This is a genomic window from Virgibacillus sp. LDC-1, assembly GCF_030137545.1.
Classification (GTDB): domain Bacteria; phylum Bacillota; class Bacilli; order Bacillales; family Amphibacillaceae; genus LDC-1.
In genome coordinates this window covers 1-57671 of record NZ_JARUVL010000005.1, presented here as the reverse complement: position 1 = coordinate 57671, position 57671 = coordinate 1, and the positions used below count along the sequence as shown (strand labels likewise).

Below are 57671 nucleotides of genomic sequence, written 5' to 3'. Positions count from 1 at the left end.
CAGGATGATAGCGATCGCCACGAATTACCTGTCTAGCCAATTCCTTATCAGACTCGCGCGCGCGCTGATAAAAATATCCTTTTTGTGTTGCTTCAAATCCACCTGGGCTTTGGAATACCATGTCATCGATGGACCGTATTTTTGTGAAATCCAGACAATTTGACTTCACCCGATTCACACCAACATTTCCGACCATTAGCATTCCTAGCTTTCCTTCTCCCTCTGCTTCTGCTCGAATTAATCGTGCTAATAAGTCTACTCCTTTTTCGGTATAGGGAATGACAGCCACTAATATCCCTCTTTTCTTTTGTGACATTCTGGATGCCAGGTTCACTAGATTATATGTATGAGCATAGATAAGCTATTATGACAGGATAGGTATTTTTAGGGAGATTTTTCTTTGTTTGATGAGGTATATAAAAAAGCGATTACGATGCTTTGAAAATATCTGTTTTGGCTTGTTTTCGTGAACACGCTTATCGATAGGATCATTATGATTCTCGCTATCAAACTGGGGAACGTGTACAAGTGGCGTAGCCAAAGTGAAAGAGATCCGGATGGAACACAGTTCGCACAACTTTTAAATGATCACTTTATAATGAGCAATAATGGATTTGATTTAAATATTTTAAATAAAATAAAAATTATGTAATAATATTTATAATTGTAAATATCACTCTTTTAACAGGGGGGTTACGAACGAGGAGGTCTTTATGCTAAAAAGAAATGTAATAAATCAAACAATTGGTTTTCTAACGGGATTATTTGTCATATTGCCTATCCTTCATTGGGCTGGAATTCCTACATTTGAAAATGTGTTCTTTATATTATTGGGTGAGCCAAACAATATAAAAAGAGCATTTGCAATAATTATGTCGTTATTGCTAATCTTATTAATTAATAAAATATTTAATGCAGATAATAAGAAAAAGACTTAATTCCTAAAAAAGAAATTAAGTCTTTTGTTATTGGTGCATCAGTGGGCTTTGTCCAATGTGATTTCCCACTAAAAACAGCATTTAAACATGTAAATATGCTGCAATGTCCTCTTTTGCAAGAATATTACCAACAAAGAATTCACCAAATTCACCGTAACGAGAGCTTACCTCATCAAAGCGCATTTCGTAAACAATCTTTTTAAATTCAAGTGGATCATGAGCAAACAAAGTTACGCCCCATTCCCAATCATCAAGTCCAATAGAACCGGTAATATACTGTTTTACTTTTCCGGCATATTTTCGCCCAGTTTTACTATGTTCATAAAGCAATTTGCCACGTACATCTTTTTCTAAAGTATACCAATTCTCTTCTCCATGACGCCGACGATTCATTGGGTAAAAGCAAATATGCTCCCATTTTGGTAAGGTAGGTCTTAATCGTGCTTGAGTCTCTGGTAATGTTTCTGGATCAATGCCATCTTTTGCAGGACGATATTTTGCTAGTTCAATGATGGATACATAAGAATGAGCTGGAATCATAAATTCAGCCATTTTCGACTTGTTCAGCTCTGTTTCTAAATCATTAAGTTCGTCCATTGTTGGGCGTAAAAACATAAAGATCAAGTCAGCCTTCTGACCAACTATTTTATACATTGCATGGCTACCATTCTTATCTGCTTCTACAGCTTCCCATTTGTGTACAAGTTTTTCAAAGCTCGTAATGGCTGCTTGTCTTTCTTGTGCAGATGCTAGCTTCCAGGCTGTCCAGTCAATTGTGCGGAAATCATGTAAGGAATACCAGCCATCCATTGTTTCTACTGCTTCAACCATGAATATCTCTCCTTTATATAGGTGTTAAATCCTCATATTTCTAAGCATATCCCTAAACTAAACTATATCATAAGTAAGGAATCGTTAGCATTGAAGAAGGGTTAAGAATAAGCGTGTGTCTTTGGAAAGGTAGCAGTATGTCATCAATTTGTTAGAATTTATGGTTCAGATTTCTTTATACAACCTCAAAAGTATACTATGATTTTAATAAGGAGACGATGAAAGAGAAGAAGAATATGCTCAACATAAGATTCGGAGGTCGGAAATATGAGTGCGTTATTTAAAGCAATAGAGGAAAAAGTAAAAGGGACAAATAAATCAATTGTTTTTCCCGAAGGAACCGATAATCGTATTTTAAAGGCTGCAGAAAAACTAAGTAAGGACGGAATGGTCTTACCGATTCTGCTTGGAAATCAAGAAAAAATGGAACAGCTAGCGGCTAAAGAAGGTATTGATTTAAGTTTATGTAAAATGATTGATCCAGCTAAATATGAGAACACATCGAAAATGATAAATGAATTTGTTGTGAGAAGAAAAGGAAAGGCTACCGAAGAACAAGCGAAGGAAATCTTATTGGATGAAAATTACTTTGGTACAATGCTTGTTTATATGGGAGAGGCAGACGGGCTTGTTAGTGGTGCTGCGCATTCAACTGCTGAAACGGTAAGACCTGCATTGCAAATTATTAAGACAAAGCAAGGGGTTCGAAAAACTTCTGGTGTCTTCATTATGGTAAGAGACCATGAAAAATATTTATTTGGTGATTGTGCGATTAATATTGCCCCTGATAGTCAAGATCTTGCGGAGGTCGCTGTGGAAAGTTCGGGAACTGCACGGCTATTCGGAATCGATCCTAGAGTGGCATTGTTAAGCTTTTCAACGAAAGGATCAGCAAAATCAGCAGAAACAGAGAAGGTTGAGGAAGCATTACGGATAGCAAAGGAAAAGGACGCCCAACTTGTAGTGGATGGAGAATTTCAATTTGATGCTGCTTTCGTACCGGAGGTGGCAAAAAAGAAAGCACCCGATTCAATTATTCAAGGGGATGCTAATGTCTTTGTATTTCCTAGCTTAGAAGCGGGAAACATTGGGTATAAAATCGCGCAGCGGCTTGGAGGCTTTGAAGCAGTAGGTCCGATACTTCAAGGGCTTAACCAACCTGTCAATGATTTATCCAGAGGATGTAGCGTAGACGATGTGTACAAGCTTGCTTTAATAACGGCGATGCAAGCCGAAGAACAATAAGTGTCTTAAAAGATAGTCACCTGTCTCGAAGGTTTTTTAAACTATTTCGAGACGGGCTTTTATTTTTAAATCGAACAATGCTTTACTGAAAGTCTCCGATTATTGCGGAAATCTTTTCATTACGTTTTAACATTTGTTGATAACGAGATGAAAACGTTTGTTGTTCTTCGACAGTAATATCCTGTACAACCAATTCCTCGCTTAGCTCGTGTAATGCATTTATGACACGATTTTTCATATCGTCTATCGTGAGATCGATTTGCAAAAGCTCACGCAAAGACGCCATCTTTTCTGGCTCAATTTTCGGATAGGAAAACTTTGTTTCTGCTCCTTGGATACTTTTCTCATAAAAGGCTTTTATCATGGCGGCACGTTCTTTGCTTTTTCCTTCCACATCGAGATAAATCTGAATTGCTGCACCATCTTTAATTCTCCGCTGTGATATACCAGCAAATTTTTTCCCGTTTATGCTTAAATCATAATCACCGGGGCAGTAGGAACCAACGATTTCATATGCCTCAATGGCTGTTGTTATATCCTTCAGCATGTATTGTACAAAGCGCACCATTGCTTCATAGCACTTATTAATGGATAGTTGCTTTACGCCAGGAAGGATAAGTGAAAGATTCAGTACACCTTCATCAAGGACCACAGCAAGCCCACCAGAATTACGAACGACTACTTGATAACCGTGGTTTGCTAGCATCTGGACACCAGCTTCAAGATATGGAAGTCTTGCATCAGGAATACCAAGAACAACCGTTTTTGGATGGACCCACATTCTAAGAACGGGAGGTGATTCCTTATCACTCACGGAGCTAGCTAAAGCATCATCGATAGCAAATGAAGCTAGCGCAGTATATGGCTTACCTAGCAAATTTTGTTGGTTTGAATGGTCAATATATCGAAAGAGATCATGTGTTATGATTTCCTGCCAATTATTCATATGCGACTCCTTATCTACACATTATTTCTATTTTACACAGATTACCTTCTATGTGGTTTGTTTAATTATACCTTTTTTCCATTATCTCTATCATATATAATAAAGGAAAAATGTCGAACAGAAACGAGTTGGTTCAAAATGGCATATAAAGATAAGCAACTTCAGGAGGAAAAAGTATTTAAGGATCCAGTTCATCGCTATGTACATGTTCGTGACCAAGTAATTTGGGACTTGATTGCCACACCAGAATTTCAACGGCTTCGTAGAATAAAACAGTTAGGCACAACCAATTTAACGTTTCACGGAGCAGAGCATAGTCGATTTAATCACTCGCTTGGTGTGTATGAAATTGTTAGAAGGATTATTAATAATTTTCAGGATCGACCGAATTGGGATAATGAAGAACGGCTACTCTGTCTTTGTGCAGCTTTATTACATGATCTTGGTCACGGTCCTTTTTCGCATTCCTTTGAAAAAGTTTTTAAGCTAGATCATGAATATTTTACCCAACAAATTATTTTAGGAGATACAAAGATAAATGAAGTGTTAGAACGTGTACAACCAGGGTTTGCGCAGAATGTAGCGGATGTCATTGATAAGACGTATCAGAATAAATTAGTCGTAAGTTTAATTTCAAGTCAAATTGATGCAGACAGAATGGATTATTTGCTACGGGATGCCTATTTTACTGGGGTTAGCTATGGTCATTTTGATATGGAACGCATCCTTCGGGTCATGCGTCCGATAGAGGATCAAGTTGTTATTAAGTCAACAGGAATGCATGCGGTGGAAGATTATATTATGAGTCGCTATCAAATGTATTGGCAAGTTTATTTTCACCCAGTTACACGAAGTGCAGAAGTTATTTTAACTAAAATATTGCACCGCGCAAAGCACTTATATGAAACAAGCAATTATACATTTAAATTAGAGCCAACACACTTTATTTCTTTTTTTACAGGAGATGTACAGCTAGAGCATTATTTAAAGCTGGATGAATCGATTGTTCAATATTACTTCCAGCTATGGCAAGACGAAGATGATTTTATTTTGAGTGATCTTTGTGAACGGTTTATGAATCGACGGTTATTTAAGTATGTGGAATTTAATCCCAATCATATGATGAAGGAATTAATGGAATTGTATCGGCTGTTTCAAAAAATCGGTATTGATCCAGAGTATTATTTAGTAGACGATTCCTCATCAGACTTACCATATGACTTTTATCGTCCAGGAGAAGAAGAAGAAAGATTGCCGATTCATTTATTGATGCCCAATGGGGAGTTAAAAGAACTATCCCGGCATTCGGATATCGTGGAAGCTATTTCAGGAAAGAAGCGTACCGATCATAAGCTTTATTTTCCGAAAGATCTTTTAGACATGAACGAGGATAAACAGACGGTAGAACAAATTAAGGCTATTCTTTACGGACAAGGAGATGAGGGCAATGTTAATTAATCATGCCAAGTTAATGCAGTTTTTTTCCGTTGCGAGAGAGGTTGTTGGCAGGAAGAAATTGCAAAAGATGATCTATATCCTACAATCCTGTGGTCTTCCATTTGAAGAAAAATATCAGTTTCATGTATATGGCCCTTACTCTGAAGAACTTTCATTACGCACGGAGGAGCTTTGTAATTTAGGCTTTCTCAGCGAAGAAAAAGAAGAAAAAAGCAATTATTTTCAATATCATTATACAATTACAACGGATGGAGAACGTTTTTTAGAGCAGTTTGACATGAAGATTGCTAGCTTAGAAGAAAAATCGGCGATGATTTTGGATAAAAGTGCTCGCTTTCTTGAATTGGTTGCTACAATGCTCTACTTTAAGCAATTACCACGAGAAGAAGTGGAGAAGAAGGTACATATTGTGAAACCAAAGCAAAATTACAATGAAACAGAACTAAAGGAAGCTTGGCAGCTTATTGATGCGTTAATGGATGCATAAGAACATTCACATGAAATTCAATAACAGGCATGCTACAATAATCTATATAGAAATTTAGAAGGAGGATCAACATGCATTCAGATCAATCTTCAAATAAAAAGAAGAATAATGCATTTACAATTATAAAGGATGATTCCAATGATGGACATGGCGGCTATGGAGTTGGTGCAATAAGCCTAGAAAACATGTCTTCCGTTATTGTCGACCCAAATGAAAATAAGGCCTATGTAGATATGGGGGCAATGCATGCGCGCAGTGAAATAGAGCGAAGAGTAAAATGGCTTCCGGATAAAGATGCTGTTCCTAATGGGAAGCTTTATTGGATTGTTTGGGTAAATGTTGAACATGGTGAGAACGGTCCATATTATGCTGGTGTTGCCGGAAGTGAAATCCGTGTCGATCGCTCTATAAAACGAGCTTATAAATCGATGCCTGAACATGTCACCCATATGGATAAGTCATTAAAGGGAAAAATCATTGTAGATCATATGGATGACCATTCTAAAAAGCTTCTAGGTGATTATTTGAAAACCTTTAATCAACAATTTTGGGAAAATTCCTCAGAAGAACTAAAAAATGCATTAGATGTACAATAAACTGCAACATATAATTGTGAATAATTTGTGACTTAATCGTGAACAAACTGTTAAATTATTGTACTTTCCAACAGAAGTTTGTAAAATATGTATACATGGGCTAAAACATGTATTGCTAGGACAAAAAAGAAGCCGACCATCGAAGAGATTGGACACCTCTTCAAAAGGTCGGCTTCTTTTGTTTATTAGGGAAGAAACATATCAAACCATTTTTCAAAGGATTCATTTTCTTCCTTTTTTTCTTCATGTAGATGGATAGTACAGCTTTCTGTTGGCTCGTTTCCTGCAATAAAATACATCACCGTTCTCGTTGGACAATACGGGGTTGCTCGTTCGCCTGTAGTTGGATCAATTGGGATACCGATGACTCCTTTTGGTTCCTTAAATGATTGTTCAGGCTTTCCTTCATGAGCCTCTTCCATGAAGTTTGCCCATATCTTTTTAGCATAGGATTGTTCGGCAACCTTTTCGATGGCGCGATTATCATCATAGCCTGTCCAAATCCCAGTAACTAAATCAGGGCTAAAGCCAATCATCCAGTTGTCTGAGCTAGTAGTACCAGATTTTCCAGCATATTCCCGTGTTAATTGATCCGTAATGGTAGAGCCAGTCACTGGCATATACCCATTCAAGGATTCATCGAACATACCTGTCATTAATTGGGACAGGATGAACGTCTTCTGGGCATCGAGCACTTTTTCGCTTGAATGTGGGGCTCGTTTATAAATCTCCTTGCCATTATAATCGACAATTCGTTCGATAGTGTGCGCTGACACTGCCATACCGCCGTTGGCCAACATGGCATAACCTCGTACCATTTCTAGCACAGAAACAGATGCAGTACCTAAGGCAAGTGATGGCACAGCAGGAAGTTCACTTGTAATACCAAATTTTCGTGCAGTTTCAGTAAGTTTACCCTCCCCAAGATAAAGAATGGTTTTTACTGCATAAATATTGTCAGAAAGGGCCAAAGCCTGGGCTAATGTAATCGGTTCATAAGCATAGTACCCATTGTAGTTACTAGGCTGATACACATTTCCGTTTTCTAATGTAAAAGCGGTTGGCTTGCTCATCACTTTCGTAGTCGCGGTATATCCATTTTCCAATGCCGCATAATACAAAAAAGGCTTAAAAGCAGATCCTGGCATTCGTTTTGCTACAATGGCACGATTATAAGGGCTATCCTTATAATTCTTTCCTCCAATAAGTGCTTTAATTTGTCCACTATCTGGCATCATTGCTATGGCACCGATTTGCATATCGGTAGAATTAGGGACGGTCTCTTGTACACGCTTCTCCATCATTTGTTGTGCAGCTTTGTCCATTGTCGTATAAATATGGTAACCACCAGATTTTACTGCTTCTATGTCTAATTGGAGTATGCCGGCTGCTTCCCGAATAACCGTATCCTGAAAATAACTTCCTAACCCTGTTCTTTTGGTTTCTTCTTTTGTTGCATAGAGAAGCGGTTCGTTCTTCGCGTTTGTGAATCCTTGTGGAGAAATGATGTTTTCATTTTTCATTTGCGACAAGATGAGCTCCTGTCTCTTTTTTGCCCTTTCTGGATCATTAATTGGAGAATAATACGTAGGGCCTTTTGGAATACCAGCTAGCATTGCAGACTCAGCTAATGACAAGCTGTTCGCTGACTTGTTAAAAAATAATTTACTAGCCGCTTCAATGCCGTATGCGCCATGGCCATAGTATATGGTATTTAAATAGCCCTCAAGAATCTCTTTTTTTGAATAAAACATTTCTAAACGAATCGTATAAAACGCTTCCTTTAATTTCCTTGTCCACGTTTTCTCTTGTGTAAGATAAAGATTTCGAGCGTATTGTTGGGTTAGCGTACTTGCACCTTCCTTCAATGAAAAGTGCTGTAAATCACGTATGGCTGCTCCAACGATACGTTTTAAATCAAACCCGTTATGTTTGAAAAAATGTTGATCTTCAATTAATAAAGTAGCATCGACTAAATCGCTAGACATATCTTCTAGGTTTATCCAATGTCGATTTTCAACGCCTTTTTCCTCTCCAATAACTGAGCCATCATCGCTATAATAGATTGTATTTTTATCACTGTTAATTGGTGGGGGTCCAAGCAAAAAGCTCGTCACATAAACACCTGCAATGAACAACATAAAGCAAGCACCAACAATGAAAAGTGTTCTTACCCCCCATTTTCGAATGAAAGATCTTCTTTTTTTCATCGCAATTACCTCGTTTTCTTTAGGGTGTATAGAAAAATAAAAAGTAGTTGTAATCTTGATTCATACGTATTAACCAGTATTGAACGAATAGAGCGGATATAAACGAGCAACAAATCAATTTATAAGAAAATTAACGAAAGCACAAAGACCTGGGGATGAAAATAATTAGGGTATTGAAAAAACCTTCTATTCAACGCTATAATTAACAGATATAGCATGAAGGCAAATCATTTATTGTAGAGGCGATTTTATGAGGCAAAGCGTGAAAATAGAAATGCGCACAACCATTGATGATAATGGTCAAATGGAATATAATACAATTTGTCAATTAGGCACACTGCAGCGACGTGAAAATATTCATGTGCTGCTTTTTGAAGAAGTATCAGAGGAGAATGCTGTAATTAAAAACCTAATAACGATTCAGCCGGAGAAGGTAAACATTAAAAGAACCGGTAATGTAATGATGAATCAACAGTTTGTGGAGAGACAGATTACTGAAAATGTACTTCGTCATCCATATGGCACGATCCATATGGAAACATATACGAATGCTATTTCTTATGAGGATACAGATCAAGAAAATGGCCAGTTAACAATTGATTACACAGTGAAATTAAACGGACAAGAAGCTCGAAAGCATTTGCTAGAGCTTAACTATAAGAAGGAGGATATAGCATGAATATCCTAGAGCAAACAGAGGATACATTAAAGCAACAAATTAAAGCAGCGGTTTTGAAAGCGGATCTAGCTAGCGAAGAAGAAATACCATCCATCATTTTAGAAAAGCCGAAAGAAAAGTCACATGGTGATTTTGCTACAAATATTGCCATGCAGCTTGCCCGTGTTGCAAAAAAAGCCCCCAAAATGATTGCAGACGATATTGTATCCCATTTAGATAAAACAGCAGCATCCATTGATCGCGTGGAAATTGCTGGACCGGGCTTTATTAATTTTTTCATGAAAACAGATTTTCTTGAAGATGTCATTCCTGCAATCTTAGACGCTGGAGCTGCTTATGGAACAACAAATACCGGACACGGAAAACGAATTCAGGTTGAGTTCGTATCGGTAAATCCTACTGGAGATTTACACTTAGGTCATGCAAGAGGAGCAGCATTTGGAGATGTGTTATGTAATCTTCTTGCTACATCCGGTTATCAAGTAGAACGTGAGTATTATATGAATGACGCTGGCAATCAAATTGATAACTTGGCGCGTTCGATTGAGGCGCGTTATGCACAAGCACTTGGGCGTGAAGCGGAAATGCCAGAGGATGGGTACCATGGTGCGGATATTGTAGAAATCGGTGAAGAACTAGCGAAAGAGTATGGAGATAAGTGGCTTCATGAATCGACTGAAGAACGAATCAATTTCTTTAAGGAATATGGATTAAAATACGAGTTTCAAAAAATAGAAGCAGATTTAAATGAATTTGGTGTCACGTTTGATAATTGGTTTTCAGAGAAAAGCTTATATGAGGAAAATAAAATAACACCAATGCTTCATAAATTAGAAGAAGGCAACTATACGTATGAAAAAGACGGTGCTGTCTGGTTTCGTTCGACAGATTTCGGAGATGACAAGGACCGTGTGCTCGTTAAGAATGATGGCAGTTACACATATTTAACGCCAGATATTGCGTATCACCAAAATAAAATTGATCGTGGCTTTGATCAGCTTATTAACGTTTGGGGAGCAGACCATCATGGCTATATCCCACGTATGAAAGCAGCGATCCAAGCACTAGGATATCCGAAAAATAAGCTTGAAGTAAAAATCATTCAAATGGTTAACCTATTTGAAAATGGACAAAAGGTGCGTATGAGTAAACGAACAGGAAACGCAGTTTCTTTACGTGAACTCATGAGTGAAGTTGGGGTAGATGCAGTTCGATACTTTTTCGTTATGCGTTCCAATGATGCACAGTTAGATTTTGATATGGATCTAGCGCGTTCAGAATCAAATGATAACCCGGTTTACTATGTTCAATATGCACATGCTCGAATAAGTACGATGCTAAAGCAAGCAGAAAATAAAGGCTTTGCATTAGACGGTGCGTTTGATGCAGCATTGCTCACAGCAGAGAAGGAAACAGAGCTGTTGAAAAAGCTTGGCGAATATCCACAGGTTGTTGCAGATGCAGCCCAAAAACAAGCACCACATAGAGTGACACAATACGTTTTCGATTTGGCATCTTTATTGCATAGTTTTTATAATGCGGAAAAGGTATTAGATGCAGATAATGAAGCATTAACTTATGCACGTCTAGCCTTGATGAAGGCGGTACGTATTACGATAGCAAATGCCCTTGCCTTACTAGGGGTAACGGCTCCAGAAAAGATGTAATTGAAAAAGCTGTTCGAAATAAAGCTGTTTTAGTCTTTATTAGAGCAGCTTTTCTTTTGTTTTTTGTGAATTCAAGCTTTTTTTATGTGCATGTAGAAAATTATATTTTACAAAAACAGGTTGACTGAATGATCATTCATATTTTATAGTAGACGTATACATGCAGGAATTAGAAATTATTTTTTTCTGAAAAATGCAACCGTTATCATTTTTCGCTATACTATAACAAAGGGGGAGCGGATGGTGAATTTATTTTTGTTGGTGAATTTACTTGCATTCATTGGAATAACTGGTTATGCCGTTTTTTTATTTGCCAAGGTAATTGCAACAAGAGTTGCATATATAAAGCTTGGAAGAAAATCGGATTTTGATAAGGATTTAAAAACCCGGCTGAAAAAAATCCTGACCATTGTATTTGGTCAAACAAAGCTTTTAAAGGATAAAAAGTCAGGTGCAATTCACGTTATGATGTTTTACGGCTTTATCCTTGTTCAATTTGGCGCGATCGACATGTTTATTAAAGGGTTGGTTCCAGAAAAGCATTTGCCTTTCGGACCGCTTTATCCGGGATTTACTTTTTTTCAAGAGCTCGTAACGTTGATGATTCTCACTGCGGTAGTTTGGGCGTTTTATCGCCGTTATATTGAAAAGCTTGTTCGATTAAAGCGAGGATTTAAAGCTGGTCTTGTTCTCATTTTTATCGGTACATTAATGCTTTCTGTTCTACTAGGAAATGGAATGGCGCAAATTTGGCATGGCCATGATCCAACATGGACAGAGCCAATTGCTAGTCTCATAGCAGGTGTCTTTGGTTGGCTCTCACCAACTGTAGCAATGGTAGTCTTTTATATTGCGTGGTGGATTCATACGATTACCTTACTGTCCTTTCTCGTTTATGTTCCACAGTCAAAGCATGCCCATTTAATTGCAGCACCAATTAATGTTTTTTTCAGTAAGCGTGTGCCAGGGAAACTAAAAAAGCTCGACTTTGATATCGAAGATGAAGAGGAAGAAGAAGTATCCTTTGGTGTTGGGAAAGTAGAAGACTTTGAACAGGCGCAAATGATAGATTTCTATGCATGTGTTGAATGTGGTCGTTGTACTGATGTATGCCCAGCATCAACAACAGGAAAAATGCTTTCACCAATGGATTTGATGATTAAGCTTCGTGATCATCTAACAGAAAAAGGGGCAGCAGTAACAGGAAAAACGCCATGGGTACCTACCTTTGCATTTGCAGGAACAACAGGGAATCAATTAGCTACAAAGGCAAGAAACGAAGCGGCGGCAAGTGTAGAAGGCATTCAATTAATTGGTGATGTCATAACAGAAGAAGAACTTGGTGCATGTACAACATGCCGAAATTGTGAGGATGCATGCCCGGTCATGAATGAACATGTAGATAAGATTATTGATTTGCGTCGTTATCTTGTTATGACAGAAGGGAAAATGGATTCGGATATTCAACGTGCGGTTATGAATATCGAACGCCAAGGAAATCCATGGGGTCTTTCTAAAAAAGATCGAATTAAATGGCGTGAGCTCGATGAATCTGTTTATATTCCAACTGTAAAAGAGCTGAAAAAGGAAGAAAAGGAATTTGATTACTTATTCTGGGTTAGCTCGATGGGGGCTTATGATAGCAGAAGCCAGAAAATCGCAATTGCATTTGCTAAATTAATGAATCAAGCGGGGATCCGCTTTGCTATTCTAGGAAATAAAGAAGCAAATTCAGGAGATACGGCACGCAGAATTGGAAATGAGTTTTTATTCCAAGAGATTGCCGAGAAAAACATAAAAGAATTTCAAAAACATGATGTGAAAAAAATCGTTACGATTGATCCTCACGCATACAATATTTTTAAAAATGAATACCCTGATTTTGGCTTTACTGCAGAGGTGTACCATCATACACAGCTGCTATATGATCTCGTTATGAATGGCAAGTTAAAACCAGAACGCTCAATTAATGAAAGATTAACGTATCATGATTCTTGTTATTTAGGAAGATATAATGGCGTGTATGATCCTCCACGTGAAATCCTGAGGGCTATTCCGGGGTTAGAATTAGTAGAGATGGATCGCAGTCGTGAAAACGGGATGTGCTGTGGTGCAGGTGGTGGCTTAATGTGGGCAGAAGAAACGACAGGAAATCGCATCAATGTAGCACGTACAGAGCAAGCACTTGCTGTTCAGCCTTCTATGATATCAAGCGCTTGTCCATTCTGTTTGACGATGTTGAGTGATGGAACAAAGGCGAAGGAAGTAGAAGAGGATATTCAAACGATGGATGTTGCAGAGATTCTAGCATTATCTGTTTTAATAGAAGAAGCTTCAAAAACAGCTTAGCCTTGCCTCTTTGGCAGTTCCGCTTTTTCTATGAAATACAATTATGATAAACTCATAGTTAGGAAGAGGGCATTCCTCTTCCTCTTTTGAAAGCCCGTGTTGAGCGAGCGTTCAATCGAATATAAGCGAGGCATTTTTTACAACCCTACTCACGAATAAATCGTATTAAGGGAGAATCCCGATGCGTTTCTATTGCTAACAAGCCGTTTCGGAAAAATACTTCGCTTTCCGTGGGCGGCTGATGAGCCTCTGCTCCCACAGGACAAGGAAGACTTCGAAAGCGTAACATCGCACGAAGGAAATGTGCACTTTATTTCCAAGGAGTCTCAGCATTTTTCCTTCACTAGAACGCAGGAAGCCATGATTCTAAAATTGCTGTATACGAGTGATATGGGGATAAGAAATAGTAAATCGTTATCTAAGGCAAAAAATTCACTAACGATTTTCACACTATTTCGAGTATAATGCTTTTGCAAGAGTAGCAACAAATCATTTTGTGAAAATGGAGTTCATGATAAATGGAAAGTGTAATCCAAAAAGGAAAGGATGTATAAAAGGATGCGAAAAACGGTTATTGTTTCAGGAGCAAGAACACCCTTTGGAAAATTCGGAGGTGGATTAAAAAGCTTTACTGCATCACAGCTAGGAGGAACTGCAATCCGTGAAGCACTTCAACGTGCAGGAATGGATGGTACGGAAGTTGATGAAGTAATTATGGGAACTGTATTACAAGGCGGACAAGGACAAATCCCATCACGACAAGCTGCACGTGAAGCTGGAATTCCTTGGACAGTAAAGACAGAAACAATTAATAAAGTATGTGCTTCTGGCTTGAGAAGTGTAACATTAGCTGATCAATTAATTCGCCTTGGTGAAGAAGATGTTATCGTTGCAGGTGGTATGGAGAGTATGTCAAATGCACCATATTTTCTTCCAGATGCACGATGGGGAAATCGCATGGGAGATAAAGCTGTAAAAGATATGATGATGCATGACGGTTTAACCTGCACATTTACAGGCGTGCACATGGGGAATTATGGAAATTTAACTGCGGAGGAATTTTCCCTAACGCGAGAAGCACAGGATGAATGGGCATATCAGAGTCATCAGCGGGCTATCAAAGCAATCGAAGAAGGAAAATTTCAAGAGGAAATCGTTCCATTGGAAGTGCCACAACGAAAAGGCGATCCAATTATCGTTGATACGGATGAAGCACCAAGAAAGGACACAAGTGTTGAAAAATTAGCAAAGCTGCGTCCTGCATTTGATCCCAATGGAACCATCACTGCTGGAAATGCGCCTGGTGTAAATGATGGAGCATGTGCTTTCGTCGTAATGTCAGATGAAAAAGCAAAAGAAATGAATAAAGAAGTAATGGCAACGATACTCGGCCATGCGGAAGTAGCTGTAGAAGCAGAGAAATTTCCACAAACTCCTGGGCTTGTCATAAATAAGCTTCTTGAAAAAACGGGCTATGCAAAAGAAGATATTGATTTATTTGAGATCAATGAAGCATTTGCTGCTGTATCCTTAGCAAGTGGGAAGATCGCCGACGTTGATCCAGAGAAGATAAATGTTAATGGTGGAGCAGTTGCGCTTGGGCATCCAATTGGTGCAAGTGGTGCACGTATCATTTTAACGTTAATTCATGAATTAAAGCGACTTGGCGGTGGACTTGGTATTGCAGCGATTTGCAGTGGTGGCGGGCAAGGTGATGCTGTATTAGTTGAGGTTCCTAAAAAATAAGTGATCATTACAAGCACTTGCCCGCTAAGTGCTGGAATGAACTTATTATTGTGCAAAAACATGGATGGATAAAAACTATCACGGAGTACCCAAGGAGTTTGAGCCTTTATTTAGTTGCTTAGAACGAGAGGCGGCGACTCCTGCGGGAAAAACATGCGTCTTGAGACCCCATAGTGAGCATTTTTTGCGAACGAGGAGGCTCAAGCGATAACTCCTGTAAGCGCTTACCCGTAGAGCGAAGTATTGGGTTTAACCGATGTAATAATTTATGGGAACAGTGAGAAACAAGAGGCGGAAAATAGTGTAAACATAATATACGAGGGGGAAAGGTATGGAAATTAGAAATGTCATGGTTGTTGGTGCAGGACAAATGGGGTCAGGGATTGCACAGGTTTGTGCACAAGCTGGATATCAGGTTTTTTTACATGATAAGAATGAACAGGCGTTGGAGAAGGGGATGCAGCATATTGAACGGCTGCTCGAAAAAGCAGTACAAAAAGAAAGAATAAGCCCAGCTGATAAGGATGAGACGTTACAGCGCTTAACAGCCGCTAAACAGGTTGATGCTGCTGCGAGCTGTGATGTCGTGATTGAAGCAGTTGTCGAGAACATGGAGGTTAAAACTAAGGTCTTTCAAGAGCTTGCACGAATAACGCCAGCACATACCATTTTAGCTTCTAATACATCATCATTACCAATTACAGAAATTGCAGCAGTAACAAATCGGCCTGAAAAGGTAATTGGCATGCACTTCATGAATCCAGTGCCAGTTATGCAGCTTGTTGAAATCATAAAAGGTCTACAAACAAGCGACGAAACCTTTGAAACGATAAAAAAGATGGCAGATACGCTTGGTAAAACATCAGTAGAAGTAAATGACTTTCCAGGCTTTGTAGCGAACCGTGTATTAATGCCGTTAATCAATGAAGCGATTTATGCTGTTTATGAAGGGGTTGCCTCTGTAGAGGATGTTGATACGGTAATGAAGCTTGGAATGAATCATCCGATGGGACCATTAACGCTGGCGGATTTTATTGGACTTGATACATGTCTTTCCATTATGGAAGTCATGCATGATGGCTTAGGAGATTCGAAATACCGTCCATGTCCTTTACTTCGCAAATATGTTAGTGCAGGATGGCTTGGTAAAAAATCCGGTCGTGGTTTCTACCAATATGAATGATAAATGATAAACGTAGCTTTTTGTGATCAAAAGGGGGAGCATCCAATGAATATGCATTTTACGGAAGAGCAACAAATGATGCGGAAAATGGTTCGTGATTTTGCCCAAAAAGAAGTTGCAAAGGAAGTAGATCTTATGGAGCAAACAGATCGATTTCCAAAAGCGCTTGTTCAAAAAATGGGAGAGCTTGGATTAATGGGGATTTCCATTCCAGAAAAATATGGCGGAAGCGGGATGGACTTTACTTCTTATATTATTGCGATTCATGAGCTTTCGAAAGTGAGTGCGGCACTCGGGGTTATTTTGTCTGTTCATACATCTGTAGGAACGAATCCCATTTTATATTTCGGGAATGATGCGCAAAAAGCGCATTATTTGCCAAAGCTAGCTAGAGGAGAATATTTAGGAGCCTTTGCGCTAACAGAGCCAGGTGCGGGTTCTGATGCTGCCAATTTAAAAACAAAAGCAGTTAAAGATGGAGATCACTATATTTTATCAGGCTCAAAGGTATTTATTACGAATGGTGGCGAAGCAGATACGTATATTACCTTTGCAAGAACAGGGAACGAATCCGGTTCAAACGGGATTAGTGCATTTATTGTTGAAAAAGATACACCTGGTCTTGTAATAGGGAAGAAAGAAAGAAAAATGGGGTTACATGGTTCTAATACAGTTCAGCTAACCTTTGATCAATGTAAGGTTCCACAGCAACAGCTATTAGGAGAAGAGGGGCAAGGATTTAAAATTGCGATGGCAAATTTAAATGTTGGCCGAATTGGAATTGCTGCGCAAGCTTTAGGAATAGGCGAAGCAGCGCTAGAGCATGCAGTTTCCTATGCAAAAGAACGGAAGCAGTTTGGAAAACCGATTGCTGTCCATCAAGGCGTTTCCTTTAAACTTGCTGACATGGCAACTAATGTAGAAGCTGCCAAGCTATTAATCTATCATGCTGCATCACTCGTTCAACAAGACATCCCTTGTGGCAAAGAAGCATCAATGGCAAAGCTCTACGCAACCAAAACAGCAGTTCAAGCGGCGATTGAAGCAGTGCAGGTTTTTGGTGGCTATGGGTATACAGAAGACTATCCAGTTGAACGCTTGTTTCGCGATGCCAAAGTAACCGAAATTTATGAAGGTACAAATGAAATTCAACATATGGTCATAGCCAAGCAGATTTTAACCTAACATAATCCAAAAGGTAAGCGCGTACAAAAAACTATTCGTGCATGTAGAACAATAGTCTAAAGCAACGGATTTAATGAAAATAGTGCCTAAACAAAATATACGAGGGGGAAACGAAATGAATTTTCAATTAACTGAAGAACAGGAAATGCTACGTAAAATGGTTCGTGACTTTGCAAGTAAAGAAGTAGCGCCAACTGCTGCGGAACGAGATGAAGAAGAACGTTTTGATCGTTCTATTTTCGATAAGATGGCAGAACTTGGATTAACCGGAATTCCCTGGCCAGAAGCGTATGGTGGCATTGGAGCAGATTATGTAAGCTATGTTATTGCAGTGGAAGAACTATCACGTGTTTGTGCTTCAACTGGTGTTACATTATCCGCACACCTGTCATTAGCGAGCTGGCCTATCTATAAATACGGAAATGAAGAACAAAAGAAAACGTTCCTCTATCGACTAGCAACAGGAGAAGCGCTTGGTGCATATGCATTGTCTGAACCAGGGGCAGGAAGTGATGTAGCTTCTATGAAAACCGTTGCTAAAAAAGATGAATCGGGCTACATTTTAAACGGTAATAAGGTATGGATTACGAACGGTGGTGTGGCAGATCTTTATATTGTATTTGCAAAAACAGATACCGATGCGAAACATAGAGGAATTAGTGCATTCATTGTTGAAAAAGGTACAGAAGGATTTACATTTGGAAAAAAAGAAAAGAAACTAGGCATCCGTTCTTCACCAACAACTGAGCTAATATTTGAAAACTGCCATATTCCGAAGGAGAATCTGCTTGGTGAAGAAGGAGATGGATTTAAAATCGCGATGACTACGCTTGACGGCGGAAGAAATGGGATCGCTGCGCAAGCATTAGGAATTGCTCAAGGAGCCCTAGATGCTGCTGTTGATTATGCTAAAGAAAGAGAGCAGTTTGGAAAGCCAATTGCCCATAACCAAGGTATTTCTTTTAAATTAGCAGACATGGCGACAGAAATCGAAGCATCAAGATTGCTCACATATCAAGCTGCATGGCTTGAATCAGAGGGGCTTCCATATGGAAAAGCTTCTGCAATGTCTAAGTTATTTGCAGGAGATGCAGCTATGCGTATTACAACAGAAGCAGTCCAAGTGTTTGGCGGTTATGGATATACGAAGGATTATCCTGTTGAACGGTATATGCGTGATGCGAAAATCACGCAAATTTATGAAGGTACGAATGAAATACAGCGTCTTGTTATCGGAAGAATGCTAACGAAATAATTGTATTTGAAGCGATATGATTATGGATCGTTTCATAATAACAAGCAATCATATTACGTGTAAATGGTAAATATTGATCGCAAGAAAGGAATGGACGTCATGCACCCACTCGTCGACCGGATAAAACACAAAGACATTCGAGCTTTAGCCAAAGCCATTACACTCGTTGAAAATGATGATGAAGAAAAACTGGAGCTGCTTAGTGCTATTTTTTCGATGCAAAAAAAAGCACTGTATGTCGGTATAACAGGATCTCCTGGCGCTGGAAAGAGCTCATTAGTAAATCGATTAATCGAGAAGGTTCGAGCCGAAGGAAAAACAGTAGCTGTAATTGCAGTTGATCCGACAAGTCCGTTTAGTGGAGGTGCATTGCTAGGGGATCGTGTTCGAATGAATAAGCATTTCGTCGATGATGGCGTGTTTATCCGAAGTATGGCAACACGTGGTAGCCTTGGTGGTCTAGCGCGTGCAACAAAGGATACAGTTCGAATATGTGATGCCTATGGCTTTGACGTTATTATGGTAGAGACGGTGGGGGTAGGGCAGTCTGAGCTTGATATTATGAAAATTGTCGATACAACAGCTGTAGTCCTAACACCGAATAGTGGCGATGTCCTGCAAATATTTAAAGCAGGGATTATGGAAATTGCTGATCTATTTGTAATCAATAAAGCAGACTTACATGGCGTAGGTAAGCTAACAGCTTTGCTGCGAGAATTGGTTAGTATGACGAGCAATGAACAATATGAAGTACCGATCGTAAAAACAATAACGACAGAAAATAAAGGTATAGACGAACTTTGGGATCATATAAAAACACATCATCGATTTTTATATGAAACACAAGAAGGAGAGAAGCGTCGAGTACAACAGCAGGAGCTCGAAGTAATGGAGTTAATGCGAGAAGAGATTTGGCGAGAGGTGAAGCTTTATCTGGAACGAGAAAACAGCTTATTGCAAATTACTGCAAGTGTCGATCCTTATCGGCTAGCTAAAACGCTATTCGAAAAATGGAAAGAGGAGGAAGGGGGCACAGCACATGGGCGAGAATGAAATCCTGACCTCTGTAAAAGACCAACAATTAATTGAAAAGCGGCGTAATCAAATGATTAAAGGGGCAATTACCTTATTTAAGGAAAAGGGCTTCCACCGAACGACAACACGCGAGATTGCTAAAGAAGCTGGCTTTAGCATTGGAACGTTGTATGAGTATATTCGAACGAAAGAGGATGTATTGTTTTTAGTTTGTGATGCCATTTATGCACAGGTACAATCTCGTTTAGAAGAACAAATTGATTTAGAGCATCCTTCTATCCATAACTTGGTTACCGTTGTGAAAGCGTATCTTATGCTTATGGATGAGATGCAGGAGGAAGTTCTCATCATGTATCAAGAAGTAAAATCGCTGAAAAAAGAATCGAAAGAATATGTGTTGGAAAAAGAACGAGAAATGGTCGGTATGTTAAAACGCGTGATTTTATCGTGCCTACCACATGATGTATCGGAACGCGATGCAGAGCTATTAGCCAATAACATTTTTGTTCAAGGACAAATGTGGGGCTTCCGTCGTTGGATGCTCCAAAAAAACTTTACACGAGAAGAATATATTGATCGTCAAATTCATTATTTAATGCGTGCTTTATCTGTTGAATCATAAGGGAAACAAAGAGGGGATGAAAAAACAGAAAATGATGCATAAAAACGGGGAGGATGAATGATGGACATATATAAGCCGAAAAATCCAGTTCGATTTGTGACAGCATCTAGCTTGTTTGATGGACATGATGCTTCGATAAATATTATGCGCCGGATTTTGCAATCAAGCGGTGCAGAGGTGATTCATTTAGGCCATAATCGTTCTGTTGAAGAAGTGGTGCACGCAGCGATTCAAGAGGATGCCCAAGGTATTGCAATCTCATCTTATCAAGGCGGGCATGTAGAATATTTTAAATATATGATTGATTTATTAAATGAAATGGGAGCATCGCATATCCATGTATTTGGTGGAGGTGGTGGGGTAATTATCCCTCGAGAAATAAAAGAACTGCATGCATATGGCGTTACTAAAATATTTTCGCCAGAAGATGGTCGAGAAATTGGCCTACAAGGTATGATTAATTTCATGCTAGAAAAATGTGATGTAAATCCGCCAATCGATGTAGAAAAAGACAAAGCAAGACTTACTAAAGGCGATCGTCAGGCAATGGCAAAGTTTATAACGTATATGGAAAATGCAGTAGAGGATAATGAAGAAAAAGCAAACGTGCTTCGTTCACTTGCTGAATTAGGAAATAGTGCGACCCCTGTTTTAGGAATTACAGGTACTGGTGGAGCGGGGAAAAGCTCACTAACCGATGAACTAATTCGTCGCTTTATCCATGAAATTCCCGATAAAAAGATAGCTATCATTTCCATTGATCCAACGAAACGAAAAACAGGTGGAGCCTTGCTTGGTGATCGTATTCGGATGAATGCCATTTTTTCTGATCGTGTTTATATGCGTTCATTGGCAACACGGGATTCTCGGAGTGAACTTTCCAAAGCAATTCAGGATGTTATCACAGTTGTTCGTGCATCAGGTTATGATTTCATTATCGTGGAAACGAGTGGAATTGGGCAAGGAGATGCAGCAATAACGGATATTACAGATTTGTCGATGTACGTGATGACGGCAGAATTTGGTGCGCCTACACAGCTTGAAAAAATCGACATGATCGATTTTGCAGATTTTATCGTCATTAATAAATTTGAACAAAAAGGCTCTGAGGATGCATTAAATCAAGTTCGGAAACAATATGAACGCAGTCATATGCTTTTCCATCAGGATAAGGAAAAATTTCCTGTTTTCGGAACGATAGCAAGTCAGTTTAATGATGCCGGAACAAATGCTTTATTTGCTGCAATTGTCGATACATTAAATGAAAAATATGCTTGGAATGAAACAATAGATTTTGAGCGTTATAAAATTGCTGAAAAGCAAAATATGATTATTACGAACGAACGGCGTCATTATTTGCGTGAGAATGCACAATATGTTCGCAACTATCATCAAGATATTAAAAAACAAAGTACCATTGCACGTAAGCTTTATCAGCTAAATGGTGTGATAGCAGATGTTCCGGATGACACCGTAAAAGAAACGCTACAAGCGACCGTCTCATCCTATGAAAAGCAATTACAGCCAACGGCGAAGGAAATGTTAGAGAAATGGGAAGAAACCGCTCAAAGCTATAAGCAGGACACAATGACATTCAAGGTTCGCGATCGAGAAATCACGATGGATATTGTAACAGAATCGTTGGCAGGAGTTAAAATTCCAAAGGTCGCTTTTCCAACATACATGGACTGGGGAGAACGGCTAACCTGGTTGATGAAGGAAAATGTACCAGGTGCTTTTCCTTATACTGCTGGTGTTTTTCCGTTTAAGCGAAAAGGAGAAGATCCAAAGCGACAATTCGCTGGAGAAGGAACACCAGAGCGAACGAATAGACGGTTTCACTATTTGTCGAAAGATGATGATGCGAAACGGCTTTCAACGGCATTTGATTCCGTGACATTGTATGGGGAGGATCCGGCACATCGCCCGGATATATATGGAAAGGTTGGCGAAAGTGGCGTTAGCATTTGTACGTTAGAGGATATGAAAAAGCTATATGATGGCTTTGATTTAATTGATCCAATGACCTCGGTATCAATGACAATTAATGGACCGGCACCAATCATATTAGCAATGTATTTTAACACAGCAATTGATCAGCAAGTGGAGAAATATAAAAAGGAGCATGGACAAGAGCCGGCAGGAGAAGTATACGAACAAATTAAAAAAGATACATTAGCTGTTGTAAGGGGAACAGTGCAAGCAGATATTTTAAAAGAAGATCAAGGACAAAACACGTGTATATTTTCAACGGAATTTGCGCTCCGCATGATGGGCGATATACAGCAATACTTTATAGATCATAAGGTGCGTAACTACTATTCTGTATCTATTTCTGGGTACCATATTGCTGAAGCAGGAGCAAATCCGATTACCCAGCTTGCATTTACACTTGCAAATGGATTTACGTATGTAGAGTATTATTTAAGTCGGGGAATGGATATTGATGATTTTGCGCCGAACCTATCTTTTTTCTTCTCGAATGGATTAGATCCAGAATATACTGTAATAGGACGTGTTGCCCGCAGGATTTGGGCAATTGTAATGCGGGATAAATATGGTGCAAATGAACGGAGTCAAAAGCTCAAATATCATATCCAAACATCTGGTCGATCTTTACATGCGCAGGAAATTGATTTTAACGATATTCGTACAACATTACAGGCATTACTTGCTATTCAGGATAATTGTAATTCCTTGCACACGAATTCCTATGATGAGGCGATTACAACACCAACTGAGGAGTCTGTGCGTCGAGCAATGGCAATTCAAATGATCATTAATAAAGAATTTGGGTTGACCAAAAATGAAAATTCCTTACAGGGCTCCTTTATCATTGAGGAACTAACAGACCTTGTTGAAGAAGCGGTTCTTCAGGAATTCGAGAAAATGAATGATCGTGGTGGTGTGCTTGGAGCAATGGAGCGTCAATACCAACGCGGGAAAATACAGGAAGAATCACTTTATTATGAAAGTAAAAAGCATTCGGGTGAATTGCCGATCATTGGTGTAAATACGTACTTAAACCCGAATCCGCCTTCTGAAGAGGAAATCGATTCAATGGAGCTTGCTCGTGCAACAGAAGAAGAAAAAGAGCATCAGATCCGAGAGCTGCATCGCTTTCAAGAAAGCCATAAAGAAGAAGTGATAGATGCATTAGACCGATTAAAACGGACTGCTGCTTCTGGTGGGAATATTTTTAGTGAATTAATGGAAACAGTAAAAGTAGCTAGTTTAGGACAAATTACAAATGCGCTTTATGAGGTCGGTGGACAATATCGAAGAAATATGTAAAATGCGTGAGGGGAATTAGCCAGGAGGTATCCTCCTGGTCTTTTTTTTGAAGTTATAAATATTTCGGTCGGTTTATTTGAATACCAAAATTTTTTGCCCTAGCTTTCTTTTTTAACATCGGTGTGGAAGAATAATCGAGTAATGGCTAATATTAGAGGTTTTCGCTTAATCGCTTTTCTTTTCATCATTTATGCAGTATAATAATCAGAGTTTTTCAAAGGCGTATCTAATTTTTTATGCTAGCATAATCGGTTATTATTTGTTTATAATGTATGGTATGATTTATACTGCATAAATGGAAAAAACTTCTACTTACAGTTATTTACCTGTATCTAATTACAGGCTGATGAAATATGTAAAGATAAATTAGGCGAAAAGCCTCAATAACATAAGAAAAGGGAGTGCGGTAACGTGAGCTTGAAAAATTATAGCCGCGAGGAATTAAAGCAAATGTCAATGATTGAATTGGCAGACCTCATTTTGTTGGATGAAAAGAAAGCAATTCATTTTAAAGACATTTTTGACAAAATTGCTGATCTAAAAGAATTGACAAATAAAGAAAAAGACGATTACATCGCACAGTTTTATACGGACTTGAATGTAGATGGTCGTTTTATGATGATTGGATCTAATATGTGGGGCTTAAAACGTTGGTATCCTGTTGAACAAATTGATGAAGTGATTATGGTCCCAAAAAAGAAAAAAGCAAAGAAGAAAAAAGCGGCCATTGTGGAAGATGACTTGGACTTTGAAGAAGAAGACGAAGCGATTGAAGTTGATGATATAGATGAAGACGACTTTGATGATGAATTCGAAGATTATGATGATGAAGATCTTGATGACGAAGATCTAGAAGATGAAGAAGACGATCTTGAAGATGACTTGGATTTTGAAGAGGATGAATCTGAGGAAGAAGAAAAATAAAAAGGTAGCTTGACTTTTCCATGCTGGATGAGTACAATTTTTATTGGGCTCCTTAAATTTGGAATATCCAAGCGTTTCCCCTAGGTGGGGAGGCGCTTTTCTTGTTTTAGATAGGTTGTAGCGGAAGAATCGTTGCACCAAGTAACTGTTATTTTCTAAACGATGAGTGAAAGCACCCACATGATGAAATACATTATTTTGCAATATTTTTCGCAATGAATCAGTGTGCATGGAGCATGATAAGAATAGGCGCACGATCAATTGCATTTTTTTATTTACTTACCAATTATAAAGAAAGAGGGATAAGAGAATGACCAAGTATGTTTTTGTCACTGGCGGTGTTGTATCATCCTTAGGAAAGGGAATCACTGCTGCATCATTAGGAAGATTATTAAAAAATCGTGGATTAAAGGTAACGATTCAAAAGTTTGATCCATATATTAATGTCGACCCAGGGACGATGAGTCCGTATCAGCATGGAGAAGTTTTTGTAACAGAGGATGGAGCAGAAACGGATTTGGATTTAGGTCACTATGAACGCTTTATTGATATTAATTTAAATAAGTATAGCAATATTACAACAGGGAAAGTTTATTCCAGTGTAATAAAAAAAGAACGTCGCGGTGATTATTTAGGCGGCACAGTGCAAGTGATTCCGCACATTACAAACGAAATCAAAGAGCAAGTCGTTCGTGCAGGAGAAGCAACAAATGCAGATGTTGTTATTACGGAAATTGGAGGAACGGTAGGAGATATCGAGTCTCTTCCATTTCTAGAGGCAATCCGTCAAATCAAAAATGATATCGGGAAAGAACATGTGATGTATGTCCACTGTACGTTAGTGCCTTATATAAAGGCCGCTGGAGAAATGAAAACAAAGCCAACACAGCACAGTGTGAAGGAATTACGATCATTAGGTATTCAACCAGATGCAATTGTGTTACGTACAGAGCTACCGATTAGTAAAGAAATGAAAGAAAAGATTGCCCTTTTCTGTGACATTAACGAAAGAGCAGTTATTGAAATGCAGGACGCTGAAGTCCTATATCAAGTGCCAATTGCATTACAAGAACAACATTTAGATCAATTGGTTTGTGATCATTTAGGAATGAACTGTGCTCCAGCAGTTATGGATGAGTGGAATGCTCTTGTAAATAAAGTTCAAAACCTAACGAAGAAAATCAATATCGGCCTTGTTGGGAAATATGTTGAATTACCAGATGCATATTTATCTGTTGTTGAAGCTTTAAAACATGCTGGCTATGAATTCGATGCAGACATTGAGATTCATTGGATTAATTCAGAAGCACTTGATAATGAAACGATTGATGAAAAATTATCTCATGTAGATGGTATCATTGTGCCTGGGGGATTTGGAGACCGTGGTATCGATGGAAAAATAGAAGCTATTCGCTATGCACGTGAAAATAATATACCATTCTTTGGTATATGTCTTGGTATGCAGCTTGCCACAATTGAATTTGCTCGAAATGTAGTTGGGTTGGCTGGTGCACACTCAACAGAGATTGATTCTAATACACCACATCCAATTATTAGCTTACTTCCAGAACAGGAAGGGTTATCTGATTTAGGTGGCACGCTCCGACTTGGGAAATATCCATGTAAATTAGTAGATGGTACGAAAACCAAAGCAGCTTATGGTGACGTCGATATGATTGAAGAGCGCCACCGTCATCGTTATGAATTTAATAATGCATATCGTGACCAGTTATCAGAGCAGGGACTAATATTTTCAGGTACAAGTCCTGATGGACGACTCATTGAAACAATTGAGGTAAAGGACCACCCTTGGTTTGTAGCCTGCCAGTTCCATCCGGAGTTTAAGTCTCGTCCAACAAATCCACATAGTTTGTTTAAAGGGTTTATCGGAGCTTCTGTTAAAAATAGTAATGGGAACTAGATCATTAACAAAATCCAGCAGAAAAGTATTATCTGCTGGATTTTGTTTCCTCTAAAAAATATAAAAACGTCTTAAAAGTAGTAATAAAGCCCTAAAAATAGCAGAGCAGGTCTCAAAAGCAACAGCTGAAACGTAATGTTTATTGGATGCTCTATATATAATTACTATAAAGTACGGTAAAATTGTCGATTGTTCGTTAAAAAGAAGGATTTTAAGGGGGGTTTATAGAAAGTAACAAATGGGGATAAACGTGGAATGCTATAAAGGGGGATATGGTATGGATCAGCGAATATTGATTGTCGATGATGAAATAGGTATTCGGTTACTTTTGGAAGAAATTTTAACGAACGAAGGATATGCGATTGAAACAGCCAACACGGGACAAGAAGCATTAGATAAATTAATGCAACAGACATTTGATCTTCTGTTAATCGATTATAAATTACCTATCCTAGACGGGATAGAAGTGTTAGAACAGCTACAAAATAATGACGTCTCAATACCAACCATATTAATGAGTGGAATGATGGAATCGATTAAACAAGAAGTAGAAGCTATACCTATGGTGAAGCGGATATTAGGAAAACCATTCAACGTAATCGATGTTTGCAAAATTGTCGAATCTGTATTTAATTGATTACATTATAGCCAACCTTCATACCTACATGCAAAGAGCGATGTAGGTTTTGCTTTATTCATTATTTCTTCCTCTTTTTAGAATTACCTCAATTGTTGCGACTTAGGGTTTGAGTTGGTATTCTATAGATGACGTTAATTTAATTGCAGTCAGATTAACTTCATCTTGAAGAATGTTCAAAAGGTAGTATGCATTTAACCTCTTTGAACACCATAAAAAAGGAGGATGTAATATGCCATTAGTATCGATGAAAGAAATGTTGAATAAAGGAAAAGAAAATGGCTATGCAGTAGGGCAATTCAACTTGAACAATATGGAATACGCACAAGCTATCTTGCAAGCAGCAGAAGAAGAAAAATCCCCAGTTATTCTTGGTGTTTCAGAAGGTGCTGGCAGATACATGGGTGGCTATAAAGTCGTGGTTGAAATGGTAAAGGCATTGATGGAGGAGTATGGGACAACGGTGCCAGTGGCCATTCATTTAGATCATGGATCTAGTTTTGAACAATGCGCAAAGGCAATTCATGCAGGATTTACGTCTGTCATGATTGATGCCTCAGCAGAGCCGCTAGATGAGAATATCGCAATTACTAAAAAAGTAGTAGAGCTAGCTCATTTTCACGGTGTATCAGTAGAAGCAGAGCTTGGACGTGTCGGTGGTCAAGAAGATGATTTGATTGTTGATGAGGCGGAGCAAGCGTATGCGATTCCGGAAGAGTGTGATAAATTAGTTAGAGAAACAAAGGTTGATTGTTTTGCACCTGCTTTAGGATCGGTCCATGGTCCATATAAGGGAGAGCCTAACCTTGGATTTGATCGGATGGAAGAAGTTATGAAGCTGACTGGAGTTCCTCTTGTTTTACATGGCGGAACAGGTATCCCGACGAAAGATATTGAACGAGCTATCTCGCTAGGAACTGCAAAAATTAATGTGAATACAGAAAATCAGATTGCACAAGCAAAAGCGGTACGTGAAGTACTTGCTGAAAATCCGGATGTTTATGATCCACGTAAATATTTAGGGCCAGGACGAGATGCGATTAAGGCAACCGTTATTGGTAAAATGCGCGAATTTGGTTCTTCGCAAAAAGCGTAAAGCATACATGTTTAATTTTAAGCAGCATATAATGAGCTTTGATATAGAAGCCATTTAAAATAATTAAAAGTAGTCTTCAAGGTGAAAGAGAGGATCAAGTTACATGAAATTTTTTATTGACACTGCAAATATTGAGGATATTCGTAAAGCCAATGAGCTTGGTGTTTTGGCAGGTGTAACAACCAATCCAAGTCTGGTTGCAAAAGAAGGCGTTTCTTTTCATGACCGTTTGCGCGAGATAACAGAAGAAGTCTCTGGCTCGGTTAGTGCGGAAGTAATTTCCGAAGATGCAGAAGGAATGATCAAAGAAGGGAAAGAGCTTGCAGCAATTGCTCCAAACATCACCGTTAAAGTACCTATGACATTAGAGGGGTTAAAGGCGGTAAAAGCGTTTAGTGACTTAAATATTAAAACGAATGTAACCTTAATTTTTAATGCGAACCAAGCCTTGCTAGCTGCTCGAGCAGGAGCAACTTACGTATCTCCATTTTTAGGTAGATTGGATGATATTGGACATAATGGCATGGAACTAATCGCTACGATCGCAGAAATTTTTGATCGTCATGCAATTACAACAGAAATTATCGCTGCTTCCATTCGTCATCCGTTGCATGTTACTGATGCCGCTCTACATGGTGCTCATATTGCTACGGTTCCATACAGTGTGCTAGGACAGCTTGTTAAGCACCCATTAACAGATCAAGGGATTGAAAAGTTTCTTGCTGATTGGAACAATCAAAAGTAAAAAACGAAACGTGTGATTGATATCATGGAGATTCCCGATGTTAATTCATGCTAAAGAATTTGACGAAGTAGACAATAATGAATGAAATAAGTTCTTTAAATTAATAATGTGACGGGGCTGGGCATTATTTTGACTCAGCCTCATCTATTCTCGTTTTATTACGATTGTTATGAATACGCGCATAGAGATGGGAAATAGTTGTGTTTTAAAGGGAAATAAAGCATAATTTGTGAAAAGCAGATAGATCAAGTAGTCGCTTTATAGCTTAATCGGCTCAGAACGCGACGTCCTGTACGTCATCAAAAAGTGAGGGTTTTGAATGCAGAAAATGTTGGTAGAAGGCGGTCATTTGTTAAATGGGAAGGTCCGAATCAGTGGTGCTAAGAACAGTGCAGTTGCTTTGCTTCCAGCAGCAATTTTAGCCGATTCTGAAATTACATTGGAAGGACTTCCGAATATTTCTGATGTATATACACTTGCATCGCTTCTGGAAGAAATAGGTGGTCATGTATCATGGGGTCCTGATCAAACGATTCACATTAATCCAGAGCATATGATTTCCATGCCGTTGCCGAATGGGAAAGTGAAAAAGCTTCGGGCTTCTTACTACTTTATGGGAGCAATGCTAGGTAAGTTTAAAAAAGCGGTTATTGGACTCCCTGGCGGTTGTTTTTTAGGGCCGCGTCCAATTGATCAACATATCAAGGGGTTTGAAGCACTTGGAGCTGAAGTGACAAATGAACAGGGTGCTATTTATTTGCGAGCAGATGAATTAAGAGGAGCAAGAATTTATCTGGATGTTGTCAGTGTTGGTGCAACCATAAATATTATGCTTGCGGCAGTAAAAGCAAAAGGTAAGACGATTATTGAAAATGCTGCAAAAGAGCCAGAAATTATTGATGTAGCAACACTGTTAACAAACATGGGCGCAAAGATTAAAGGTGTTGGAACAGATGTCATTCGCATTGAGGGCGTACCTTCTTTGCATGGGTGTAAACATACGATTATTCCAGACCGAATTGAAGCTGGAACATATACAATTGCAGCCGCTGCTGCGGGAGAAGAAGTTATTATTGATAACGTCATTCCGCAACATTTGGAATCGTTACTTGCAAAGCTTCGTGAAATGGGAGTTACCGTCGAAGAACAAGATGATCAGCTTTATATTGCTTCTCGAGGTCCGCTGAAAAGTGTGGACGTCAAAACCTTGGTTTATCCAGGGTTTCCAACAGATCTGCAGCAACCCTTTACTTCGTTATTGACAAAAGCAGAAAACACCGGTGTGATTACCGATACGATCTATAGTGCGCGCTTAAAACATATTGACGAATTGCGGAGAATGAATGCTATAATAAAGGTTGAAGGTGGATCAGCGATTGTTTCTGGACCTGTTCAACTAGAAGGAGCTCGTGTCAAAGCTACTGATTTACGTGCTGGAGCGGCCCTAGTTATTGCCGGATTAATGGCGAATGGGGTAACGGAAATAACGGGATTAGAGCATATTGATCGAGGCTATGAACAAATGACAGAGAAATTAAATGCGCTTGGTGCAAATGTTTGGCGTGAAGATATGACAGAGGAAGAAATTATTCAGTTTCAAAACTCTTAATGTATGCCAAACAAAAGGTTTCTACATAAACAGAGTAACCATGAAATCAAGTGTGCGTAAAGCCATCTTTGTATAAAAATACTTTCTTGGGATGAGGGTATTTTTAATAAAGGAGATGGATGACATGGAAAGAAGTTTAACTATGGAACTAGTTCGCGTTACAGAGGCAGCTGCGCTATCGTCTGCACGCTGGATGGGTAGAGGTAAAAAAGACGAAGCAGATGATGCAGCAACAACTGCGATGCGTAACGTTTTTGATACAATACCAATGCAAGGAACCGTCGTTATTGGAGAAGGTGAAATGGATGAGGCGCCAATGTTATATATTGGGGAAGAACTTGGCACTGGATCCGGTCCTCTAGTTGATGTAGCAGTAGATCCATTGGAGGGAACAAATATTGTTGCCCAAGGAACATGGAACGCCCTTGCAGTTATTGCAATTGCGGATCATGGACAACTACTTCATGCTCCAGATATGTATATGAAAAAAATAGCTGTCGGCCCAGAGGCTGTCGGTAAGATCGATATTAATGCTTCTACAGAAGAAAATCTGCAAGCGGTAGCTAAAGCGAAAAACAAGGCAATGGAAGATGTTGTAGCCATTGTTCTAGATCGCCCTCGTCATGAACAACTAATTAAAGAAATTCGTCAGGCAGGCGCTCGTATTAAATTGATCCCTGATGGGGATGTAGCAGCAGCTATTAATACGGCGTTTGATGATACAGGTGTCGATATTTTATTTGGTATTGGTGGTGCCCCTGAAGGTGTGCTTGCTGCTGTTGCGCTTAAATGTCTTGGTGGGGAGATACAAGGAAAGCTCATTCCATCAAATGATGAGGAACGAACACGCTGTGAGAAGATGGGCATTTCTAACTTGAATAAAGTATTTATGATGGATGATTTTTGTGGTGGAGACGATGCTATTTTTGCTGCAACAGGAGTTACAGATGGAGAACTTCTAAAAGGAGTCCAATTTAAAGGCACAAAAGCAACCACACAAACTGTTGTCATGCGAGCAAAAAGCGGAACGGTTCGCTTTATTGATGGCGAGCATAGCCTTAAGAAAAAACCAAATCTTGTAATGGGTTAAGCAAGCAATAATAATTAGATACTCGTTATGATAGGATGACTAGATGTAAAAACGCTGGTTACCTTTAATTAACCAGCGTTTTTTCTAAAAAACCGAGATTCTATGAAACTAACATAAAAAAGTTGAATATCACAGGAAAACCAAGTATTATTGTAGATGTTTAAGTATGTAGAAGATTGGATACGATACAAATGAGCATGGTTTCTGAACAAATATGCTCTATCGTGCAACGCTATATTAAAAACTTCCATTCTAGCTTCTAAATTAACCTTCATTTAAAAAACAATTACTACGAACAAAGAAGTGAAATCTCTTCCAACTGATCCAACGAATATAAAGTGAAATAATAAACAAGTGGGTTTTTATGAAATCGTTTTATAAACTAAATCGTTGGCGATAATTGGGTTCATGCATAAAATTGTTTATCCACTGTGATAGATGATGTAAAAAAAATTAGGTGTGGTGATTTTATTGTCATTAACTATTTCGCAATTAGAGGAACTAACATTAAAAGAAATATATACATTAGCGAAAGAATATAAAATATCTTATTACGCAAAACTAACGAAGCGGGAGCTTATCTTTGCAATTTTAAAGTCGCAAGCTGAAAAAGATGGGTTTTTATTTATGGATGGTATACTAGAAATTATTCCTTCTGAAGGCTTTGGATTTTTACGTCCTATTAACTATTCTCCAAGTGCTGAGGATATTTATATTTCTGCCTCGCAAATTCGTCGTTTCGATTTGCGTAATGGGGATAAGGTTTCTGGAAAAGTACGACCGCCCAAAGAAAATGAACGTTATTATGGCTTGCTGCATGTAGATGCAGTAAATGGGGATGATCCGGAAACAGCAAAAGAGCGTGTTCATTTTCCTGCATTAACAGCATTATATCCAAATCGTATCATGAATTTAGAAACAGAAACAAAAAAACTATCCACGCGAATCATGGATTTAATGACACCGGTAGGGTTTGGGCAGCGTGGACTTATTGTGGCTCCACCTAAAGCTGGAAAAACAATGCTTCTAAAGCAAATTGCAAATAGTATTTCTACGAATCATCCAGAAGCAAAGTTGATTATTCTGCTTGTGGACGAGCGTCCGGAAGAAGTAACAGATATTGAGCGTTCCGTGCATCCAGATGTAGATGTTGTTAGCTCTACGTTTGATGAATTACCTGAAAGTCATATAAAGGTTTCAGAGCTCGTACTAGAGCGGGCAATGCGTTTAGTAGAGCATAAGCGGGATGTTATCATTTTAATGGATAGTATTACAAGGCTTGCAAGAGCATATAACCTTGTTATTCCACCAAGTGGGCGTACGCTTTCCGGTGGGATCGATCCTGCGGCATTCCATCGACCAAAACGATTTTTTGGAGCAGCTAGAAATATCGAGGAAGGTGGAAGCTTTACAATACTTGCAACAGCATTAGTGGACACGGGTTCACGCATGGATGACGTAATTTATGAAGAGTTTAAAGGAACAGGTAATATGGAGCTCCATCTTGATCGTAATCTTGCGGAACGAAGAATCTTTCCGGCAATTGATATTTTACGCTCAGGTACAAGAAAAGAAGAACTGCTTGTTGATAAAAACCATCTAGATAAGATGTGGGCGATTCGGAAAACAATGCAGGATTCCCATGATTTTCTGGACCGCTTCCTAAGAAGATTAAAGGCTTCCAAAAACAATGAAGAATTTCTCCAGCAAATGGATGAAGAGATGAAGCGTCGAGGATTAAAGCGGCAGTAAAAAGACGATTTAAAACGAATTTTATTTTTCGATTCTAATCTATCTATTGCAATCAGTGGACTACACTGTTATAATCTTAACGTGAGTTTACAAAAGGTATTGCACCGAACAACTCTGTTTCCTAAGGATTCAGGGCATAAAGGAGTGGAAAGATATGAAAAAGGGCATTCATCCTGAATACAGAAAAGTTGTATTCCTTGATACTAGCTCAGATTTTAAATTCTTAAGTGGATCTACAAAATACTCAGAAGAAACAATTGAGTGGGAAGATGGAAACACCTATCCATTAATCCGTGTGGAAATTAGCTCGGATTCACACCCATTCTACACTGGCAAGCAAAAAGCTGACAAAGTTGGCGGCCGCGTAGATCGATTTAAGAAAAAATATAACATGAATTAAAAAGCTTCGGTTTTAGTCGATTTCTATAAATGGAATCTCTAAAGCCAAAGCTTTCTTTTTGAAACAGAAAAAACAGGTGATTGTTGATTGCCTGTTTTTTCTACTTTATAAGCAATGCCAAGGTTTATTTATTTGAGGTTTTACAGAGTGAAATTTTAATAGGAAAAATGTCTCGATTAATGATAAACTAGATTACATATAAACATAAAAAAGATAATACTAATTAATGGAAGGGAGTTCCCTTTGCATGTATGTAATGACACAAAGTGGATGGGTAGAAATAATTTGTGGTAGCATGTTTTCTGGAAAATCAGAGGAGCTTATTCGTCGCGTGCGTCGAGCAACCTATGGAAATCTTAACGTTCGCGTCTTTAAACCAGTTATAGACAATCGCTATGCGGAGGAAGCTGTTGTTTCTCATAATGGCAATTCTGTAATGGCACGTCCTGTAGAGAGTTCACAGGCAATTTTTGATCATATTGATGATACGGTAGATATCGTTGGAATTGATGAGATACAGTTTTTTGATGAACATATAGTTGATGTAGTGGACGAGTTGGCCAATCGAGGTATGCGTGTTATCTGTGCAGGGTTGGATACCGATTTCCGTGGGGAACCATTTGGACCGATGCCTAAATTAATGGCATTAGCAGAGTCTGTCACGAAGCTCAATGCGATTTGTCCAGTATGTGGTTCGCCTGCAAGTCGCACGCAACGGTTAATTGATGGCAATCCAGCCTCTTATGATGATCCAATTATTTTAGTCGGTGCATCAGAATCATATGAACCGAGATGTCGTCATCATCATGAGGTACCGAATAAACCAAGCCAGCAAGTGCAAGAACAGATTATGAAAGTTTCTAATTAGTCACCTTCAGGTACATTGCAGCTTAAAAGTTAAGCGAGAATAACTTTTGAGCTGCATATTATCGAAGGTGATTTTTAGTTTTAAAACAGATTGGTTGGACATGCAATTTGCGTTTCAGCAAAAACGTAAATCAACACATCGTTTTTTCACAAAGTATACTGTACGTTTATTTGCTGCTGTCCAAAAAATGATTCACTTCAAATAAACGTAAAAAAACAAACTTTGACCTCTAACCGTGTCTATACTATAATTATACTGTTAATCTGAGTGAGGTGAACGGAATGTTAGAACGATTACAATCGCTGGAGGATCGTTATCATAAGTTGAACGAGTTGCTTAGCGACCCAGAAATTATTAGCGATACAAATAAACTACGTGAATATTCCAAGGAACAGTCTGGACTAGAAAGCGTTGTTCAGGCATATCGTGAATATAAGGATGTATCAAGCCAATTAAAAGATGCAAAAGAAATGCTAGAAGATGAGCTAGATAGTGACATGTATGACATGGTTAAAATGGAAATATCCGAGTTAACCGAAGCAAAGACGGAGCTGGAAGAAAAAATGAAAATTTTACTTCTTCCAAAAGATCCGAATGACGATAAAAACGTTATTATGGAAATTCGCGGGGCAGCTGGTGGAGATGAAGCGGCATTGTTCGCTGGAGACCTTTACCGCATGTATTCGCGTTATGCAGAAAGCCAAGGCTGGAAAACAGAGGTCATAGAAGCACATTCAACTGGTGTGGGTGGATATAAGGAAATTATCTTTATGATAAATGGAAACGGCGCTTTTTCGAAGCTAAAATATGAAAATGGTGCCCACCGTGTACAGCGTGTACCTGAAACAGAATCTGGTGGAAGAATCCACACATCAACGGCAACAGTAGCTGTACTTCCTGAGGCAGAGGATGTAGAAGTGGAAGTACACGAAAAAGATATTCGTGTGGATACATTTGCTTCTAGTGGACCAGGAGGACAAAGTGTAAATACAACAATGTCCGCTGTTCGTCTTACCCACGTTCCAACAGGAATCGTTGTTTCCTGTCAGGATGAAAAATCGCAAATAAAGAATAAGGAAAAAGCGATGAAGGTGCTTCGCGCTCGAATTTATGATAAATTTCAACAGGAAGCACAGGCTGAATATGATGAAACGAGAAAATCAGCTGTAGGTACGGGAGATCGTTCTGAACGAATTCGAACATATAATTTTCCACAAAACCGTGTAACAGATCATCGTATTGGTCTAACGATTCAAAAGCTAGATCAGATTCTAGAAGGTAAGCTAAGTGAGCTTATAGATGCATTACTTGTTGAAGAACAGACGAAAAAACTAGAGCAAATTGGTGAGTAATATGCAAAACAAGTGGAAGCAATATGAAGTCCTGGAATGGGCTTCTCTTTTTTTAGAAAAACATCATCGTGAGCCGAGGGTAGCGGAATTACTTTTACAGCATGAGCTGCAAATGACTAGATCTGCCTTTTTTGCGAACATGCGTGAACGAATTACACCTAAAGTGAAGGAAAGCTTTGAGGCGGCTATAATACAGCATGCAAAGACAGGCGTACCAGTACAACATCTGATTGGGAAAGAAACGTTTTGGGGACGTGATTTTCAAGTGAATAAAGATGTATTAATTCCACGTCCTGAAACAGAGGAATTAGTAGCCTTCACTATTTCTTATGTGCAAGAACATTTTTCTAATGATGCAACGCCTCGAATTGTCGACGTTGGAACAGGTAGTGGTGTTATTGCAACGACTCTTGCATTAGAGCTTCCCAATGCACAGGTTTTTGCTACTGATATTTCAACAGCAGCATTACAAGTTGCAGAGGAAAACGCAAAGCAGTTACATGCAAATGTTCACTTTTTACAGGGGGATTTTCTGCATCCAATCATCGATCAACAAGGGACTGTTGATATTATTATTTCAAATCCGCCTTACATTAGTCGTGCTGAGGAACCTCTTCTTTCCGATACTGTAAAAGACTTTGACCCGGAAATTGCGTTGTTTGCTGATGAAGAAGGACTAGCTGCTTATAAAAAAATAATCAAGCAAGTTCCTCATGTAATGAAGGAATCCTGTATGCTTAGTTTGGAAATTGGACATGAGCAAGGAAATGCGGTGTCAGATATGATCAAATCACAATTTCCGCAAAGTGCTCCAAAGGTTATTCAAGATATTAATAAGAAGGATCGTATCGTTACAGCACTGCTTTCAAAATGATGAAAGGCTGATCGAACGTTATTTATATAAAAATAATAGAATACTAGTTTAAAATCGATCTGCCCTGCCCATACTGTGAATAAGTTAATGGGGGGGCATTATTCATGAAAAAGCTATTATTTATCGTTATGATTTTTACTATCCTATTTCTATCGATTCCAACTTTCGGAAAAGGCGAGCAAAGAGATGGAGCAGTCGACTATCAGGTTATTCCTGATGAGGCAATCCGGCTACGAATTCTGGCAAATAGTGATGCGGAAGCAGATCAGAAAATAAAACGTTTAGTGCGAGATAATGTAAATGAGCAAATAACAAAATGGGTTGCACACATTACAGATATTAACGAAGCAAGAGCATTACTTCAAACTAAAATTCCAGAAATTAAAGAAATAGTGGAAAAAACCTTACAGAAAAAATCAATTTCACATAAAGTAAACGTATCCTATGGGAAAAAGGTTACTTTTCCTACAAAGCTATATGGCTCTTATTTATACCCTGCTGGAGAATATGAAGCAGTATTAATTACGATTGGTGCGGGAGAAGGTGCCAATTGGTGGTGTGTCCTATTTCCTCCGCTTTGCTTCTTGGATTTTTCAAATGGTACGACCGTAGCAGCCGAAACAGATGAAAAAGAATTAATCGAACCGGAAGAAGATGAAGAAGAACCGGTGAAAGTTAAATTTTTCTTATTTGAGTGGCTTGGATTGTCATAGCTTTAAAGCTGACTGCATAAAATGATAGAAATTACAGTTTTTAACCTATTAAAAAAAGTAGAGGTGAAAAGGATGAAAATAGTAGCAGCATATCGAGCGCCAATCGAACAGGTGGAGGAGTTTTTACACACAACGGAAAATGTGGAAAAGCATGGCTTGTTAAAAGATGGGTATATTGTCTATATGGATGATAGGATTCAAGGATGCTTTCGATTAACAAACATGGAAGCGGATATATATTGGTTAAAGCAGTTATATATTGCGAAAGAAGCAGCAGCAAGCTTACCTGTATTAATTGAATCTATTCTTCAAATGCTAAAAGGCCAAAATGCCAAAAAAGTATATGTACACAGTCATCAACCAGTAGTAGATCTCTTATTAGAAGCATTGCAATTTTATCCACACCAAACAAAAGAGGTAACAGATAAATATCCACAGGATGGCGGGAACTGGTGGGCATTTCAAGTTTCTTGATTGGTAAAATGGATTTATCAAGAATTGAAGAAAGAGGCTGCCTAGAGTGGAAAGTACAATAACATATTAAAGTTTGAGTTGTTAACATAGTTATGCACATAATCCACATTTTTTGGGGATAATTTGTGCACAAGTTATTCTTAACTCGATCATAATATAAGTAAAAGTAACGTATTTGTAAAGATATAACGTATACAGGCAAACTGTGGATAATAACAGGAGCTTGTATACATTTTTTGTGGATAAAAATAGTTCTTTTTCTTTTGCGTAACCTTCTACTTTCGACTAGAATGTAGGATAGAAAAGAGGTACATTAATGATGGAAACAAAGCGTTGGAATATAAGAAATGAACAAGAGAAAACAATCGAACAAATAAAGGCTGCCGCAAAGCTGTTAGAGGAAGGTTACACTGTGGCGTTCCCAACAGAGACCGTTTATGGATTAGGTGCAGATGCAACAAACGAGCAAGCTGTTAAAGAAATTTTTATGGCGAAGGGACGTCCGCAAGATAATCCATTAATTGCCCATGTAGCAACAAAAGAACAGTTAATGAAGCTTGTGGAAAACGTGCCAGCTTATGTGGATAAATTAATTGAAGCTTTTTCTCCGGGACCACTAACCTATGTGCTACCAAGTAACGGAACGTGTGCTACCAATGTTACGGCTGGATTACAGTCGGTCGGTGTACGCATACCAAGTCACCCTGTTGCCCAAAAGTTATTGCAAATTGTTCAAGTTCCGCTTGCGGCTCCCAGTGCAAATCTGTCTGGAAAGCCCAGTCCGACAACTGCTGAACATGTATGGGAGGATTTAAGTGGAAGAATAGCTGGAATCATAGATGGTGGACCTACTGGTGTTGGATTAGAATCAACAGTAGTAGATTGCACAAGTGATATTCCTATAATTCTACGTCCTGGTGGAATTACAAAAGAAGAGCTAGAAGAAATTGTTGGACCTGTAATGGTCGATCCAGCTTTAATGAACAAAGAAGATCAGCCTAAAGCGCCAGGAATGAAGTACAAGCATTATTCACCAGATGTTCCACTGTGGTTATATTCAGGTGGATTAAGGAAAATTCAAGAAGCAGTGAAAGCAGAACAGAAGCTAGGTAAACGTGTCGGCGTGATGGCAGATACGGATATGGCGACACAGCTTGATGCTGACCATGTTATCGCTTTAGGCGATGATTTAGGAGATATTGCTTCCCATTTATATGATGCACTAAGAACCTTTAAGGAAGAAAATGTCGATGTGATTATTTGCCAAACGTTTTCTGATAAGGGGATTGGTGAAGCCATTATGAATAGACTTCAAAAAGCTGCGACAAAGTGGATAAAATGAATCAACGATAAATTTTATCATGTTCTGGAGGCAAATTGCTGAGACATAATCCCGCTTAGACATGCATATAGTTAACAAGCATGTCCAAGGGGGATTTATATGTCAGAGCAAACACTTGGTGAAATTGTTTCATTGTTCTTTATGTCTATTGCATTAGGGATGGATGCATTTTCAGTTAGTCTTGGAATTGGAATGCAACGAATCCGATTAAAACAGATAGCGATAATAGGATTCGTAATTGGTATTTTTCACGTGCTTATGCCCCTTTTAGGAATATTGGCTGGACAAGCGATATCCGATAAGATAGGAAATTTAGCAACATTGACAAGTGGATTACTGTTAGTCGCTATTGGTTCTCATATGTTATTTTCAGCATTTAATCATGAAGTAAGAAGCCTATGGAATATTGCCGGTATTGGATTATTTTTATTTGCGCTTAGTGTTAGTATGGATAGTTTTTCTGTTGGCTTAAGCTTGGGCATTTCTGGTGTGCAAACTGTATTAGCGCTTGGCTTATTTGGTACCGCAAGTATGGTATTGACGTGGTTAGGAATGTTACTCGGTCGAAAAATGAATCGATGGATCGGCGCATATAGTGAAATATTAGGAGGAAGTATTCTATGTGCGTTTGGATTATTAATTCTTTTTGGCTAACTTTTGAATGACGATAATGGCCATTATTCTAGTACCTTATAAATCCAATAGTATAGTTATTAATTAGTAGGATTAGCATTAATATCCTACTTTTTTGTTTCTCTACAAGTACATCCATTTATGGTATATTATTGGATGTAAGCGGGATAAAATGAGACAATGGTCCTATAAAATAGGAGCTGTGGGAGGAGCTATGAATGAAAATATTATTTGTTTGTACGGGAAATACATGCCGAAGTCCAATGGCAGAGGCCTTGTTAAAGCATAAACTACCAAATGCTAACGTTAAATCAGCTGGGGTGTTTGCTGCAAAAAACCAACGAGCGAGCCAACAAGCAATCGATGTTTTAGCACAAGAAGATATAATGCTAGACCATCAATCCTCTCCAGTTACCACCGAAATATTAAACTGGGCAGATGTTGTACTAACGATGACAACAGATCATAAAAAATCGCTAATTATGCAATTCCCAGATTTTCAAGAAAAGTATTTTACGCTTAAGGAATTTGTTTCAGAAGCCGATAAAAATGTATGGGAAGAGTTAAAGAAAAGGTATGCGGATTATGCAGAAAAGCGCTCAGCTTTTATTCATGAAAATCAGCATAAGCTAGATAACGCGACGCTTAACGAAAGACTTCGGGAGCATGTGAAAGAAGATGTTGAAGTCATCAGACAGTTAGAGAAAAGCCTTATTAATTATGATATATCCGATCCCTTTGGTGGAGATTTTGAAATTTATTATGAAACAATGAAAGAACTTGATACATACATTGAGCTATTAATAAAAAAAATGAAATAATCAAGCTCATTATCAGGAGGAAGAAAATGAAGAAAAAATATCGGTTTAGCTTACGGGTGAAATTAATGCTTTTCACGACAATTTTAGCATTGATTACATATTCAACAAGTGCCTTCTTTTTGTATTATGTACATGATGCCGTTACGTCCTATTTTTCATGGTCATTATCAATGGAAGCATTTACGATTATCACTTTATTGTTGGGAATTATTTGGTCTGGTGTCCTTGCTTATGTAGCTGCTCGTTTTATTACGAAACCACTTGAAAAGTTAGAGCATGTTGCAACAGAAGCTGCAAATGGAAACTTACACCAGGTTGTTTCTATTTCCAATTCGGATGATGAAATTCGTGCGCTTAGCCTTGCATTAGATACGATGCTGACAAATCTTCGGAATATGGTGCAAAATATTGATATGCACTTTGAGCAGACAAATGACACCGTTGTGCAAATGAAACAGGCATCTCACCAAGTTGCACAGTACTCCGGACAAATTAGTGCATCAATTAGTGACATTTCAAAAGGTGCAGAAACCTCTTCAGAGGCGATACAACAAACTGTAGAAGCGGTAGAGCTTGCAACAACACTTGCAGAAGAAGTGCAAGGGAAAGCTGTACAATCTAGTAAGAAATCGACTACGATGCTGGAAACGCTGAAGGAAAGCACGTTAGTTGTGAACGAGCTTGTAGCAGGAATCCAAAAAATGGTGGAAGAGCAGGAAGCTTCCCTCAAGGATGTCGATAATCTAAAGCAAAACGCGGAGCAGGTAGAATCCATTATTACAATGGTTGGTGAAATTGCTGAACAGACCAATCTGTTAGCATTAAATGCTTCGATTGAAGCTGCTAGAGCGGGTGAGCATGGTAGAGGCTTTGCGGTCGTTGCCGAGGAAATACGGAAGCTTGCTGATCAAAGCGGAGATGCTGTACAACGTATTTCAGCATTGATTACAGCCATTCAAGAAGATGTTTCACAGGTTGTTATTCAAATTAACGAAAATGTAAATGATGCAAAAAAAGAAGCGGAAAATGGGGCTCATACAAATGCATCGATTGGAAAAATGTCAACTTCAGTCGAAGAAGTAGCAATGGAAATTGAATCTATTTCTTCGCTAGTCGATAAACAGCTTGAGTCCATTCAAAATACGGCATCACAATCTCAAGAAGTGGCAGCAATTGCCGAGGAAACATCTGCTGGAGCTGAGGAAGTAAATGCATCGATTCAAGAACAAGCTGTTACGATTGATACGGTAGACAAGCTGGCACATGAATTGGAGATACAAGCGAGTACGTTAAATAAACAAATTCAACAGTTTAAGCTCACATAAACGTATAGTCCAATTGTTAACAATATACGTCATATTCTGTTAGAATAAAGCTGTTAGAGTGAAATGTTACAAGTGACAGTCTGGTTGTCTTTACTTTTTGAAATAGTGTAAAATGAAGCTATTATGGATGACATCAAGAAATAAAGGAGCGGACAAAAAATGAAAGTAATATTATCAGCCGATCATGCAGGAATGACAATTCGTAATGAAGTAAAAAGCTTGCTAGATGAGATGGGAATCGAATATGAGGATACAGGCTGTAGCTGTGAAACCTCGGTTGATTATCCAGACTATGCTTTACCAGCTGCAGAGCGTGTAGCGAACGGTGAATTTGATCGAGGCATTTTAATTTGTGGAACCGGTATTGGCATGTCTATTTCAGCTAACAAAGTAAAAGGAATTCGCTGTGCGTTAGTGCATGATGTTTATAGCGCAAAGCTAACGCGAATGCATAATAACTCGAATATGATAGCAATGGGTGAACGAGTTATTGGCCAAGGTCTTGCTAGAGAGATTGCGAAGACATGGCTGGAAACAGAATTTGAAGGTGGACGCCATGAACGAAGAATTGAAAAAATCACTTTGTATGAAAATAAACACGAATAAATAGGATTTTTGAACAATGGCAGGGAAGGACTATATCTTTTCCTGCTTTCTTCAGAAATTTTTCTTTCGTTAAGGTGAGCTTCATTCAATGGAACGATCGAGGTGATTTAAATGAAAGAGCTATTGCAGCAAATAGAAACAGATATGAAAACGCTTATTACTGAATGGGTAGATAACGACTATCTAAATGGAGGCGATCTATTCGTTGTCGGGTGTTCGACAAGTGAAATAGCAGGTAAGCGGATTGGTACAGCCGGAAGCGAAGAAATCGCAGCCGCTATTTTTAAGCAATTGCAGCAGTTGCAAAAACAAACAGGTATTGAGCTTGTTTTCCAATGCTGTGAACATTTAAATCGGGCATTGGTTGTGGAGCAGGAAACGATGAAACGTTCCCAGCTTGAAGCCGTTTCCGTAATTCCGCATCGAAAAGCAGGGGGCGCGATGGCCACCTATGCTTACAAGCATTTAAAGCACCCGGTCGTGGTGGAGAGCATAAAAGCGGATGCGGGAATTGATATCGGTGAAACGATGATTGGCATGCAGCTTAAACATGTAGCAGTTCCGCTCCGCTTTCAAACAAAAACAATTGGTAACGCACGGCTGAATGGTGCAAAGACAAGACCAAAGCTAATTGGTGGCGAACGCGCAGTTTATCAAGATTCGTCTCTAAATCAAAGCTGCAATTAATTTAAAAAACAGGGGGATTTTTCATGAAGCATGTAAAACAAGCAGATCAAGAACTTTATGAAGCAATACAGGCGGAAAAAAAACGTCAACAAGATAAGATTGAGTTAATTGCCTCAGAAAACTTTGTTTCTGAAGCAGTCATGGAAGCAATGGGCTCTGTTTTAACGAATAAATATGCAGAGGGGTATCCGGGAAGACGTTATTACGGTGGCTGTGAACACGTTGATGTTGTAGAAGACTTAGCACGAGATCGTGCAAAACAGCTTTTTGGGGCAGAGCATGCGAATGTTCAGCCGCATTCAGGCGCACAGGCGAATATGGCTGTTTACTTTACGATTTTGCAACCAGGTGACACGGTGCTTGGCATGAATTTAAATCATGGAGGTCACCTAACGCACGGAAGTCCTGTGAATTTTAGTGGGACATTATATAATTTTGTCGATTACGGTGTAAGCGAAGAAACCGAACAGCTTAACTATGATGATGTGCTCCATAAAGCAAAGGAAGTAAAGCCAAAGCTAATTGTTGCTGGTGCAAGTGCCTATTCTCGTACAATTGACTTTGCAAAGTTCCGAGAAATTGCCGATGCAGTTGGCGCGTATTTAATGGTCGACATGGCGCACATTGCAGGACTTGTTGCCGCAGGCTTGCATCCAAATCCTGTTCCATATGCGGATTTCGTGACGACAACAACACATAAAACCCTTCGTGGCCCACGTGGTGGTATGATTCTGTGTAAGGAGGAATATGCGAAAAAAATTGATAAGTCGGTATTCCCAGGAATGCAGGGTGGTCCATTGATGCATGTGATAGCAGCGAAAGCAACATCTTTTAAAGAAGCACTATCCGATGATTTTAAAGTGTATTGTCAACAAATTATTTTAAATGCAAAGGTTTTAGGTGAAGCGCTCGTTGAAGAAGGAATTCGTATTGTATCTGGTGGGACCGATAACCACTTGCTTCTATTAGATGTAACACCATTACATTTAACTGGAAAAGTGGCGGAGCATGCATTGGATGAAATTGGCATAACGACCAATAAAAATACAATCCCGTTTGATACAGAGAGTCCATTTGTAACGAGTGGGGTTCGTATTGGAACAGCAGCAGTAACAACACGTGGATTCAAAGAGAAGGAAATGAAGGAGATTGCTGCGATTATTTCATTAACCCTTAAAAATCATGAAGATGAAGCGGTGCTAAAGGAAGCGGCAGCTCGTGTTTCTGCACTTACAGCCACGTTTCCGTTATATGCATAACTTGGTCAAGGATGCTCCTTTTTAGGGAGTATCCTTTTTTCAGTGCATGCATGAATCTGCGCTATAATTGAAAGGATAAGAGTGGAAATTAAAACGATGCTTGAATCCTAATCAATTTTTCAGTACAATTTTAAAGATGTAATTAATAAGAAGGAGTGGACACATTATGGGTAATGTACATGTTTTAGATCATCCGTTAATTCAACATAAATTAACGTACATAAGAGATAAGAATACGGGGACAAAGGAATTTCGCGAGCTTGTAGATGAAGTTGCTATGTTAATGGCATTTGAAATCACAAGAAATTTACCATTACGTGAAGAAAAAATTGAAACGCCTGTAATGGAAATGAATGCAAAAGTATTGGCAGGAAAAAAGATTGGACTAATTCCAATCTTGCGTGCAGGCTTAGGTATGGTGGATGGCATGCTTAAATTAATTCCAGCTGCACGAGTTGGCCATGTTGGCTTGTACCGTGACCCAGAGACACTTGAACCTGTAGAATATTATATAAAGCTTCCTTCTGATATATCTGAACGTGAATTAATTGTGATTGATCCAATGTTAGCGACAGGCGGATCAGCAAATGATGCCATCCATTCTTTAAAGAAACGTGGTGCGAAACATATCCGCTTAATGTGCTTGATTGGTGCGCCTGAAGGTGTCGAGCGAATTCGTGAAGCACATCCAGATGTTGATATTTATTTAGCAGCTCTCGATGAAAAATTAGATGAAAAAGCGTATATTATTCCAGGGCTTGGAGATGCAGGCGATCGTTTATATGGAACAAGATAACTAGGCTGAAGCGTTGCATTCCGAAACAAGAGAAAGTGAATGCACTTTCAGAAAAAAGTGGAGGGAATATATTGGGGAAGCGTATAAAGGTTATGACGATTTTTGGTACACGACCAGAAGCGATCAAAATGGCACCATTAGTATTAGAGTTAAAGAAACGAGTGGACGTATTTGAACCGATTGTTACGGTAACTGCGCAGCATCGTGAAATGCTCGATCAAGTGCTAGAGATTTTTGATATTACGCCTGACTACGATTTAAATGTAATGAAGCAACAGCAATCACTTGCACAAATTACCACACGTGTTTTAGAAGGATTAGATGAATTGATGAAAGAAACTAAACCAGACATGGTTTTAGTGCACGGTGATACGAGTACGACGTTTGCTGCTTCACTTGCAGCATTTTACAATAAAATTGCAGTCGGCCATGTTGAAGCTGGTTTACGTACCTGGGATAAGTTTTCTCCGTATCCTGAAGAAATGAATCGTCTACTAACCGGAGTAATCGCGGATCTGCATTTTGCTCCAACAGAAAAATCAAAGCAAAACCTATTACAGGAAGATAAACGTGCAGATCATATTGTTGTTACTGGTAATACAGCCATCGACGCATTAAAAACGACGGTAAATGATTCCTATAAAAATGCTATCTTAGATGAAATCGCGGACAAGCGTCTTGTCTTAATGACTGCACATCGACGTGAAAATCTAGGCAATAACATGGAGCAAATGTTTCGAGCAATTAAACGACTAGTGGATGAACATAAGGATATCCATGTTATATATCCAGTTCATTTAAATCCAGTAGTTCGCCAAACAGCAGCTGCTATTTTAGGAGAAACCGATCGAATTGATTTAATTGAGCCGCTTTCGGTGATCGATTTTCATAACGTTGCTGCTCGTGCCCATCTCATCTTAACAGATTCTGGTGGTGTCCAAGAGGAAGCCCCATCTTTAGGAGTGCCAGTCCTTGTTCTAAGGGATACGACAGAACGTCCAGAAGGAATCGAGGCTGGAACATTAAAGCTAGCAGGTACGGATGAGAACACAATCTTTTCACTTGCTAATGAACTTTTAACAAATGATGTAAAACATGCAGAAATGGCGCAAGCATCTAATCCATATGGAGATGGTAAAGCATCACGACGGATAGCAGATGCGATTATAGATTACTTTAAGACGGAAAAATAATCGCTCTTACAGTACAAGGTATAAAAAGGTTTCGTTCATATGAACGAAACCTTTTTGTTGTGGGAGAGTGGAAGGAAATCAACGATCGGCAGTTAAAGGATTACAGCGATAGGGAAGCTACCCAAGTGCTAGTTTTTCATAAAATGAAAACGATTCGCAGATGTATTATTTTCATTTATTAACAAAAGCTACAGATAAAAAGACCTGCTGCGATATGTTACGTAGTTATCATAGTACAATCTGTTTAAAATTTGTTATCTGGAATGTAAGGCGGAGACTCCTGCGGCAATAGCATGATTCTTGAGTCCCCACAGCGAGCGTTCATTGTGAGCGAGGAGGCTCAAGCCCGTGGAAAGCGTCGGCCTGTAGAGATAGGTAGAAAACAATGCCTAAATATACAATGCGAGGAGAAATGGCATGCACCAAATTAAGCAAATATTTTACATTTTTTTATTCATGTTAATGCTTGCAGCTCCCACTGTTACATTTGCTTTTTCAGATTCCTCCACTAGTCAAAAACAACAATCTATTATTATTGAAGTAGATGGGAAACCACAGGAACGAAAGGAATATATTGAGACATACTACCCTTCATTAGATGTCATTGCTACGTACGAAAAATTGTTTCAAGGCCTTGCGTTAAAAGGAGATGTTAGAAAACTGGAGAAGCTTGCTACATTAGAGTTTGTAAAAACGATGCATGCGGTTAGAACGTACGAAGTGGATAAAATAGAGATAGGAAAATCGGAAGCTGATCAATTGCGCAGTTCGTTTCAAACAAAACGAATGCTGCAATCGGCATTGGGAGAAAATAATTACTTACCACACGAAATGAATCAAACTCCATATACGGGAAATGGAGTGAAAGTTGGCGTCATTGATACAGGAATCGATTATACCCATCCAGATTTAAAAACGAATTATGCTGGTGGCTATGATTTAGTGGATTTAGATAAGGATCCTATGGAAACAAAACCAGCAGAAGGTATAGCGACTCTCCACGGTACACATGTAGCAGGTATTATTGCTGCAAACGGTACTATGCAAGGCGTTGCCCCAAATGCAAGGATCTATGCATATCGAGCGCTTGGCCCAGGCGGAGTTGGAACTTCTGTACAAGTGATTGCGGCATTGGAGCAGGCGGTAAAGGATAAGATGGATGTGATTAATTTATCTTTAGGAAATACGATAAATGGCCCTGATTATCCAACGAGTCAGGCAGTTAACCGGGCAACAGAGCTTGGGGCTTCTGTTGTCATTGCAAATGGCAATAATGGTCCAAGTCGCTGGACAGTTGGCGCGCCCGCAACAGCGACTAAAGCTATCTCAGTTGGCGCATATGCTAGTCCAATCGAAAAACCAATGCTATCGATTGAAAAAGAAGATAAAACCATTGCGATACAATCAATGCACGGAGCAATCCCTTGGAATTTGATGAAGGATTATGAAATTGTCCAAGCAACGAAAGCGGAAGATTTAGCAGGAAAGATTGCTTTATTTTCACGTGGTAAAATTCCTTTTTCTCAACTAGCAAAACAAGCGGAAGAACAAGGAGCAGTGGCGGCACTCATCTATAACAATGAAGAAGGAAGCTTTCAAGGTACAGTAGCAGATAGCGCGGACACATTATCCATTCCAGTAGCTTCCATTTCCAAGCAATCGGGATTGTGGTTAAAAAACTATAGTGAGCAATTGTATCCGTTTGTTGCAACACGTTATGAAATAGAAAATGCAACGGTAGCCCCGTTTAGCTCACGTGGACCGGTAACAATGAATTGGAAGGTAAAACCAGATCTTATTGCTCCAGGTACAAATATTGTTAGCACGGTTCCCGGAGGCTATCAAAGTCTGCAAGGAACAAGTATGGCAGCTCCGCATATAGCAGGTGTTATCGCTTTACTAAAGGAAGCTCGTCCATCTTGGTCTAATGAAAAAATAACCGCCGCACTGAAAACGACGGCAAATCAACTCGTAAAGGAGTCTGGCCAATCAATTGAGCCAATTGCCCAAGGAACAGGATTAGTAAATCCTATGAAGGCAATAAATGCAAAGACGATCATTTATAATCAATCCATAAGCTTTGGCAAAATTGATGCATTTCGTAAAACGAACGTAACTAATATAACAATCGAAAATACAAGTAATACACCTCAAACGTTTACGTTTCATATTCCAATTAAAAAGAACGGAATAAGCTGGCATTTACCACAAAGATTTACGATTCCAAAGCATGCAAAGAAAAAAGTTCCAATTGAGCTTTCAGTTACTTCTAATTTGTTAAAGGAAGGACTACATCAAGGCTGGCTTACCTTAAATCAACAAGATCAAACCTATCATTTACCGTATGTTTTTCTTAATAAGACAGCGGATTATCCGAGAGCAATGGGCTTTAGCTTTGAATTAGAACCATTTTCAGAAGATGAATTTACGTACCAGCTGTATTTAGCAGAGGCTGCAAAAGAGGTACGCATTGAACTGTATGATCCAGATACATTAATCTATGAAAGAACATTACTTCAGCTAAAAGATGCATCAGCAGGTTTAAATGATGGGAAAATGGATAAAGCGGATCTTGGGAAACCAGGCCTATATAAAGTAATGCTTACTGTTCATTTGGAGAATGGCACATTTGAAAATCATGAGCTAGATTTTCAAATTTTACCCTAGCATGAGTGCTTGTCATAAACCCTCGCCCTTAAATGGGAAGTGTTTCAAAGTACAAGAAGGAAGCACTTCCTGAAACTTATGGTAGTTCGACTTGTATCTAAAAATATTGGAGGAAGCCACTTTTTGCTTCCGAGAAATAGATTCGAATAAGTATATAACCACAAAGAAAATAGGAACTACTTTTCGTTTCATTAATTTCTTCACATAAATGTCAAATAATCACCTATCATAATCCGATATAATAGAGGATAAGGTTCTCTTGCAAATACTTTTATTTATAGGGTGAATTTTCAAGCGCTAAACACCAAGCTCCTCTGAAAATGAGAAGCAGGTGTTTTCATTTTTTCATTAATGATTAGAAGCGAATAAACAGGACACGTAAAAGAACAAAAATTTCTCGTCAAACACCCAAAAAATAAGCGGGAATAGATTTACAAATAAACGCATAAACCAATTGACAACAGGTTATTGCTATTGTAAACTTGCTTAGTGTGGAATGGTATGGTTTTCATTGTAAACTGCAATATTTGCGCATTTTTGTCGAAGCGTGCAAATTCTCTTAGAAAACGCACCTGGATAGAAACATTGATAGGAATTTTTCTTTCAAACTTAAAAGAAAGAAGCAATTACATTCTTCATTATGAGGAGTGTTGAATTTCTGCGTATGTTTTTTGTGAAAAATGAGCAATCTTCCTCGGAAGGTCTTCATTTCACGTTTCCAGTACATAATTAATCTTAATTCAAAGAGAATAACAATAAATGGGTGAAATCCAAGCGGGAGAAGAATGGAAGATGTCAGATTATGAACAAATGATAGTTAGACAACGGAAATGGATGCTTTACCTTCTCGCGATGTTTTTGCTTGGAGCTGGAATCACTCCATTTATGGAGGTCTTTCTAGGTCTGTTGTTGGGAACGATTGCAAGCTTTTATAACCTATACCTGTTGCAAAAAAAGACGCTTGAATTTACAGAAGCTATTGCAAGAAAACAATCTTCTCGAGGTATAGGGATGCTGTCAAGGTTCGCAGCTGCAGCGCTAGTCGTTCTGATTGCACTTCGATATGAAGAACAATTCCATATTATTGCTGTCATAATAGGATTAATGACTTCCTATATAGTCATTATGATAGATTTTATGATGTTTCAAAATAAGGATAAAGCTGGAAAGAGGGGTGAATAATGATGAATCATGGTGCACCGATAGTGGAAGACATTTTTGGCATTCCTTGGATGGATGTAAACCTATCTAATATTTTAATGATGTTTATCACATCGTTGATTGTATTTTTACTAAGCGTCTGGGGCGCAAGAAAATTACAAATGAAGCCAACAGGTGCGCAAAATGTCATGGAATGGATTCTTGAATTTATTAAAGGAATCATTAATGACACCATGGATTGGAAAACAGGGAAGCTTTTCTTACCACTAGCAATAACGCTTTTCACGTACATTCTTGTTGGAAACATGCTAGGGGTAATGACGAATGTAGTCGTTGGTGGAGATGTATGGTGGAAATCACCAACTGCTGATCCGGGGATTACGTTGACTCTTTCGGCGATGGTAGTTATTTTATCCCATTATTATGGTGTTAAGATGAAAGGTGGAAAAGAGTATGTTAAAGACTATTTTCGACCAGTGCCATTTTTGTTTCCGATTAAAATTATTGAAGAGTTTGCCAATACATTGACATTAGGTCTTCGTTTGTTTGGTAACCTTTACGCTGGTGAGGTATTATTAAGCTTGCTTGTAGGGCTAACAACCTCTGGCGTGTTAGGCTTCGTCTTTGGATCTGTCCCGTTTCTTGCATGGCAAGGATTTAGTGTGTTTATTGGAGGGATCCAAGCGTTTATATTCACCATGCTTTCAATGGTTTACATTTCACATAAAGTCAGTGAAGATCACTAATCGATTGTGGAATTATCCCATTGCGTATAAGCAAGCAGTACATGAAAACATTAAAAAACCAGTTTTAGTAGGAAACTATTAAAACCGGAAATAATATTAAAATGATAAAAATCATTGAGGAGGATTTATATTATGGGAGCTTTAGCAGCTGCAATCGCAGTAGGATTAGGTGCATTAGGTGCAGGTATTGGTAACGGTTTGATCGTGAGTCGTACAGTGGAAGGAATCGCACGTCAACCAGAATTAAAAGGTCAATTGCAAACAACCATGTTTATTGGTGTTGGTTTGGTTGAGGCGATGCCTATTATCGCAACCGTTATTGCTTTGATCGTAATGTTCCAGTAAGCGGCAATTTTACTCCGGTTTACTGATGCTTGAAAGGAAATTTCCTTGAGCAGGCAACCTATTCATGGCGAAGGATATCTTTTGAAGAAAACTTCGCCGTTGTTTTTAATGAATTAGCCGAAACAATCATGAACGATACAAAAAGGTTTACCAATCAAGGTGAAAGGAGTGAATATTGTGCAAGCATTTACTGGACTTACACATGTTTATGCTGCGCTTGGTGGCTTTCGTCCGTTAGAAATGTTCATTCAGCTATTCTTCTTCGTTGTATTGCTATTGCTAGTGAAAAAATTTGCTTGGGGACCTGTTGTTTCCATGATGCAAAAACGTGAAGAATATGTAGCAAGTGAAATCGAAGCAGCTGAAAAGAGCCGTGCGGAAGCAGAGGAATCCTCTAAAAAAGCCGCAGAGCAATTATTGCAGACGAAACAAGAAGCACAAAAGATTATTGAAGATGCGAAACTTGCTGGGACAAAGCAAGAGCAAAATATTATTGAATCTGCTCGTCAAGAAGCAGAACGCATTAAGCAAGCTGCACAAGCTGATATACAAAACGAAAAAGAAAAGGCATTGCAAGCACTTCAAGATAAGGTTGCATCCTTATCCGTTCTTATTGCAAGTAAAGTAATTGAAAAAGAAATTAGTGCACAAGATCAAGAAAAATTGATCAATGAATATATTAAAGAGGTAGGAGAAGAGCGATGAGTGAAGCAATAGTTGCCAAACGATATGCAGATGCTCTTTTCCAGCTTGGGAATGATAAGGCTGCACTAGACCAGTTAATGGAAGAATTCCGTGTAGTCAAACAAGTGTTTCAAGAAGATAAGCAGCTTCGTGGATTTCTCGCACATCCTCGTATAACGCTTTCACAAAAAACGACATTTATTGATGAAGTGTTTAAGGATTGCTCGAAGGACGTCCTTAATACACTTAAACTTCTTGCAGAGCGTCATCGCGTAGCACTAGTACCCTCGATTATCGAAAATTTTATTAATCTGGTCAATAGTGCAAGAGGCGTTGCAGAAGCAACAGTACATTCTGTTCGAAAGTTATCCGATGCAGAACTGAAGGATTTGGAGACAACTGTTGCCAAACGCTTCAATAAAAGTGTTGTTCATCTTGAAAACAAGGTTGATCCTTCCTTACTTGGTGGGATTAAAATCCGCATTGGAAATACGATTATTGATGGTACGATTAGCGGGAAATTAAAACGTATCGAACGAAATATTATAACTTCGAACAATTGATGATAGGGGTGAAATGGTATGAGCATTAAAGCTGAGGAAATCAGTCTACTGATTAAACAGCAAATCGAATCATTTGATTCTGATATAGAAGTAAGTGATGTCGGAACAGTTATTGAAATTGGAGACGGTATCGCTCGTGCTCACGGTCTTGATAATGTCATGGCTGGAGAGCTAGTAGAATTTTCAAATGGTGTAATGGGAATGGCGCAAAACCTCGAGGAATCGAACGTAGGTATCGTAATCCTTGGTCCTTACACTGAAATAAAAGAAGGCGATGAAGTTCGTCGTACAGGTCGTATTATGCAAGTACCAGTTGGAGAGGAATTATTAGGACGCGTGGTGAATCCGTTAGGACAGCCTATTGATGGTAGAGGTCCTATCGAAACATCAAAAACAAGACCAATCGAATCTCCAGCACCGGGCGTTATGGCACGTAAATCTGTTCATGAGCCATTACAAACAGGTATTAAAGCGATCGACGCACTCGTTCCAATCGGACGTGGGCAGCGTGAATTAATTATCGGTGACCGTCAAACAGGAAAAACGACAGTCGCAGTAGATACAATCCTTAACCAAAAAGATCAAGATATGATCTGTATTTATGTTGCGATTGGACAAAAGGAATCTACTGTTAGAGGAACTGTTGAAACCTTCCGTCGCTATGGTGCACTTGATTATACGATCGTCGTTTCTGCTGGAGCATCTGATCCTGCTCCATTGCTTTATTTAGCACCTTATACAGGCGTTACAATGGGTGAAGAGTTCATGTATAACGGAAAGCATGTTCTCGTTGTATATGATGACTTATCCAAGCAAGCGGCAGCATATAGAGAGCTTTCCTTGTTGCTTCGTCGTCCTCCAGGTCGTGAAGCATTCCCAGGGGATGTATTCTATCTGCATTCACGTTTATTAGAGCGTGCTGCAAAGCTTAGTGATGCACTAGGTGGAGGTTCATTAACAGCACTTCCTTTTGTTGAAACACAAGCTGGCGATATTTCAGCATATATTCCAACAAACGTTATTTCAATTACAGATGGACAGATATTCCTACAATCGGATTTGTTCTTCTCTGGGGTACGTCCAGCAATTAATGCCGGACTTTCTGTTTCCCGTGTAGGTGGATCCGCACAAATTAAAGCGATGAAGAAGGTTGCAGGAACACTACGTCTTGATCTTGCATCATTCCGTGAGCTAGAAGCTTTTGCTCAGTTTGGCTCTGATTTAGACAAAGCAACCCAAGCAAAGCTTAACCGTGGGGAACGCACTGTAGAAGTACTTAAGCAAGGGCTGCATAAGCCGTTAGTAGTAGAAAAGCAAGTAATGATTCTCTATGCACTAACAAAAGGATTCCTAGATGATATTCCAACTATGGATATTACACGTTTTGAAGAAGAATTCCATGTATGGCTTGATAACAACCGTGCTGAATTACTCGCTTCTATTCGTGAAACTGGTAACCTTCCAGAAGCAGCAGATATGAATGATGCAATTGAATCATTTAAGAAAACGTTCTTGCCTACTGAAAAATAAGAAATAACATTTTCTTCTATATAAAAGAGTTTGGAGATGGAGAGTGTGAGAGGAATAGAATTATTCTGCTATTTCAACTCAATCTCTCGTTTTCAACCTCCGACCTTATATTAGGAAGGGTGGTGAAAAAGCTTGGCATCACTTAGAGACATTAAAAATCGAATTGACTCTACAGAGAAAACAAAGCATATTACAAAAGCGATGGAAATGGTTTCTGCGTCCAAAATGGCACGAGCAGAACAAAATGCAACAGCTTTTGTTCCATATAGCGATAAGATTCAAGAAGTTGTAGCACATCTAGCGGTAAACTCGGATGCAAGTCATCCAATGCTGCAAAAGCGTGCTGTAAAGAAAACAGGCTATTTAGTAATTACTTCTGATCGTGGCTTAGCTGGTGCATATAACAGTAGTGTGCTTAGAAAGCTATATCAAACAGTTCAAGAGCGACATCAATCTGCTGAAGACTATACAGTAATAGCGATTGGTCGTATGGGCTATGAATTTTGTAAAAAACGAGATATGCCAATCGCACAAAGTATATTAGGACTTTCAGATCAACCAAGCTTTGCAGATATTAAAAAGCTTGCCTCTGAAACGGTTCAAATGTTCAGTGATGGAGAAATTGATGAGCTTATCATTTTCTATAATCACTATGTAAGTGCCATTTCACAAGTAGTAACGGAAAGAAAGGTATTACCAATTACGAACATTGACTCGACTGCAGCATCAAGCAGTCAGTACGAGTATGAGCCGAATGAAGAGCAGATTTTAGAAGTGCTGTTACCACAGTATGCGGAAAGCTTAATATATGGTGCATTACTTGATGGAAAAGCAAGTGAGCACGCAGCGCGAATGACTGCTATGCGTAGTGCTACAGACAATGCGGAAGACCTTATTGATGGGCTTACATTATCTTATAACCGCGCGCGCCAAGCAGGAATCACACAAGAAATTACTGAAATTATTGGTGGGGTAGCTGCCCTAGAATAAGCAAGCTTGTCTATGTTTATAAGCAGTAAGTTAGGAGGGAAATCGATGAGCAAAGGACATGTTACACAGGTTATGGGACCAGTCGTTGACGTTAAGTTCGATGATGATAAGCTTCCTGAAATATACAATGCACTAACTGTCCAAATGAATGCTGATGCAGGCTCTTCAGAAAAAACAGAGCTTACATTAGAGGTTGCACTTCATCTAGGTGATAACACAGTAAGAACAATTGCTATGTCATCAACAGATGGTGTGCAACGTGGCATGGAGGTTACGGACTTAGGAAGACCGATTTCTGTACCAGTAGGTGAAGTTACCCTAGGTCGTGTATTTAACGTACTTGGAGAAAAAATTGATCTTGACGAACCATTGGCTGCAGATACGAGAAAGGATCCAATCCACCGTGAAGCGCCAAAATTCGAAGACTTATCAACTGAAACCGAAATTCTAGAAACAGGAATTAAGGTTGTTGACCTTTTAGCACCATATATTAAAGGTGGTAAAATCGGTCTATTTGGTGGTGCCGGAGTTGGTAAAACGGTATTAATTCAGGAATTAATAAACAACATTGCCCAAGAGCATGGTGGTATTTCTGTATTTGCCGGAGTTGGAGAACGTACTCGTGAAGGAAATGACCTTTACTATGAAATGAAAGATTCAGGTGTTATCGCTAAAACAGCGATGGTATTTGGACAAATGAACGAGCCACCAGGAGCACGTATGCGTGTTGCATTAACTGGTTTAACCATGGCTGAATACTTCCGTGATGAACAAGGGCAAGACGTACTTCTGTTTATCGATAACATTTTCCGTTTCACACAAGCGGGATCTGAAGTATCAGCGTTATTGGGACGTATGCCATCAGCGGTAGGTTATCAGCCAACCCTTGCAACAGAAATGGGACAATTACAAGAACGTATTACTTCAACGAATAAAGGTTCTGTTACTTCCATTCAAGCGATTTATGTACCAGCGGATGACTATACAGATCCAGCGCCAGCAACAACTTTCGCGCACTTGGATGCAACAACTAACTTAGATCGTAAGCTATCTGAGCAAGGTATCTATCCTGCTGTGGATCCATTAGCATCGACTTCTCGTGCACTAGATCCAGAAGTAGTGGGAAATGAACATTACGAAATCGCACGTGAGGTACAACGTACGTTACAACGCTATAAAGAGCTTCAGGACATCATTGCCATTCTTGGTATGGATGAGCTATCCGATGAAGATAAGCTAACAGTTGCTCGTGCACGTCGTATTCAGTTCTTCCTATCACAAAACTTCCACGTTGCTGAACAGTTTACTGGACAGCCAGGTTCTTATGTACCTGTTAAAGAAACAGTACAAGGCTTTAAGGAAATCCTTGCTGGAAAGTATGATGATCTACCAGAAGATGCATTCCGTTTAGTTGGTCGCATCGAAGAAGTTGTAGAAAAAGCAAAAAGCATGGAATAATATGGATGAGAGATGTAGGTTAGGAAAGTAGCGAATAAATGTAAATTCAACTACTACCTTAACAGGTTTTCCAAATAACGGAAAATACATCCTGCATGTCCAAGGAGGGGTTACATTGAAAACACTAACTGTGAGTGTTGTTACTCCTGATGGTCCAGTATTGGAAGATAGTTATGAAATGGTTAGCTGTAAAGCGGAAAACGGTGAGCTTGGTATTTTACCTGGTCATATCCCTTTAGTTGCTCCACTAACAATAAGTGCAGTCCGACTAAAGCGTGGAAATGATGTTGATCGTCTCGCTGTAAGTGGTGGATTTTTAGAAGTTCGCCCCGATAAAGTAACGATTCTTGCGCAGTCCGCTGAAAAGCCTTCAGATATTGATGTAAGCAGAGCACGTGAAGCAAAACAACGAGCTGAAAGTCGCTTACAGTCAAGACAAGACCATGTCGACTTCCATAGGGCAGAATTAGCACTCAAACGGGCTATGAACAGATTGAATGTTGTTCAACGCTAACATAATATTAAAGAACTCTCATAACAACTTGTTATGGGAGTTTTCTATTACTGGTTTTAAAACCACAGGCTCTGCCTGTGTGAGAATTCAACTTGTAGAGTTGTAACAGACAAATCTCCTTTCGGTATAATAGAGCTGGCCGTCAAACCGACTCTATATACGAAAGGAGA

The 57671-nt window shown here is 39.0% G+C and carries 52 protein-coding genes (1 of these 52 running past the window's edge); 48 read left to right on the top strand and 4 right to left on the bottom strand.

Translation table 11 applies throughout. The features are described from left to right. Nucleotides 1-289, bottom strand: partial view of a cell wall hydrolase gene (locus QBK89_RS06215; RefSeq protein WP_284140166.1) — the 5' portion only. 134 nt of this gene lie to the left of the window's left edge; 289 of the gene's 423 nt are visible here — the first part of the coding sequence; its start codon is at nucleotides 287-289; its stop codon lies off the left edge, out of view. Between the two features lie 424 nt (nucleotides 290-713). Here QBK89_RS06215 and QBK89_RS06210 point away from each other — a divergent pair, with 424 nt between their 5' ends. After that, complete coding sequence (locus tag QBK89_RS06210; protein WP_284140165.1) at nucleotides 714-938, top strand: hypothetical protein; 225 nt, start codon at nucleotides 714-716, stop codon at nucleotides 936-938. 81 nt (nucleotides 939-1019) lie between these two features. Here QBK89_RS06210 and hemQ read toward each other — a convergent pair whose 3' ends face one another. Then, nucleotides 1020-1769 (bottom strand): hydrogen peroxide-dependent heme synthase, encoded by a 750-nt coding sequence (hemQ, locus tag QBK89_RS06205; protein WP_284140164.1) that lies wholly within the window; start codon nucleotides 1767-1769, stop codon nucleotides 1020-1022. 267 nt (nucleotides 1770-2036) lie between these two features. On the opposite strand from hemQ, the gene pta reads away from it, so the two are divergent. Continuing rightward, entirely contained in the window at nucleotides 2037-3014 is a 978-nt protein-coding gene (pta, locus tag QBK89_RS06200; RefSeq protein ID WP_284140163.1) for a phosphate acetyltransferase, read from the top strand. An 82-nt stretch (nucleotides 3015-3096) separates the two neighbouring features. Here pta and QBK89_RS06195 read toward each other — a convergent pair whose 3' ends face one another. Then, the gene (locus QBK89_RS06195; RefSeq protein WP_284140162.1) at nucleotides 3097-3960 is read right to left on the bottom strand and encodes a lipoate--protein ligase family protein; all 864 of its coding nucleotides are present in this window, start codon (nucleotides 3958-3960) and stop codon (nucleotides 3097-3099) included. A gap of 138 nt (nucleotides 3961-4098) precedes the next feature. On the opposite strand from QBK89_RS06195, the gene QBK89_RS06190 reads away from it, so the two are divergent. The 3 genes from QBK89_RS06190 (at nucleotide 4099) to QBK89_RS06180 (ending at nucleotide 6501) form a co-directional block, all read left to right on the top strand. Further along, entirely contained in the window at nucleotides 4099-5418 is a 1320-nt protein-coding gene (locus tag QBK89_RS06190; protein WP_284140161.1) for an HD domain-containing protein, read from the top strand. Further along, entirely contained in the window at nucleotides 5408-5905 is a 498-nt protein-coding gene (locus QBK89_RS06185; protein ID WP_284140160.1) for a YwgA family protein, read from the top strand. Before QBK89_RS06190 ends, QBK89_RS06185 begins: the two co-directional genes overlap by 11 nt. A gap of 71 nt (nucleotides 5906-5976) precedes the next feature. After that, on the top strand, nucleotides 5977-6501 hold the full coding sequence (locus tag QBK89_RS06180) for a YwhD family protein (RefSeq protein ID WP_284140159.1): 525 nt from the start codon (nucleotides 5977-5979) through the stop codon (nucleotides 6499-6501). A 185-nt stretch (nucleotides 6502-6686) separates the two neighbouring features. Here QBK89_RS06180 and QBK89_RS06175 read toward each other — a convergent pair whose 3' ends face one another. Next, entirely contained in the window at nucleotides 6687-8711 is a 2025-nt protein-coding gene (locus tag QBK89_RS06175; RefSeq protein WP_284140158.1) for a transglycosylase domain-containing protein, read from the bottom strand. Between the two features lie 262 nt (nucleotides 8712-8973). Between QBK89_RS06175 and QBK89_RS06170 the strand changes: the two genes are divergently transcribed. The 43 genes from QBK89_RS06170 to QBK89_RS05960 all read left to right on the top strand — a co-directional run bounded on the left by QBK89_RS06170 (nucleotide 8974) and on the right by QBK89_RS05960 (nucleotide 57501). Continuing rightward, nucleotides 8974-9390, top strand: a complete 417-nt coding sequence (locus QBK89_RS06170) for a YwiB family protein (protein ID WP_284140157.1) — start codon at nucleotides 8974-8976, stop codon at nucleotides 9388-9390. Then, complete coding sequence (argS, locus tag QBK89_RS06165; protein WP_284140156.1) at nucleotides 9387-11057, top strand: arginine--tRNA ligase; 1671 nt, start codon at nucleotides 9387-9389, stop codon at nucleotides 11055-11057. The genes QBK89_RS06170 and argS overlap by 4 nt, the downstream gene beginning before the upstream one ends. A gap of 240 nt (nucleotides 11058-11297) precedes the next feature. Beyond that, nucleotides 11298-13406 carry a heterodisulfide reductase-related iron-sulfur binding cluster gene (locus QBK89_RS06160; protein WP_481937823.1) on the top strand — a complete coding sequence of 703 codons (2109 nt, stop codon included), beginning with the start codon at nucleotides 11298-11300 and terminating at the stop codon, nucleotides 13404-13406. Nucleotides 13407-13964: 558 nt separating this feature from the next. Further along, entirely contained in the window at nucleotides 13965-15152 is a 1188-nt protein-coding gene (locus QBK89_RS06155; protein WP_284140155.1) for an acetyl-CoA C-acetyltransferase, read from the top strand. A 331-nt stretch (nucleotides 15153-15483) separates the two neighbouring features. Then, nucleotides 15484-16335: a 3-hydroxybutyryl-CoA dehydrogenase gene (locus QBK89_RS06150; RefSeq protein ID WP_284140154.1), complete on the top strand. Its 852-nt coding sequence runs from the start codon at nucleotides 15484-15486 to the stop codon at nucleotides 16333-16335. A gap of 45 nt (nucleotides 16336-16380) precedes the next feature. Beyond that, complete coding sequence (locus tag QBK89_RS06145) at nucleotides 16381-17520, top strand: acyl-CoA dehydrogenase (protein WP_284140153.1); 1140 nt, start codon at nucleotides 16381-16383, stop codon at nucleotides 17518-17520. 115 nt (nucleotides 17521-17635) lie between these two features. Further along, entirely contained in the window at nucleotides 17636-18775 is a 1140-nt protein-coding gene (locus QBK89_RS06140; protein ID WP_284140152.1) for an acyl-CoA dehydrogenase, read from the top strand. A gap of 99 nt (nucleotides 18776-18874) precedes the next feature. Then, on the top strand, nucleotides 18875-19828 hold the full coding sequence (gene meaB, locus QBK89_RS06135) for a methylmalonyl Co-A mutase-associated GTPase MeaB (RefSeq protein WP_284140302.1): 954 nt from the start codon (nucleotides 18875-18877) through the stop codon (nucleotides 19826-19828). Next, a complete protein-coding gene (locus QBK89_RS06130) occupies nucleotides 19815-20432 on the top strand; it encodes a TetR/AcrR family transcriptional regulator (RefSeq protein WP_284140151.1) in 618 nt (205 codons plus the stop codon). The genes meaB and QBK89_RS06130 overlap by 14 nt, the downstream gene beginning before the upstream one ends. Nucleotides 20433-20489: 57 nt before the next feature. After that, on the top strand, nucleotides 20490-23726 hold the full coding sequence (icmF, locus tag QBK89_RS06125; RefSeq protein WP_284140150.1) for a fused isobutyryl-CoA mutase/GTPase IcmF: 3237 nt from the start codon (nucleotides 20490-20492) through the stop codon (nucleotides 23724-23726). A 411-nt stretch (nucleotides 23727-24137) separates the two neighbouring features. Beyond that, entirely contained in the window at nucleotides 24138-24650 is a 513-nt protein-coding gene (gene rpoE, locus QBK89_RS06120; protein WP_284140149.1) for a DNA-directed RNA polymerase subunit delta, read from the top strand. Between the two features lie 310 nt (nucleotides 24651-24960). After that, a complete protein-coding gene (locus tag QBK89_RS06115) occupies nucleotides 24961-26571 on the top strand; it encodes a CTP synthase (protein ID WP_284140148.1) in 1611 nt (536 codons plus the stop codon). A 277-nt stretch (nucleotides 26572-26848) separates the two neighbouring features. Then, on the top strand, nucleotides 26849-27208 hold the full coding sequence (locus QBK89_RS06110; RefSeq protein WP_284140147.1) for a response regulator: 360 nt from the start codon (nucleotides 26849-26851) through the stop codon (nucleotides 27206-27208). 232 nt (nucleotides 27209-27440) lie between these two features. After that, nucleotides 27441-28304 (top strand): class II fructose-1,6-bisphosphate aldolase, encoded by an 864-nt coding sequence (gene fba, locus QBK89_RS06105; RefSeq protein WP_284140146.1) that lies wholly within the window; start codon nucleotides 27441-27443, stop codon nucleotides 28302-28304. A gap of 103 nt (nucleotides 28305-28407) precedes the next feature. Beyond that, entirely contained in the window at nucleotides 28408-29049 is a 642-nt protein-coding gene (gene fsa / locus QBK89_RS06100; protein ID WP_284140145.1) for a fructose-6-phosphate aldolase, read from the top strand. A 319-nt stretch (nucleotides 29050-29368) separates the two neighbouring features. After that, on the top strand, nucleotides 29369-30658 hold the full coding sequence (locus tag QBK89_RS06095; protein WP_284140144.1) for a UDP-N-acetylglucosamine 1-carboxyvinyltransferase: 1290 nt from the start codon (nucleotides 29369-29371) through the stop codon (nucleotides 30656-30658). Between the two features lie 124 nt (nucleotides 30659-30782). Beyond that, on the top strand, nucleotides 30783-31748 hold the full coding sequence (glpX, locus tag QBK89_RS06090; RefSeq protein WP_284140143.1) for a class II fructose-bisphosphatase: 966 nt from the start codon (nucleotides 30783-30785) through the stop codon (nucleotides 31746-31748). Between the two features lie 465 nt (nucleotides 31749-32213). Further along, nucleotides 32214-33500: a transcription termination factor Rho gene (rho, locus tag QBK89_RS06085; RefSeq protein WP_284140301.1), complete on the top strand. Its 1287-nt coding sequence runs from the start codon at nucleotides 32214-32216 to the stop codon at nucleotides 33498-33500. Between the two features lie 154 nt (nucleotides 33501-33654). Next, nucleotides 33655-33900: a type B 50S ribosomal protein L31 gene (locus tag QBK89_RS06080; protein ID WP_284140142.1), complete on the top strand. Its 246-nt coding sequence runs from the start codon at nucleotides 33655-33657 to the stop codon at nucleotides 33898-33900. A 247-nt stretch (nucleotides 33901-34147) separates the two neighbouring features. Beyond that, complete coding sequence (locus QBK89_RS06075) at nucleotides 34148-34768, top strand: thymidine kinase (RefSeq protein WP_284140141.1); 621 nt, start codon at nucleotides 34148-34150, stop codon at nucleotides 34766-34768. A gap of 281 nt (nucleotides 34769-35049) precedes the next feature. Next, a complete protein-coding gene (prfA, locus tag QBK89_RS06070; RefSeq protein WP_284140140.1) occupies nucleotides 35050-36120 on the top strand; it encodes a peptide chain release factor 1 in 1071 nt (356 codons plus the stop codon). A 1-nt stretch (nucleotide 36121) separates the two neighbouring features. After that, nucleotides 36122-36994 carry a peptide chain release factor N(5)-glutamine methyltransferase gene (prmC, locus tag QBK89_RS06065; protein ID WP_284140139.1) on the top strand — a complete coding sequence of 291 codons (873 nt, stop codon included), beginning with the start codon at nucleotides 36122-36124 and terminating at the stop codon, nucleotides 36992-36994. A 104-nt stretch (nucleotides 36995-37098) separates the two neighbouring features. Beyond that, nucleotides 37099-37707 carry a stage II sporulation protein R gene (gene spoIIR, locus QBK89_RS06060; RefSeq protein ID WP_284140138.1) on the top strand — a complete coding sequence of 203 codons (609 nt, stop codon included), beginning with the start codon at nucleotides 37099-37101 and terminating at the stop codon, nucleotides 37705-37707. A 72-nt stretch (nucleotides 37708-37779) separates the two neighbouring features. Next, complete coding sequence (locus QBK89_RS06055; protein WP_284140137.1) at nucleotides 37780-38181, top strand: GNAT family N-acetyltransferase; 402 nt, start codon at nucleotides 37780-37782, stop codon at nucleotides 38179-38181. Between the two features lie 319 nt (nucleotides 38182-38500). Beyond that, nucleotides 38501-39523, top strand: a complete 1023-nt coding sequence (locus QBK89_RS06050; protein WP_284140300.1) for an L-threonylcarbamoyladenylate synthase — start codon at nucleotides 38501-38503, stop codon at nucleotides 39521-39523. 99 nt (nucleotides 39524-39622) lie between these two features. Next, complete coding sequence (locus QBK89_RS06045) at nucleotides 39623-40177, top strand: manganese efflux pump MntP (RefSeq protein WP_284140136.1); 555 nt, start codon at nucleotides 39623-39625, stop codon at nucleotides 40175-40177. Nucleotides 40178-40374: 197 nt separating this feature from the next. Next, complete coding sequence (locus QBK89_RS06040) at nucleotides 40375-40977, top strand: low molecular weight protein arginine phosphatase (RefSeq protein ID WP_284140135.1); 603 nt, start codon at nucleotides 40375-40377, stop codon at nucleotides 40975-40977. A gap of 26 nt (nucleotides 40978-41003) precedes the next feature. Further along, nucleotides 41004-42302 (top strand): methyl-accepting chemotaxis protein, encoded by a 1299-nt coding sequence (locus tag QBK89_RS06035; protein ID WP_284140134.1) that lies wholly within the window; start codon nucleotides 41004-41006, stop codon nucleotides 42300-42302. Between the two features lie 159 nt (nucleotides 42303-42461). After that, on the top strand, nucleotides 42462-42908 hold the full coding sequence (gene rpiB, locus QBK89_RS06030) for a ribose 5-phosphate isomerase B (RefSeq protein ID WP_284140133.1): 447 nt from the start codon (nucleotides 42462-42464) through the stop codon (nucleotides 42906-42908). A gap of 111 nt (nucleotides 42909-43019) precedes the next feature. After that, nucleotides 43020-43595, top strand: a complete 576-nt coding sequence (locus tag QBK89_RS06025; protein ID WP_284140132.1) for a TIGR01440 family protein — start codon at nucleotides 43020-43022, stop codon at nucleotides 43593-43595. A 23-nt stretch (nucleotides 43596-43618) separates the two neighbouring features. Next, nucleotides 43619-44854, top strand: coding sequence for a serine hydroxymethyltransferase (locus tag QBK89_RS06020; RefSeq protein WP_284140131.1), 1236 nt, complete (start codon nucleotides 43619-43621; stop codon nucleotides 44852-44854). Between the two features lie 166 nt (nucleotides 44855-45020). Next, a complete protein-coding gene (upp, locus tag QBK89_RS06015) occupies nucleotides 45021-45650 on the top strand; it encodes a uracil phosphoribosyltransferase (RefSeq protein ID WP_284140130.1) in 630 nt (209 codons plus the stop codon). A gap of 71 nt (nucleotides 45651-45721) precedes the next feature. Further along, the gene (gene wecB / locus QBK89_RS06010) at nucleotides 45722-46843 is read left to right on the top strand and encodes a non-hydrolyzing UDP-N-acetylglucosamine 2-epimerase (protein WP_284140129.1); all 1122 of its coding nucleotides are present in this window, start codon (nucleotides 45722-45724) and stop codon (nucleotides 46841-46843) included. 417 nt (nucleotides 46844-47260) lie between these two features. Beyond that, nucleotides 47261-49510 (top strand): S8 family serine peptidase, encoded by a 2250-nt coding sequence (locus tag QBK89_RS06005; RefSeq protein WP_284140128.1) that lies wholly within the window; start codon nucleotides 47261-47263, stop codon nucleotides 49508-49510. 759 nt (nucleotides 49511-50269) lie between these two features. Then, nucleotides 50270-50692: an ATP synthase subunit I gene (locus QBK89_RS06000; protein WP_330949171.1), complete on the top strand. Its 423-nt coding sequence runs from the start codon at nucleotides 50270-50272 to the stop codon at nucleotides 50690-50692. A gap of 2 nt (nucleotides 50693-50694) precedes the next feature. Next, nucleotides 50695-51417: a F0F1 ATP synthase subunit A gene (gene atpB / locus QBK89_RS05995; protein WP_284140298.1), complete on the top strand. Its 723-nt coding sequence runs from the start codon at nucleotides 50695-50697 to the stop codon at nucleotides 51415-51417. A 132-nt stretch (nucleotides 51418-51549) separates the two neighbouring features. Next, nucleotides 51550-51762 carry a F0F1 ATP synthase subunit C gene (atpE, locus tag QBK89_RS05990; RefSeq protein ID WP_284140127.1) on the top strand — a complete coding sequence of 71 codons (213 nt, stop codon included), beginning with the start codon at nucleotides 51550-51552 and terminating at the stop codon, nucleotides 51760-51762. A 177-nt stretch (nucleotides 51763-51939) separates the two neighbouring features. Then, a complete protein-coding gene (gene atpF / locus QBK89_RS05985; protein WP_284140126.1) occupies nucleotides 51940-52467 on the top strand; it encodes a F0F1 ATP synthase subunit B in 528 nt (175 codons plus the stop codon). Beyond that, nucleotides 52464-53009, top strand: a complete 546-nt coding sequence (locus tag QBK89_RS05980; RefSeq protein WP_284140125.1) for a F0F1 ATP synthase subunit delta — start codon at nucleotides 52464-52466, stop codon at nucleotides 53007-53009. The genes atpF and QBK89_RS05980 overlap by 4 nt, the downstream gene beginning before the upstream one ends. 18 nt (nucleotides 53010-53027) lie before the next feature. Next, nucleotides 53028-54539 carry a F0F1 ATP synthase subunit alpha gene (atpA, locus tag QBK89_RS05975; protein ID WP_284140124.1) on the top strand — a complete coding sequence of 504 codons (1512 nt, stop codon included), beginning with the start codon at nucleotides 53028-53030 and terminating at the stop codon, nucleotides 54537-54539. A 132-nt stretch (nucleotides 54540-54671) separates the two neighbouring features. Then, nucleotides 54672-55529 carry an ATP synthase F1 subunit gamma gene (atpG, locus tag QBK89_RS05970; protein ID WP_284140123.1) on the top strand — a complete coding sequence of 286 codons (858 nt, stop codon included), beginning with the start codon at nucleotides 54672-54674 and terminating at the stop codon, nucleotides 55527-55529. 45 nt (nucleotides 55530-55574) lie between these two features. Further along, entirely contained in the window at nucleotides 55575-56987 is a 1413-nt protein-coding gene (gene atpD / locus QBK89_RS05965) for a F0F1 ATP synthase subunit beta (RefSeq protein WP_284140122.1), read from the top strand. 115 nt (nucleotides 56988-57102) lie between these two features. Next, nucleotides 57103-57501, top strand: a complete 399-nt coding sequence (locus tag QBK89_RS05960) for a F0F1 ATP synthase subunit epsilon (RefSeq protein WP_284140121.1) — start codon at nucleotides 57103-57105, stop codon at nucleotides 57499-57501. The last annotated feature ends 170 nt before the right edge of the window (nucleotides 57502-57671 follow it).

Coding starts and splice junctions, on each gene's coding strand:
- QBK89_RS06210 (WP_284140165.1), top strand. CDS start 714: ATGCTAAAAAGAAATGTAATAAATCAAACAATTGGTTTTCTAACGGGA.
- hemQ (WP_284140164.1), bottom strand. CDS start 1,769: ATGGTTGAAGCAGTAGAAACAATGGATGGCTGGTATTCCTTACATGAT.
- pta (WP_284140163.1), top strand. CDS start 2,037: ATGAGTGCGTTATTTAAAGCAATAGAGGAAAAAGTAAAAGGGACAAAT.
- QBK89_RS06195 (WP_284140162.1), bottom strand. CDS start 3,960: ATGAATAATTGGCAGGAAATCATAACACATGATCTCTTTCGATATATT.
- QBK89_RS06190 (WP_284140161.1), top strand. CDS start 4,099: ATGGCATATAAAGATAAGCAACTTCAGGAGGAAAAAGTATTTAAGGAT.
- QBK89_RS06185 (WP_284140160.1), top strand. CDS start 5,408: ATGTTAATTAATCATGCCAAGTTAATGCAGTTTTTTTCCGTTGCGAGA.
- QBK89_RS06180 (WP_284140159.1), top strand. CDS start 5,977: ATGCATTCAGATCAATCTTCAAATAAAAAGAAGAATAATGCATTTACA.
- QBK89_RS06175 (WP_284140158.1), bottom strand. CDS start 8,711: ATGAAAAAAAGAAGATCTTTCATTCGAAAATGGGGGGTAAGAACACTT.
- argS (WP_284140156.1), top strand. CDS start 9,387: ATGAATATCCTAGAGCAAACAGAGGATACATTAAAGCAACAAATTAAA.
- QBK89_RS06160 (WP_481937823.1), top strand. CDS start 11,298: ATGGTGAATTTATTTTTGTTGGTGAATTTACTTGCATTCATTGGAATA.
- QBK89_RS06155 (WP_284140155.1), top strand. CDS start 13,965: ATGCGAAAAACGGTTATTGTTTCAGGAGCAAGAACACCCTTTGGAAAA.
- QBK89_RS06150 (WP_284140154.1), top strand. CDS start 15,484: ATGGAAATTAGAAATGTCATGGTTGTTGGTGCAGGACAAATGGGGTCA.
- QBK89_RS06145 (WP_284140153.1), top strand. CDS start 16,381: ATGAATATGCATTTTACGGAAGAGCAACAAATGATGCGGAAAATGGTT.
- QBK89_RS06140 (WP_284140152.1), top strand. CDS start 17,636: ATGAATTTTCAATTAACTGAAGAACAGGAAATGCTACGTAAAATGGTT.
- meaB (WP_284140302.1), top strand. CDS start 18,875: ATGCACCCACTCGTCGACCGGATAAAACACAAAGACATTCGAGCTTTA.
- QBK89_RS06130 (WP_284140151.1), top strand. CDS start 19,815: ATGGGCGAGAATGAAATCCTGACCTCTGTAAAAGACCAACAATTAATT.
- icmF (WP_284140150.1), top strand. CDS start 20,490: ATGATGGACATATATAAGCCGAAAAATCCAGTTCGATTTGTGACAGCA.
- QBK89_RS06115 (WP_284140148.1), top strand. CDS start 24,961: ATGACCAAGTATGTTTTTGTCACTGGCGGTGTTGTATCATCCTTAGGA.
- QBK89_RS06110 (WP_284140147.1), top strand. CDS start 26,849: ATGGATCAGCGAATATTGATTGTCGATGATGAAATAGGTATTCGGTTA.
- fba (WP_284140146.1), top strand. CDS start 27,441: ATGCCATTAGTATCGATGAAAGAAATGTTGAATAAAGGAAAAGAAAAT.
- fsa (WP_284140145.1), top strand. CDS start 28,408: ATGAAATTTTTTATTGACACTGCAAATATTGAGGATATTCGTAAAGCC.
- QBK89_RS06095 (WP_284140144.1), top strand. CDS start 29,369: ATGCAGAAAATGTTGGTAGAAGGCGGTCATTTGTTAAATGGGAAGGTC.
- glpX (WP_284140143.1), top strand. CDS start 30,783: ATGGAAAGAAGTTTAACTATGGAACTAGTTCGCGTTACAGAGGCAGCT.
- QBK89_RS06080 (WP_284140142.1), top strand. CDS start 33,655: ATGAAAAAGGGCATTCATCCTGAATACAGAAAAGTTGTATTCCTTGAT.
- QBK89_RS06075 (WP_284140141.1), top strand. CDS start 34,148: ATGTATGTAATGACACAAAGTGGATGGGTAGAAATAATTTGTGGTAGC.
- prfA (WP_284140140.1), top strand. CDS start 35,050: ATGTTAGAACGATTACAATCGCTGGAGGATCGTTATCATAAGTTGAAC.
- prmC (WP_284140139.1), top strand. CDS start 36,122: ATGCAAAACAAGTGGAAGCAATATGAAGTCCTGGAATGGGCTTCTCTT.
- spoIIR (WP_284140138.1), top strand. CDS start 37,099: ATGAAAAAGCTATTATTTATCGTTATGATTTTTACTATCCTATTTCTA.
- QBK89_RS06055 (WP_284140137.1), top strand. CDS start 37,780: ATGAAAATAGTAGCAGCATATCGAGCGCCAATCGAACAGGTGGAGGAG.
- QBK89_RS06050 (WP_284140300.1), top strand. CDS start 38,501: ATGGAAACAAAGCGTTGGAATATAAGAAATGAACAAGAGAAAACAATC.
- QBK89_RS06045 (WP_284140136.1), top strand. CDS start 39,623: ATGTCAGAGCAAACACTTGGTGAAATTGTTTCATTGTTCTTTATGTCT.
- QBK89_RS06040 (WP_284140135.1), top strand. CDS start 40,375: ATGAAAATATTATTTGTTTGTACGGGAAATACATGCCGAAGTCCAATG.
- QBK89_RS06035 (WP_284140134.1), top strand. CDS start 41,004: ATGAAGAAAAAATATCGGTTTAGCTTACGGGTGAAATTAATGCTTTTC.
- rpiB (WP_284140133.1), top strand. CDS start 42,462: ATGAAAGTAATATTATCAGCCGATCATGCAGGAATGACAATTCGTAAT.
- QBK89_RS06025 (WP_284140132.1), top strand. CDS start 43,020: ATGAAAGAGCTATTGCAGCAAATAGAAACAGATATGAAAACGCTTATT.
- QBK89_RS06020 (WP_284140131.1), top strand. CDS start 43,619: ATGAAGCATGTAAAACAAGCAGATCAAGAACTTTATGAAGCAATACAG.
- upp (WP_284140130.1), top strand. CDS start 45,021: ATGGGTAATGTACATGTTTTAGATCATCCGTTAATTCAACATAAATTA.
- QBK89_RS06005 (WP_284140128.1), top strand. CDS start 47,261: ATGCACCAAATTAAGCAAATATTTTACATTTTTTTATTCATGTTAATG.
- QBK89_RS06000 (WP_330949171.1), top strand. CDS start 50,270: ATGGGTGAAATCCAAGCGGGAGAAGAATGGAAGATGTCAGATTATGAA.
- atpB (WP_284140298.1), top strand. CDS start 50,695: ATGAATCATGGTGCACCGATAGTGGAAGACATTTTTGGCATTCCTTGG.
- atpE (WP_284140127.1), top strand. CDS start 51,550: ATGGGAGCTTTAGCAGCTGCAATCGCAGTAGGATTAGGTGCATTAGGT.
- QBK89_RS05980 (WP_284140125.1), top strand. CDS start 52,464: ATGAGTGAAGCAATAGTTGCCAAACGATATGCAGATGCTCTTTTCCAG.
- atpA (WP_284140124.1), top strand. CDS start 53,028: ATGAGCATTAAAGCTGAGGAAATCAGTCTACTGATTAAACAGCAAATC.
- atpD (WP_284140122.1), top strand. CDS start 55,575: ATGAGCAAAGGACATGTTACACAGGTTATGGGACCAGTCGTTGACGTT.